The organism is Candidatus Zixiibacteriota bacterium (assembly GCA_040753875.1).
GTDB lineage: Bacteria > Zixibacteria > MSB-5A5 > GN15 > FEB-12 > DATKJY01.
The window spans coordinates 1-57,671 of record JBFMDV010000020.1 but is presented as its reverse complement, the minus strand read 5'-3'; the positions used below and the strand labels follow the sequence as shown (position 1 = coordinate 57,671).

The 57,671-nt window shown below is 55.9% G+C and carries 50 protein-coding genes and 2 tRNA genes (1 of these 52 running past the window's edge); 19 read left to right on the top strand and 33 right to left on the bottom strand.

Annotated elements, in window-relative coordinates; translation table 11 throughout:
• Nucleotides 1-885 carry the end of a primosomal protein N' gene (gene priA / locus AB1644_06890; GenBank protein ID MEW6050773.1) on the top strand. The gene continues 1,506 nt to the left of window position 1, outside the view, so only the last 885 of its 2,391 coding nucleotides appear in the window; the start codon falls outside the window, past its left edge; its stop codon occupies nt 883-885.
• 24 nt (nt 886-909) lie between these two features.
• On the opposite strand, the gene AB1644_06885 is transcribed toward priA, so the two are convergent.
• Nucleotides 910-1,899: a hypothetical protein gene (locus AB1644_06885; protein ID MEW6050772.1), complete on the bottom strand. Its 990-nt coding sequence runs from the start codon at nt 1,897-1,899 to the stop codon at nt 910-912.
• Between the two features lie 822 nt (nt 1,900-2,721).
• Here AB1644_06885 and AB1644_06880 point away from each other — a divergent pair.
• On the top strand, nt 2,722-4,104 hold the full coding sequence (locus AB1644_06880; protein ID MEW6050771.1) for a radical SAM protein: 1,383 nt from the start codon (nt 2,722-2,724) through the stop codon (nt 4,102-4,104).
• A gap of 256 nt (nt 4,105-4,360) precedes the next feature.
• On the opposite strand, the gene AB1644_06875 is transcribed toward AB1644_06880, so the two are convergent.
• From AB1644_06875 to ispE, 5 genes are all read right to left on the bottom strand, one after another.
• Nucleotides 4,361-5,086 carry a 50S ribosomal protein L25/general stress protein Ctc gene (locus tag AB1644_06875; GenBank protein ID MEW6050770.1) on the bottom strand — a complete coding sequence of 242 codons (726 nt, stop codon included), beginning with the start codon at nt 5,084-5,086 and terminating at the stop codon, nt 4,361-4,363.
• A 37-nt stretch (nt 5,087-5,123) separates the two neighbouring features.
• The gene (locus AB1644_06870) at nt 5,124-6,089 is read right to left on the bottom strand and encodes a ribose-phosphate pyrophosphokinase (protein MEW6050769.1); all 966 of its coding nucleotides are present in this window, start codon (nt 6,087-6,089) and stop codon (nt 5,124-5,126) included.
• Between the two features lie 159 nt (nt 6,090-6,248).
• Nucleotides 6,249-6,323 (bottom strand) — tRNA-Gln (locus AB1644_06865).
• 16 nt (nt 6,324-6,339) lie between these two features.
• Nucleotides 6,340-6,615, bottom strand: a complete 276-nt coding sequence (locus tag AB1644_06860) for a SpoVG family protein (protein MEW6050768.1) — start codon at nt 6,613-6,615, stop codon at nt 6,340-6,342.
• A 22-nt stretch (nt 6,616-6,637) separates the two neighbouring features.
• Nucleotides 6,638-7,528 (bottom strand): 4-(cytidine 5'-diphospho)-2-C-methyl-D-erythritol kinase, encoded by an 891-nt coding sequence (gene ispE / locus AB1644_06855; protein ID MEW6050767.1) that lies wholly within the window; start codon nt 7,526-7,528, stop codon nt 6,638-6,640.
• A gap of 160 nt (nt 7,529-7,688) precedes the next feature.
• Here ispE and acnA point away from each other — a divergent pair, with 160 nt between their 5' ends.
• On the top strand, nt 7,689-10,370 hold the full coding sequence (gene acnA, locus AB1644_06850) for an aconitate hydratase AcnA (GenBank protein MEW6050766.1): 2,682 nt from the start codon (nt 7,689-7,691) through the stop codon (nt 10,368-10,370).
• A 27-nt stretch (nt 10,371-10,397) separates the two neighbouring features.
• A complete protein-coding gene (locus AB1644_06845; protein MEW6050765.1) occupies nt 10,398-11,213 on the top strand; it encodes an arylamine N-acetyltransferase in 816 nt (271 codons plus the stop codon).
• A 13-nt stretch (nt 11,214-11,226) separates the two neighbouring features.
• Here AB1644_06845 and AB1644_06840 read toward each other — a convergent pair whose 3' ends face one another.
• A complete protein-coding gene (locus AB1644_06840) occupies nt 11,227-12,837 on the bottom strand; it encodes a transglutaminase domain-containing protein (GenBank protein ID MEW6050764.1) in 1,611 nt (536 codons plus the stop codon).
• A 281-nt stretch (nt 12,838-13,118) separates the two neighbouring features.
• Here AB1644_06840 and fbaA point away from each other — a divergent pair, with 281 nt between their 5' ends.
• Nucleotides 13,119-14,150, top strand: a complete 1,032-nt coding sequence (gene fbaA, locus AB1644_06835; protein ID MEW6050763.1) for a class II fructose-bisphosphate aldolase — start codon at nt 13,119-13,121, stop codon at nt 14,148-14,150.
• Between the two features lie 77 nt (nt 14,151-14,227).
• Here the strand turns inward: fbaA and AB1644_06830 are convergent, their stop codons facing one another.
• The 15 genes from AB1644_06830 to gcvT form a co-directional block, all read right to left on the bottom strand.
• Nucleotides 14,228-14,800, bottom strand: a complete 573-nt coding sequence (locus tag AB1644_06830) for a YdeI/OmpD-associated family protein (GenBank protein MEW6050762.1) — start codon at nt 14,798-14,800, stop codon at nt 14,228-14,230.
• Nucleotides 14,797-15,447, bottom strand: coding sequence for an endonuclease III (nth, locus tag AB1644_06825; GenBank protein ID MEW6050761.1), 651 nt, complete (start codon nt 15,445-15,447; stop codon nt 14,797-14,799). The genes AB1644_06830 and nth overlap by 4 nt, the downstream gene beginning before the upstream one ends.
• A 3-nt stretch (nt 15,448-15,450) precedes the next feature.
• On the bottom strand, nt 15,451-16,314 hold the full coding sequence (gene prmC / locus AB1644_06820) for a peptide chain release factor N(5)-glutamine methyltransferase (GenBank protein MEW6050760.1): 864 nt from the start codon (nt 16,312-16,314) through the stop codon (nt 15,451-15,453).
• Nucleotides 16,311-17,276: a hypothetical protein gene (locus tag AB1644_06815; GenBank protein ID MEW6050759.1), complete on the bottom strand. Its 966-nt coding sequence runs from the start codon at nt 17,274-17,276 to the stop codon at nt 16,311-16,313. The genes prmC and AB1644_06815 overlap by 4 nt, the downstream gene beginning before the upstream one ends.
• Before the next feature lie 14 nt (nt 17,277-17,290).
• On the bottom strand, nt 17,291-18,364 hold the full coding sequence (gene prfA / locus AB1644_06810; GenBank protein MEW6050758.1) for a peptide chain release factor 1: 1,074 nt from the start codon (nt 18,362-18,364) through the stop codon (nt 17,291-17,293).
• Between the two features lie 79 nt (nt 18,365-18,443).
• Nucleotides 18,444-19,412: a DUF1385 domain-containing protein gene (locus tag AB1644_06805; GenBank protein MEW6050757.1), complete on the bottom strand. Its 969-nt coding sequence runs from the start codon at nt 19,410-19,412 to the stop codon at nt 18,444-18,446.
• 152 nt (nt 19,413-19,564) lie between these two features.
• On the bottom strand, nt 19,565-19,774 hold the full coding sequence (gene rpmE / locus AB1644_06800) for a 50S ribosomal protein L31 (GenBank protein MEW6050756.1): 210 nt from the start codon (nt 19,772-19,774) through the stop codon (nt 19,565-19,567).
• Nucleotides 19,775-19,976: 202 nt separating this feature from the next.
• On the bottom strand, nt 19,977-20,864 hold the full coding sequence (locus AB1644_06795) for a hypothetical protein (GenBank protein MEW6050755.1): 888 nt from the start codon (nt 20,862-20,864) through the stop codon (nt 19,977-19,979).
• A 107-nt stretch (nt 20,865-20,971) separates the two neighbouring features.
• Nucleotides 20,972-21,622 (bottom strand): class I SAM-dependent methyltransferase, encoded by a 651-nt coding sequence (locus tag AB1644_06790; GenBank protein ID MEW6050754.1) that lies wholly within the window; start codon nt 21,620-21,622, stop codon nt 20,972-20,974.
• Entirely contained in the window at nt 21,612-22,232 is a 621-nt protein-coding gene (locus AB1644_06785) for a flavodoxin family protein (protein MEW6050753.1), read from the bottom strand. Before AB1644_06785 ends, AB1644_06790 begins: the two co-directional genes overlap by 11 nt.
• Nucleotides 22,225-24,114 (bottom strand): ABC-F family ATP-binding cassette domain-containing protein, encoded by a 1,890-nt coding sequence (locus AB1644_06780; GenBank protein ID MEW6050752.1) that lies wholly within the window; start codon nt 24,112-24,114, stop codon nt 22,225-22,227. The genes AB1644_06785 and AB1644_06780 overlap by 8 nt, the downstream gene beginning before the upstream one ends.
• 3 nt (nt 24,115-24,117) lie before the next feature.
• The gene (locus AB1644_06775) at nt 24,118-26,187 is read right to left on the bottom strand and encodes a BatA domain-containing protein (GenBank protein ID MEW6050751.1); all 2,070 of its coding nucleotides are present in this window, start codon (nt 26,185-26,187) and stop codon (nt 24,118-24,120) included.
• Nucleotides 26,188-26,190: 3 nt separating this feature from the next.
• Nucleotides 26,191-28,092: a hypothetical protein gene (locus tag AB1644_06770; GenBank protein MEW6050750.1), complete on the bottom strand. Its 1,902-nt coding sequence runs from the start codon at nt 28,090-28,092 to the stop codon at nt 26,191-26,193.
• A gap of 55 nt (nt 28,093-28,147) precedes the next feature.
• Nucleotides 28,148-28,876 carry a 2-phosphosulfolactate phosphatase gene (locus AB1644_06765; GenBank protein MEW6050749.1) on the bottom strand — a complete coding sequence of 243 codons (729 nt, stop codon included), beginning with the start codon at nt 28,874-28,876 and terminating at the stop codon, nt 28,148-28,150.
• A 3-nt stretch (nt 28,877-28,879) separates the two neighbouring features.
• On the bottom strand, nt 28,880-29,986 hold the full coding sequence (gene gcvT / locus AB1644_06760; GenBank protein ID MEW6050748.1) for a glycine cleavage system aminomethyltransferase GcvT: 1,107 nt from the start codon (nt 29,984-29,986) through the stop codon (nt 28,880-28,882).
• Nucleotides 29,987-30,650: 664 nt separating this feature from the next.
• On the opposite strand from gcvT, the gene AB1644_06755 reads away from it, so the two are divergent.
• The 8 genes from AB1644_06755 (at nt 30,651) to AB1644_06720 (ending at nt 40,684) form a co-directional block, all read left to right on the top strand.
• Entirely contained in the window at nt 30,651-31,193 is a 543-nt protein-coding gene (locus tag AB1644_06755; GenBank protein ID MEW6050747.1) for a sigma-70 family RNA polymerase sigma factor, read from the top strand.
• A gap of 25 nt (nt 31,194-31,218) precedes the next feature.
• Nucleotides 31,219-32,181 (top strand): DUF4097 family beta strand repeat-containing protein, encoded by a 963-nt coding sequence (locus tag AB1644_06750; GenBank protein MEW6050746.1) that lies wholly within the window; start codon nt 31,219-31,221, stop codon nt 32,179-32,181.
• 35 nt (nt 32,182-32,216) lie between these two features.
• The gene (locus tag AB1644_06745) at nt 32,217-33,479 is read left to right on the top strand and encodes a polymer-forming cytoskeletal protein (GenBank protein MEW6050745.1); all 1,263 of its coding nucleotides are present in this window, start codon (nt 32,217-32,219) and stop codon (nt 33,477-33,479) included.
• Between the two features lie 76 nt (nt 33,480-33,555).
• Entirely contained in the window at nt 33,556-34,407 is an 852-nt protein-coding gene (locus tag AB1644_06740) for a toast rack family protein (protein MEW6050744.1), read from the top strand.
• Nucleotides 34,408-34,617: 210 nt separating this feature from the next.
• Nucleotides 34,618-35,985: a trypsin-like peptidase domain-containing protein gene (locus AB1644_06735; protein MEW6050743.1), complete on the top strand. Its 1,368-nt coding sequence runs from the start codon at nt 34,618-34,620 to the stop codon at nt 35,983-35,985.
• 4 nt (nt 35,986-35,989) lie between these two features.
• Nucleotides 35,990-37,435 carry a PDZ domain-containing protein gene (locus AB1644_06730; GenBank protein ID MEW6050742.1) on the top strand — a complete coding sequence of 482 codons (1,446 nt, stop codon included), beginning with the start codon at nt 35,990-35,992 and terminating at the stop codon, nt 37,433-37,435.
• 614 nt (nt 37,436-38,049) lie between these two features.
• A complete protein-coding gene (locus AB1644_06725) occupies nt 38,050-38,904 on the top strand; it encodes a T9SS type A sorting domain-containing protein (protein ID MEW6050741.1) in 855 nt (284 codons plus the stop codon).
• Between the two features lie 82 nt (nt 38,905-38,986).
• Complete coding sequence (locus AB1644_06720) at nt 38,987-40,684, top strand: serine/threonine-protein kinase (GenBank protein ID MEW6050740.1); 1,698 nt, start codon at nt 38,987-38,989, stop codon at nt 40,682-40,684.
• A 23-nt stretch (nt 40,685-40,707) separates the two neighbouring features.
• Here AB1644_06720 and AB1644_06715 read toward each other — a convergent pair whose 3' ends face one another.
• From AB1644_06715 to AB1644_06680, 8 genes are all read right to left on the bottom strand, one after another.
• A complete protein-coding gene (locus tag AB1644_06715) occupies nt 40,708-41,601 on the bottom strand; it encodes a DUF3078 domain-containing protein (GenBank protein ID MEW6050739.1) in 894 nt (297 codons plus the stop codon).
• Nucleotides 41,602-41,694: 93 nt separating this feature from the next.
• Nucleotides 41,695-42,153, bottom strand: coding sequence for a large conductance mechanosensitive channel protein MscL (gene mscL, locus AB1644_06710; protein ID MEW6050738.1), 459 nt, complete (start codon nt 42,151-42,153; stop codon nt 41,695-41,697).
• Nucleotides 42,154-42,319: 166 nt separating this feature from the next.
• Nucleotides 42,320-43,141: a 3-methyl-2-oxobutanoate hydroxymethyltransferase gene (gene panB / locus AB1644_06705; protein ID MEW6050737.1), complete on the bottom strand. Its 822-nt coding sequence runs from the start codon at nt 43,139-43,141 to the stop codon at nt 42,320-42,322.
• On the bottom strand, nt 43,131-43,814 hold the full coding sequence (locus tag AB1644_06700; GenBank protein MEW6050736.1) for a deoxynucleoside kinase: 684 nt from the start codon (nt 43,812-43,814) through the stop codon (nt 43,131-43,133). The genes panB and AB1644_06700 overlap by 11 nt, the downstream gene beginning before the upstream one ends.
• Complete coding sequence (folK, locus tag AB1644_06695) at nt 43,795-44,304, bottom strand: 2-amino-4-hydroxy-6-hydroxymethyldihydropteridine diphosphokinase (protein ID MEW6050735.1); 510 nt, start codon at nt 44,302-44,304, stop codon at nt 43,795-43,797. The genes AB1644_06700 and folK overlap by 20 nt, the downstream gene beginning before the upstream one ends.
• An 18-nt stretch (nt 44,305-44,322) precedes the next feature.
• Nucleotides 44,323-44,715 carry a dihydroneopterin aldolase gene (gene folB / locus AB1644_06690; protein MEW6050734.1) on the bottom strand — a complete coding sequence of 131 codons (393 nt, stop codon included), beginning with the start codon at nt 44,713-44,715 and terminating at the stop codon, nt 44,323-44,325.
• Nucleotides 44,712-45,896, bottom strand: coding sequence for an aminotransferase class I/II-fold pyridoxal phosphate-dependent enzyme (locus AB1644_06685; GenBank protein ID MEW6050733.1), 1,185 nt, complete (start codon nt 45,894-45,896; stop codon nt 44,712-44,714). The genes folB and AB1644_06685 overlap by 4 nt, the downstream gene beginning before the upstream one ends.
• 11 nt (nt 45,897-45,907) lie before the next feature.
• Nucleotides 45,908-46,561 carry a class II aldolase/adducin family protein gene (locus AB1644_06680; protein ID MEW6050732.1) on the bottom strand — a complete coding sequence of 218 codons (654 nt, stop codon included), beginning with the start codon at nt 46,559-46,561 and terminating at the stop codon, nt 45,908-45,910.
• A gap of 225 nt (nt 46,562-46,786) precedes the next feature.
• Between AB1644_06680 and AB1644_06675 the strand changes: the two genes are divergently transcribed.
• Nucleotides 46,787-48,277 (top strand): trypsin-like peptidase domain-containing protein, encoded by a 1,491-nt coding sequence (locus tag AB1644_06675; protein MEW6050731.1) that lies wholly within the window; start codon nt 46,787-46,789, stop codon nt 48,275-48,277.
• A 100-nt stretch (nt 48,278-48,377) separates the two neighbouring features.
• Nucleotides 48,378-49,232, top strand: a complete 855-nt coding sequence (locus AB1644_06670; GenBank protein MEW6050730.1) for a sigma-70 family RNA polymerase sigma factor — start codon at nt 48,378-48,380, stop codon at nt 49,230-49,232.
• Between the two features lie 102 nt (nt 49,233-49,334).
• Here the strand turns inward: AB1644_06670 and AB1644_06665 are convergent, their stop codons facing one another.
• On the bottom strand, nt 49,335-50,648 hold the full coding sequence (locus tag AB1644_06665) for a glycosyltransferase family 39 protein (GenBank protein ID MEW6050729.1): 1,314 nt from the start codon (nt 50,646-50,648) through the stop codon (nt 49,335-49,337).
• A 165-nt stretch (nt 50,649-50,813) separates the two neighbouring features.
• Here AB1644_06665 and AB1644_06660 point away from each other — a divergent pair, with 165 nt between their 5' ends.
• Nucleotides 50,814-51,539: a glycosyltransferase family 2 protein gene (locus AB1644_06660; GenBank protein ID MEW6050728.1), complete on the top strand. Its 726-nt coding sequence runs from the start codon at nt 50,814-50,816 to the stop codon at nt 51,537-51,539.
• Nucleotides 51,536-52,498 (top strand): NAD-dependent epimerase/dehydratase family protein, encoded by a 963-nt coding sequence (locus AB1644_06655; protein MEW6050727.1) that lies wholly within the window; start codon nt 51,536-51,538, stop codon nt 52,496-52,498. The genes AB1644_06660 and AB1644_06655 overlap by 4 nt, the downstream gene beginning before the upstream one ends.
• 92 nt (nt 52,499-52,590) lie before the next feature.
• Here the strand turns inward: AB1644_06655 and AB1644_06650 are convergent, their stop codons facing one another.
• Entirely contained in the window at nt 52,591-54,474 is a 1,884-nt protein-coding gene (locus AB1644_06650; GenBank protein ID MEW6050726.1) for an arabinofuranosyltransferase, read from the bottom strand.
• A gap of 102 nt (nt 54,475-54,576) precedes the next feature.
• Nucleotides 54,577-55,548, bottom strand: coding sequence for a D-glucuronyl C5-epimerase family protein (locus tag AB1644_06645; protein ID MEW6050725.1), 972 nt, complete (start codon nt 55,546-55,548; stop codon nt 54,577-54,579).
• Between the two features lie 208 nt (nt 55,549-55,756).
• On the opposite strand from AB1644_06645, the gene AB1644_06640 reads away from it, so the two are divergent.
• Together AB1644_06640 and AB1644_06635 are read left to right on the top strand one after the other, a co-directional pair.
• Nucleotides 55,757-55,840: transfer RNA gene (locus tag AB1644_06640), tRNA-Leu, on the top strand.
• A 304-nt stretch (nt 55,841-56,144) separates the two neighbouring features.
• A complete protein-coding gene (locus tag AB1644_06635; GenBank protein ID MEW6050724.1) occupies nt 56,145-57,548 on the top strand; it encodes an SdrD B-like domain-containing protein in 1,404 nt (467 codons plus the stop codon).
• Nucleotides 57,549-57,671: the final 123 nt, after the last annotated feature.

Sequence of the window (57,671 nt, the reverse complement as noted above, 5' to 3'; positions counted from 1 at the left end):
CATGTTCCCCTCTGTCCGCACTGCAAAGTGCACCTCACGTTTCACAAAACGCACAGACGACTGCTGTGCCATTACTGCGAATACATGCGCAGCCAGTACGACAGTTGCGAAAAATGCAGCAGCTCGCGGTTTCTTTATCCGGGCACAGGAACGCAGAAGGTGGAAGAGGCTATCGGCCGTTTGTTTCCGAAGGCGCTCACGGTCCGGCTCGATTCCGACAGCGCTTCCGGGCGGCACAGTATCTATCATATCCTGGCCGATTTCGCCCACCGCAAACAAAACTTGCTTCTCGGCACACAGATGGTGACCAAGGGGCTCGACCTGCCGGGTGTCACGCTTGTTGGTGTCCTGTCCGCAGATCAGGGGATGGACCTTCCGGATTTCCGCGCCTCGGAGAAAACGTTTGCGCGCCTGCTTCAGGTTGCCGGACGAAGTGGACGCGCCGACCAGCCGGGAGAGGTGCTGATCCAGACTTATTCGCCGGATAATCCGATTATTGATGATGCCGCCCGTCAGGATTATGTCTCGTTTTACGAGCGCGAGATCGAGACCCGCAAGGATGCTTCGTATCCGCCTTTCGTGCGGTTGGTTAATATCATTCTCTCGGCAGCAAATGAATCCAAACTCGAATCCGCCGCGCGTGATTTTGCCGAACGACTGCGAGCGAATGTTACGACTGCGAAGATACAAGCGAGTCTGCTCGGACCTGCGCCGTGCCCCATGTATCATCTTCGGAAACGGTATCGCAGGCATCTGATGCTCAAAACAAACCAGACCGTGAAGCTGGTGCAGTTGTTGAGCGCGTGGGAGGCGCGCGAGCCCCGTTTCAAACTCCCGGCAACGATCAAGATCGTGATCGATGTCGATCCGGATGATATGATGTGACCTCCCCGTCGCGACGGCTGGTCTCTACGGTGCTATTACGGCCGTGTCCACTCCGATCGTATCTCCTGCGAACGGTGTGGTTGTTCCTCCGATCAACGTGACCACATATTCACCGGGTGACAGTTCATACAATACAGACTCGAGGTTGTAGAAACAGAGACAGAGGCAGGCGTTGAGCGAGTCATTTTCCACGGCCGTGATCTGGTTGCCGACTATCGTGTAGTCGACGTAGAACGCCGGACAACAATTTAGTGGAGCGTTCAGGTGGTGAACGTGCAGGTCATGACCGACTGTCTCCAGAACCATGGTTCCGTTCACCGGAATCGTGTCTGTGCCCACTGTATCACCCTCTATGCCGATGAGCACCACGATCCAGTACTCGTCTCCGTACGGGTACAATCCCTCCCAGACGGACTCGAGGTCGAAATAGCAATAGCAGTCACACAGCTCACCGGTGTCTGATTCGACAGCGGTAATGAACCGGCCGGTCTGCTCATATGTCACGCTGTACCCAAGGCAACACTGATAGTACGCGTTCGTGTGGTACACGTGCAGCTTGCCATTGACAAGCTCGGCGTGCATTTCACCGGCCTGTTCTTCGGATTGGACCCGATTCAGACAGCCTGACTGGCCTGCTGTGGTAGCAGCACCACTCATCGCTTTATTGACGAGATGGCTTAAGCAGGGGCCTGTCACGTCGGTATGGCTTCCCTCAAGGCAGAGTGGTGCCGGTCCTGAGAAAAACAGATAGTCGATAATCCAGGCAAGGTCGCTGATATCGATTTCCCGGTTGCCGTCGCATGTGGCGAACTGGGGGTAGGGGGGCGCTGCCGCATTGAAACACAAAAAGTCGACCAGGTAGGCGATATCCCCAACATCGATTGCTCCGCTGGCGTCGACATCGCCGCATACCTGCTCCGCGCTACGGGCAGCCGTCTGGCTTTGAATGGCGAGAAAAGGGATGCACAGAAGGCACAGACAAAGCACCTGCCGCAAAAGTTTATGCCGGGACATGACAATTCTCCACAGGTCACAGGTGACATATTAAGGGAGCGGCCATAGCAGGGTCGACCCCGGTTTTCTTGTATCCCGATGTCTTTTCACTGAAGCGTTATAATGTACCATTTACTCTCTGTTCTGTCAAGGGATTCACTCGCGCGAGCCAGTTCAGATATTTGGGTTCGTTTTGTCATTTTTTATTTCCGTACGAGGGCGTCGGGTCGCGGTAACCGATGATGTAGCATGGTGATACGCGGATGCACAGGTGCTGATTCGGCTGTGGTGCATTCGCGTATCTCTATATGTGACTTGTGGTTGTGGCGAAAACAACCGGATCGGTTCTCGAGCTAAGTTGTTGAACTGAAAGCATGATACCACCTGCAGGCGCGCTTCACCAATTGTGTGATTTACGATTTCGATCACTGGTGCTCAGAGTTCTCCTGCATTCTAATAACTCAATGGAATCGCAAAGACTAAGGGTTCGGTGGGGAAAGTGGTGATGCAACGGCGCGGGAGTGCGGATTCGGCAGTTGAGTGCCTGTTTGAGAATGCACACCTTTCAGGTGTGGTACCGGGATTTCTCGATCCTTAGTGTCGGATTTGTAGCTCAAGGCGTGTTCGGAACCCGTCTCACGACATTTTACACCACATCGTGTGATAAACGGTCTCGTTTACTATCCACCCACGCATAGCCGCTAAGCGGGGGGAGAGCATGGCAGAATAGCGACTGTGCTGTCTAAATTGCTTGCTGCCCTTGCGGTTACGGGAGAGTGCGGATATGTTGGAAGCGCATGGCACGCGGATTGCCTCGCCATTTGATGAGGAGAGTATCAAGCTATGCGAATACTGTTGGTGTACCCGGACACGGACCCGCTCAGTGTGATACCGCGCGGGCTGATCAATATCGAACCGCTCGGGCTGGAGTATCTGGCGGGGGCACTCAACAACCACGATGTCAGTATCCTCGACATGAAGATGGAAAAGGGGTGGCAGCGCGTGATCGAGCGGCTTCAGCCGGACCTTGTGGGTATCACCGGGACGGTAGTTCACACGCGTCGGATGATCGAAGTGCTCGATTACGCCAAGCGGGTCAATCCGACGTGCGTGACGGTGGCAGGAGGTCCGCACGCGACACTGGTGCCGCACGATTTCGAGGTGCCGCAAGTGGATGTATTGGTGAGCGGGCAAAGGCCTGACAGCTTCCGCCAGTTGGTCGAAGCAGTAGAGACGCGCAGGCCGCTCGATGATATCGAGGGACTACGGTACCGCAATCACAACCGGTGGCATGCAACCAGCATAGGTCAGCCTGCGGCCAATCTCGATCATCTGCCGATGCCGCGACGGGACCTGACGGCGCGGAATCGCCATAGGTATTGTCATCTCGTATGGAAACCGGTGGCGCTGATGGTGACATCGGTGGGATGTCCGCACGCGTGCAGTTTTTGTCCCTGTCCGGCACTGACGGGGCATCGGGTGTTGCGTCGAGCGCCGGAATTGGTGTTGCAGGAGCTTTTGAAGATCAATGAGCCGTATGTGTACATAGGCGACGACAATCTCTTTTTCGATCGGCAACATGCCGGACGGATCGCCGAATTAGTGAAGCAGGCCGGATTGAAGAAGCAGTTCTACGTGCTGAGCCGGGTGGATGATATCAACAAGCATCCGGACCTGATCGAACGATGGGCCGAGAGCGGGCTGAAAAAAGTGTTCCTGGGACTGGAATCACCTGACGACAGCGAGATCAAAGCGCTAAACAAGCGAGGCTCGGTGTCGGAGAACAGCCGCGCGGTGGAGATACTTCATGCCAACGGCGTGGATCCACTGGGAGCATTTATCATCAGGCCGGAATATACACGGGACGACTTCGACCGCGTGCTGGCCTACATGGACCGGATGAGAATATACTATTTCGAGTTCACGGTGCTGACTCCGTTTCCCGGAACGGAGTTCTATGAGCAGGTGAAAGGGGATATCCTGTCACACGACACGCGGCTGTTCGATCTGGCGCACAGTCTGTTTCCGACCAGACTGCCGCTGCACGAATTCTACAGCGAATACAGCAGATTGCATCGTCGCGCAGCGTCGCCGTTCAGGGCATTGCGGTTGAAGCCGGTCAATTCGCCATTCCGACGGATGGCGTATTTCCGGCAGTCCCCGCAGTTGGTGGGATTGTTCTTCTCGGCGAAGCGGGCGTATCGTGAATTGCAGAAAGCGTATTGAGAGAAACCGGGCTTGGAGACATCTGTCTCGCTTCGACTCCGCTCAGCGCGACGGCCGGGCGCTATCGCCTCGCGCTTCACACCCAGCGCAAGCCTTCGTCTTCGCCCAGGCCGGCGGCGGTGGGGTACCCTTGACTTGGGATGTCGGGTTTCTCGGCCGAAGCGGCCTCGGAACCCGACCTACTGCACGGGACAAAAGAAGAACCGCCTGATGGCAAGCGGTTCTGTGAAAGCCCGTAAGTTCGAATAGGCGAGAATTAGCCCTTCTCTTTCCCCTTCTTCTCTTTCTCGTCTTTCTTTTCTTCTTTCTTGGCTTCGCCCGGAGCTGCGGCTGCCGCGGCCGGTGCGCCCTCGGCGCCCTCGGCCGGTGCGGCGCCTTCGGCACCCTCGACCTGGACAGCCTCGACGGCCGGCGTCTCGACCTTAATGATGGTCGGCGCTGAGATCACGACGATCGTACTTGACGATTCGGTGAGCACGTCCACGTTCGGAATTGTAACGTCCCGCACGTGGATGGAATCACCGATGCCAAGATTGGTGACATCGACCTCAACATGCTCGGGGATGTTGGTCGGCAGGCACGAAATCTCGATCTCGCGAAGGAGTGTCTGCATAATGCCGCCCTCCGCTTTCACGCCGATTGGCGTACCGACCAGGTGGACCGGCACCTGGATATGGATTGGTCGGTTCATCGAGATGGCGTGGAAATCGAGATGGGTGATCCGACTGGTGATCGGGTCCCGCTGCATTTCGCGAATAATCACCTTGTTCGGTTTTCCATTGACGTTGAGCGTGAAAATGGTACTCGTGCCGGCTGAGGCCCGGTATGCTTTCCGGAACTCAGCTTCCGGTACCAGGATCGGCATCGGCTCGATCTCGGGACCGTACATGACACCCGGGATCTGCCCGGTGGCACGGATCTTCCGCGCGGACCCTTTCCCCAACGCCTGGCGGGGAGAGGCCGCGATCAATACTTCTTTCATAGACTACAGGTATCCTCCAAACAAACAATTCATTCGTTCATTCAAATCTGTCGTGCGGCGGCTCTTCAAACAGGGAAGAGACCGACTGTTCATCGAAAATCCGCTTGATGGCCTCACCGATCAGTTCCGCGCAGGATAGGACAACATATTTGTCCGATAACGATTTCTTGGACTGATCGATCGAGTCCGAGATGATGACTTTCTTGAGAGGGGACTTTTCAATCCTCTCGAGCGACGGGCCGGAGAGCACGCCGTGCGTACAGGCTGCATATATGTCCAGCGCACCGTTAAGCTTGAGGTGTTCTGCAGCGGTGCAGATTGAGCCAGCGGTATCGACCATGTCATCGCGGATCAGCACGTTCTTGCCATCAACCTCGCCGATCAGGCTCATAACCTCGGAGACGTTGGCTTTAGGGCGGCGCTTGTCGACGATGGCGAGGTCGGCGTTAAGCGATGCCGCGGTGCTTCGCGCCAGTTTGAGCGAGCCGACATCGGGAGGTACCACCACCAGATTATCCAGATGCATGGTTCGGAAGTGGTCGTTAAACGTGCGCGAGGAATACAGGTGATCGTGCGGCAAATCGAAAAATCCCTGAATTTGGCTGGCGTGAAGGTCCATGGTCATGACCCGGTCGCATCCGGCGGTCGTGATCATATTGGCTACCAGTTTCGCGGTGATCGGGACGCGCGGACGGTCTTTGCGGTCCTGGCGGGCGTAGCCGTAGTACGGGATCACTGCCGTAATCCGCATGGCCGAAGCGCGGCGCGCCGCCTCGATCAGCATAAGGAGCTCCATCAGGTTCTCGGCCGGCGCGTTGGTCGGTTGAACGATGAAGAGGTCGGCGCCGCGGACGTTTTCGTTGATCTGAACGAACACTTCGCCATCGGAAAAACGCGTGACCAGACAATCGGTCAGCGGCTGGCCGAGATAGGCGGCGATCCTCTGGGCCAAAGGGATATTAGCGTTCCCCGTGACAATCTTGATTTCACTGCGAACAATCATTTTTCTACCACACTATCGAAACAAAACCTGCTTCGCGACCGCCCGTGCCGCCGCAAACCAGGCTACACTTGCCACCATATCGCTCGTTGCACTGTCGTGCCGAACGCCCGCTTGCTCAAGCACCAGCCGCACGGCACGACGGGGTAAATCCCTGAATTCTGGCTGGGGCGCCAGGATTCGAACCTGGGAATGCCAGCTCCAAAGGCTGGTGACTTACCACTTGTCGACGCCCCAACAGTTGTTGTGCGGCTCAGCTTTGTGCCGCGCGCTGCGCCTTCAACTCGGCCTGGTACGCCTCCAGAACTTTCTGTTCAATGAGACGACGCATGTCGCTGTTGACCGGGTGCGCCACATCCTGGTGCGTCCCGTTCGGTCGACGTCGGCTGGGCATGGAGACGAAGATACCGTTCGCTCCCTGAATGATCTTCATGCCCCGGACGACGAAAGCGTTGTCGAACGTGACGTTGGCAAACCCTCGCAGCTTCTCCTCGTCGCGCAGCGTGACGCGAACTTCAGTAATCTCCACGGTTCCCTCCCGCGGTTAGGCGTCAATACGTTCCGAGGGTGATCGGCCGAACCGTGTGTAAACGCCAATCGCCCCAGCCCTCTACGTTGTCTTGCTCCGTCTCGGGAGCCGCCAAATATATTCCGAAGACCGTCGGACCCGAGCCGCTCATGCGGGCAAGCAGCGCTCTTCGAGCCAATAGCCAGTCCCTAACCTTACGTATTTCCGGGTAGGAGACCAGATGATTAGCTTCAAAGTCGTTGCCCGCGAGCGCCAGGGACCCGATCAGCTCATCAGCCGTCCGGCAAGAGGGCAAGCTAAATGGTTCTCTCGCAACTGTCAAGCCCAAATCCAGTTGGGCATAACTCGCGGCGGTTGATACTTGAAACGACGGTGTTATCAGAACGATCCAGTAATCGGTGGGGAGCTCTATGTCTCGCACGATCTCGCCACGCCCGCTGACCAGGGCCTGCCCCCGGCCAAAAAAGAACGGCAGGTCGGCCCCGATCCGGATTCCCATCCGGGCCATCTGGTCCCGTGATAATCGCAAGTCAAATAGCAGGTTACAGGCAAGGATGGTCGCCGCAGCGTCGCTTGACCCACCACCCAACCCGGCGCCGATGGGGATATTTTTCTCCAATTCGACCCTTATTCCCCGGACTGCATCGAATTTCTCGGCCATGAGACGATACGCCTTGGTCACCAGGTTGTCGTCCAAAGCACCGATCCCGGCAGATGAGCCGATCAGCTGCAGGTCAATCCCGGAGCCGGTGCCTTTCGTGACTTTCATGCGGTCGAACAGGGAAACCGTCTGAAACAGCGAGTTGATATTGTGGTAACCGTCAGGGCGTCTCTCCAGCACTTCGAGAAACAAATTCAGCTTGGCGGGAGCGCCGATCACCACGCGGTCGGAGTCTATTCGTTTGACAAACATCGTCTTCCAAGTTCTCGCCGGTTGTCGGGCACGACAATATAGCTTCCAGGACTCGGCGGTCAACCTTTCCTCGCAGCAGCCCCAAAACCTTGTCATCACGTATTATCTGATGTATACTTGCAAGCGTTGATGATCTGAATTTCAGCGCTGGAGGATACTTGTGAAAGACCACTTTGGAGCTTACACCGAACTAAAGACCAGTTCACAGAAATACAAAATCTTTCGTCTGGACAAACTGCAGAAATTCGGCCGTATCGACCGGCTGCCGTATTCCATTCGCATACTTCTGGAATCGGTACTCCGCCACTGTGACGACAAAATCATAACGGAAGCGGACGTCAAGAAGCTGGCCGGGTATGATCCCAGGAAAGTGGGGCAATTGGAGATACCGTTCAAACCTGCTCGTGTGGTGCTTCAGGATTTTACGGGAGTCCCGGCGGTGGTGGACCTGGCGGCGATGCGCTCGGCGATGAAACGACTGGGCGGGAATCCCAAGAAGATCAATCCACTCGTGCCGGTCGATCTGGTTGTGGATCACTCGGTGCAGGTGGATGCGTTTGCGAGTTCCGATGCGCTTTCCATAAACATGGAGAAGGAGTTCGAGCGAAACAGGGAGCGATATGAGTTTCTTCATTGGGGACAGCGCGCGTTCGATAATTTCCGGGTCGTGCCGCCCGCGACCGGAATCATTCACCAGGTGAACCTCGAGTATCTCGCCAAGGTGGTCATGGTGGTGGATCATGTGGCGTTTCCGGATACGCTGGTGGGGACCGACAGTCACACTGTTATGATCAACGGTCTCGGCGTGCTGGGATGGGGCGTGGGAGGAATTGAGGCCGAGGCGGTCATGCTGGGGCAGCCGCTCTATATGCTCACGCCGGAGGTGATTGGTTTCAAATTGACCGGCGAGCTTTCGGAAGGCGTGACCGGCACCGATCTGGTTCTGACTGTGACACAGATCCTTCGCAAAAAAGGCGTGGTCAACAAATTCGTGGAGTTCTGCGGACCCGCGCTCGACACGCTTTCACTGCCGACCAAAGCAATGGTGGCAAACATGGCGCCGGAATACGGTGCGACCATGGGGTTCTTCCCGGTAGATAACGCCACTCTTGATTATCTGAAGCTCACCGGTCGGTCGCTGGAGGAGATTGAGTTGGTCGAACGGTATACGAAGGAACAGGGGCTGTTCCGCGAGAAGGGGGCGTTGGCGCCGGAATTCACCGATATTATCGAACTGGATATCTCGACCGTGGAATCCTCGCTTGCTGGACCAAAACGCCCGCAGGATCGTGTCGCGCTCTCACACGTGAAACAGGAATTCCGCTCGGCATTGGGTAAACCGCCGGCCGAGCGCGGGTTCGATCTGGCGGCGGTTGACCGCAATAAACGTGTGGCAGTCCGCAATGGGTACAACGCGGAGATTGGGCACGGCGCCGTTGTCATAGCGGCTATCACCTCCTGTACGAATACATCGGACCCGGCAGTGCTCCTCGCATCGGGACTTCTGGCAAAAAAAGCAGTGGAACGCGGCCTGACCACCAGGCCCTACGTGAAGTCATCACTGGCGCCCGGGTCGCGGGTGGTGATGAGATATCTGGAGCAATCCGGTCTCTTGCCGTATCTGGAGAAACTGGGATTTCACAACGTAGGGTACGGCTGCACGACCTGCATTGGTAATTCCGGCCCGCTTCCGGAGCCGGTGGCGACCGCCATCAACGAAGGGAATCTCGTGGCTGCGGCAGTGCTATCGGGCAATCGGAATTTCGAAGGACGTATCAACCCGCTGACGAAAGCAAACTATCTGGCCTCGCCGCCGTTGGTGGTGGCGTATGCGCTCGCAGGCACGGTGGACATCGATCTTGTGACCGAGCCGATTGGAAAGGATAAATCGGGTCAGCCGGTCTATTTGAAAGATATCTGGCCGACCCAGCGAGAGGTGGCTGATGCCATCACAAAATTCGTCAAACCAGAAATGTTCACAAGAGAGTACGGTTCGGTGTTCGACGGCAACCCGACCTGGAATGCCATCTCGGGGAAATCCAGTGATTTGTATGCCTGGGATGAAAACTCGACCTATATCCAGGAGCCGCCGTTTTTCCTGAGCATGACCAATGAGCCGGGAGATGTCGAACCGGTTCGCGATGCTCGCGTTCTGGGCATGGTCGGTGATTCCATTACCACCGATCACATATCGCCGGCTGGGTCGATCAAAGCGGATTCCCCGGCGGGGCGGTATCTTCTCGAACACGGCGTTCAATTCGCGGATTTCAACAGTTACGGGTCTCGGCGCGGAAACGACCGGGTGATGACACGCGGGACTTTCGCGAATATCCGTCTTCGCAACCTGCTGGTGCCGGGATCGGAGGGGGGCGTAACGGTTCATTTCCCGAGCGGCGAGCGAATGTCCATCTATGATGCCGCCATGAAATACCGGGCGGAGAACACGCCACTGGTCATTCTGGCCGGCAAGGACTACGGTATGGGGTCATCGCGCGACTGGGCGGCGAAAGGGACGCTGCTTTTGGGTGTGAAGGCAGTAATCGCGCAAACGTACGAGAGGATCCATCGTTCCAACCTGGTCGGCATGGGGGTTTTACCGCTTCAGTTTCTCGATGGAGAATCGCGAGAAACGCTGGGCTTGACGGGCGAGGAGTTGTTCACGATTGAAGGGTTGTCGAACAAGATCAAGCCACACCAGCGGATCAAAGTGCGGGCGCTGTCGAAAAACGGCGAGAAAGTGTTCCATGCCGTCGCCAGAATCGACACGCAGATTGAGGTAGAGTATTATCGCCACGGCGGCGTACTACCGATGGTGCTCCGGCAGATGCTGAAGAAGAAATAAGGAAAGTCACTTATTCTCTTCGTGACCATGAGCGACACCGGGCTGTTTGGAACATATCTCTCTGTACTCGGTTTGTCGAAGGAGCCGCCGAACCGGAATTATCTTACCCGGCTCGTCCGCGCTCATCAGTATCGCGTTCCGTTTGAGAATATCTCCAAACTTCTCTATCTGAAAAGAGACGGGGTAAAAGGTATTCCCGACTTTGAGAAATTCATCGACGGAATGAAGCGCCATCATTTCGGCGGGACCTGCTATTCAAACAACCACTATCTCTGCCTTCTGCTCCGTCATCTCGGATTTGAAGCCTGCCTGAACGGGGCGGACATGCAGAATCCGGACGTTCACATTGTAATCCGGGTGAAGCTGGAGGGATGTGAATATTTTGTAGATGTGGGTTACGCTGCGCCATTCCTCGATCCCATGCCTGCGGATTCGGAATCTGACTTCGAAGTGGAGTTTGGAACGGACAGATACGTACTTCGACCGCGTGACATCGAGGACCGATCACGGATGGATCTGTATCGAAAGGGAGAACTGCTTCATGGTTATTTGGTGAAGCCGACGCCTCGTGAAATCAGCTATTTCGCACCAGCCATTGTCGATTCATACCGGGAGAGCGCCACGTTCATGAATGCATTACTGTTGACGCGCTTTGCGCACGAACGATCGGTTGTCATCTGCAATTACACGGTGACCGAGTACACCGGTGGTAAGGCAACCGTGAGCCGTGCGAAGGACAAGAGTGAGTTATGTAGTGCCATACGGCGGCACTTTGGTATTTCTGAATCGATCGCTCACGAAGCACTCCAGGAGATCAAACTTTCCGGCGATGCCTGGTCGTAAGCGGCCAATCTCCTTATTTGGTCGTCTCTCCCGGTGTCCACTCGGCGAATGACTCTACGACAATCTTGCATTTCCCTTTGGAGACCCAACGTTCGTTGGCGTTGTAGCTCCATTCGAGGAACTCGGAACCGCCTCCACCGATGGTGGTGATCAGAAAGCGGTTGTCGAGATAACCGAAGCTGTTGGCGCGGGCTTGCGGCCACGGAGAATCGCCGCCCGACGGATCTACCGGGATCCAACCGTATTTCGGCAGATATATCTCGACCCAGCGATGGAAGACGTCGTCCCAGCAGGCATCTTCGCCCCGGTGTACCACCGAGCCGACATATCGGGCAGGCAATCCGGCGGCGCGACACATGGCGATATACACGAAACTGTATTCACTGCACGAGCCGTTGCCTCTTTCGAGAACGGCGGGGGCGGTGTTCCAGCCTCCCACACGCTCGTATTCGAGATGCTCGATGAGATAGTTGAAGATGCGGCGACCGATCCAATACGGATTGGTCTCGCTGCCGACTGCCGCTTTGAGCGCCTCCTGAATGGTGAGGCTCGTATCGGAGAATTTGATGTCATCGGCCAGGTATTTCGAGCGGATATCGGCGGGGATATCTTCGAGTTTTCCCACTTTGTCGGGAAAAACAAAATAGCGGACACGGAAGAGCTCGGCATTGACCCTCATGGTCACTGACGGCTGGGCACCGGCGCCGAGATTTGCGAAATCAAAGCGCGCCACCTCCTGTCCCCATTTGTCTTTCACTATATCAGTCGGCTGGGGGTCATATTGGATCTTTCCGAGCAACTGTTGAAAATCAAGGTCGTGTGGTATCGCCAGATACGTGTGCAGGGTGGTGACACTGTCCGGTCCGAAATTTCGTACCTGATGCACGAATTCGATTGACGCTTTGCGGCTTTCCCGCCTGGCGAACGGGACGCCGTCGTCGACCACCAGTTGGTGGATACGATCTGACTGATAGTCGACCACCCACAGGTTCTTGCGGTCGAAAGCGAGCCCGCTTGGGTATTTGCCGGGTGAAGAAAGTGTGATCACAACGTCGCCCCGGTCCGGCGTAAGCATATAGATCTCGTCACGAAAGTGATCGACCGCCCAGAGATAACGTGAGTAGAAAGTCAGATCGGAACTGTTCGCAGTTGGAGAGGGGATGGAGACAATGGTAGTGCCGTCGGACGGGTCGATCTTATGGAGCTTGTCAGCGGCCATATCAGCGACCCACAGATAGGCGCCGTCCCAGGCAAGCCCTTCCGGCTGTTCCACCGGAGAGCTGATGGTCCATTCGGTCAAACGCGTCGTTGGATTGACTGCGTAGAGCAGTGATGTCTCGGCATCGGCGCACCAGATCCGTTTCCCGTCCCATGCAATGGCGGTTGGGGCATAGCCCGGTGTCGACAGCGAATCGACTACGTGGCCGTCTTTCGGATCGATTTGATAGAGCTGATCGTTGCGGCGGTCACAAGACCAGAGGTGCTTGCCGTCGAAGGCCAGCCCCTGTGTGTAGCCGGAAGGAGTCGCAATCGACCTGAGGGTATCTCCCGGAGCGGCGACTGTCTGCATCGCGAATATTGCCGGTAGTGCTGTCAGGAGCGCAAGAATCACTCGAAGGCGCATAGTACTCTCCTTACAATAGTATATGTTTTGCTTGTCGCGAATCGACGGATGGCGGATATACGCGAACATCGTTACAGATATCCACGACCTTGGTGACGGGTCGGAGTGCATTTTCCGCCAATAAATCTCAAGGGAGTGTCAAGTCAAGCCCAAAGCGGTCCTTTGCGGGTCTGTTACAATGCTTGACTTTGGAGGCAGTTCACGTAACCTTTTGACCAGTTTTAAGAGAAGAGATACGGCGGGGCACCCGGCGCCCGCACGATGTAGCGAGGAGAGATACTATGCCAGTTGTCACACCCGAGATTTATGCGAAGATGCTCGATGCCGCTCAGGCCGGAGGCTACGCCTACCCGGCCATCAATGTAACCTCGACCGAGACCTGCAACGCTGCGTTGAAGGGATTCGCCGATGTAGGCTCCGATGGAATTATTCAGGTCTCGACCGGCGGTGGCGAGTTCGCATCCGGCACCGCGGTAAAGGATACGGTAATGGGAGCGATTACGCTCGCCGAGCATGTGCATCGGATGGCGGCAAAGTACAATATCTATGTAGCCTTGCATACCGACCACTGCGCACCGGAGAAACTGGACAAGTTCATGGTGCCGTTGATTAAGGAGACCGCACGCCGCCGCGCGGCAGGGCAGGGGAACCTGTTCCAGTCGCATATGTTCGACGGCAGTTCCTGGCCGACCAAAGAGAATCTGGCCAAGTCGGTCGAGCTGCTCAAGATGTGTAAAGAGAACCAGATTATTCTCGAAGTGGAGATCGGCGTGGTCGGCGGTGAGGAAGACGGTGTGGACACGTCGGGCGCTCCAAAAGCCAAACTGTACACGACGCCGGAGGATATGGTTGAAGTGTACAAAGCGCTCAGCCCGATAGGAGGGCGGTATATGCTGGCGGCGACATTCGGCAACGTGCATGGCATTTACAAACCAGGGAACGTAGTGCTCAAGCCAAAGATTCTGAAAGAGGGGCAGGATGCGGTAGTGAAGCAGTTCGGGCCGAAGGCATACTTTGACCTGGTATTTCACGGCGGTTCAGGTTCCGAGCTTTCGGACATTCATGAGACGTTGGAGTACGGCGTGGTGAAGATGAACATCGACACCGATACGCAATACTGGTTCACCGAGGCAATAGTGAAGCATGTGGACGAGAACCGGAAGGTCCTGCTTCATACCAAGGATGAGGTGGCTGACAAGAAGAAGTTCGACCCGAGGTCGTATCTGAAAGAAGCTGAAAAGAACATGGCGAAGAGAGTGTCACAAGGGTGCAAGGACCTGAAGTCTGACGGGAAGACGCTGTACAAGGGGTAGGGAATTTCGTAATCGAGAGTGGAGTCAGGCCTGAATTGGGCCTGACTTTTTCATGCGTGTCGGGCTCGGTGTTGGGATCACTTCATCAGGCCCTTGACATTGCGTGCAATGAGGGAGACAGCTTCGGCGATGCGGCCGCTGCGCGTTTCCGGTCGCTTGGCGCTGATGATCCAAACGACGTAGCGGCGGCGGTATCCCGGTGCGAAAGACTGCCAGTTGCGCCAGGCAGTTTTGTTCCGTTTTAACGCGGCTTTGAGATCGTCGGGCCCTGTGTCCCCCACGGTGCGATACAAGGGGACAGCCGTCGTCGCATCGGAATCAAGGGCATTCCCAAGCACCCTCAGACCAGCGGGTGTCATTTTCTTTTCGGCGATCATTTTGTGGGCGCGGCTTTTGTTCAGCAGAGACCATTTGCTGCCGGGGCGGCGCGGGGTAAATCGTTGGATGTACTTTTCGTTATCCACACGTTTCAGAATAGAATCGATCCAGCCAAAGCAGAGGGCTTCTTCGACCGCTTCGGCATAGGTGACGCAAGGTGTATCGGTGTGTCGCTTATAGAAAACGAGCCAGACACCCTCTTTTGTGCAGTGGTGGTGCTTGAGCCAGGATCGCCAGGCAGCACGGGATTTGGCGTAATATTGATCGGTCATAGTTTGGCGCTCGGGCACAACTTTTTCAATACACAGTTGGGGCAGTCCGGTGTGCGGGCTTTACAGGTGGCGCGACCGTGGTAGATCAGTAGATGTGAGTAGGCGATCCAATCCTCAGCCGCGATTATCTTCATAAGTTCGCGTTCGATTTTGGCAGGGTCATTCTTGCGCGTGAATCCGAGCAGGCGGCTGATGCGGCCGACGTGCGTATCCACCACGATTCCCTCGGCCAAGCCAAATCCGGCGCCAAGAATCACCGAGGCAGTCTTGCGGCCGACGCCTTTTAATTTGGTCAACTCATCAATCGTGCGTGGCATAACGCCACCATGTCGCTCGATAAGTTGCTGCGCCGATTCTTTGATAGCTTTGGCCTTGTTCTTGAAAAAGCCGGTGGTGTAGACCATCTGCTCCAGGTCGGCAAGTTCGGCGCCGGCGAAATTCTCGACTGTCTGGTACTTTTCAAAAAGGTCGGGAGTGACCATATTGACTCGCTCGTCGGTACATTGTGCCGACAGAATGGTGGCGACCATCAATTGATGCGGTGTGCCAAAATCCAGCGAGCACTTGGCGTCAGGATACTGCTTTTTCAACAGTGCCACGATCTTAACGGCGCGTTTTTTCAGATCGGCGAGGGATTCAGCAGGCATAATTCACTCATCACATGATAGCATGACCACGCGGTCAATATCGTTGAGGTCTTTGAGAATCACGATCGATTTGAAGCGAGAATCTTGCTCGGTCAATTGCGCCACCCGCTCAGCCTGGTTGTATCCTATTTCGAACATGAGGCGGCCATGCCCGGCAAGAAAGAGGGGCGCTTCCTTCAGGATCTGCTTCACGGCATTGAGCCCCTCTTCGCCGGAGGTCAGCGCGAGCTTGGGGTCCGCCATCACTTCGGGGGGCAAATGCTTGTACTCTTCATCGGAGATATACGGGGGATTGGAAAGGATGAGATCAAATCGTTCGTCAGCATGCACGGCGGCAAAGAAGTCGGAATGGCGGAATTCGATCCGGTCCGAACCGCCAAGCATGAGGGCGTTCTGTCTCGCGACGGCAATGGCATCGGGCGAGAGATCAAGGGCCACAACAGAGCAATTCGGCAGTTCGTTCGCCAGAGTCACGGAGATCACTCCTGAACCTACGCCGATATCAAGAATGCGAGGGCGTATGTACTTCTGTCGTCGGGCATAACCGATCGCCGCCTCGCACAGAAGCTCCGTCTCAGGTGTGGGAACCATCACCGCGGGATTGACGCTGAAGCGCCTCCCGTAGAACCAGGATTCACCCAAGATATACTGAAGGGGGTAGCGGGTCGCCCGGCGTTCTAATATGGCGTCGAAGCGCTCAAGCAGGTCATCGGTGAGAGCGGAGTAGCCATTGAGAAAAAGCTGAAGCCGGTCGCAGTTCAGCAAGTAGCACAATATCAGTTCGACTTCGGCTTTACCTGCCTTGATACCGACGGCTTCCAGCACACGAGCCTTTTCGGTGATGAATCGGAGGAGCAGGACGTTCACGCCTCGCTCCGTTTCATCCGAAGATAACTGAAGAGGTAGAGCAACGCCAATGCCGCAATGAAGCTGTAACAGACAGCATATGTCAGGGCCGGCGAGAACTGTATGGAGTGCGGTATCAAATAGATGCCGAGCATCAGGAGAAAGGCGGCAACACCGAGACAGCCGACCGTTTTGGGAGTAAAGAGGTCGCGCCCGAACCTGCGATTGGTGAGTGAGCCTACAGTAGAAGCTGTCACGAATAGAAGAAACAGCAGGAGGATCTGTGTCTTGTTGTCGGTGGCATCGGTGCCGAATGGCACCCCTTCCCAGATGACATTGAAAGCGTAGTAGTTCATGGCGAAGCCAAACGGATAGCCGCCGATGAACGCGAAGAGCGTGGCGAAGGCGAAGAGAATCGCCATCGGTCGTACATCCGCGCTACCCCCGACGAGACGCCAGGCATATAAAAATGCCATTGAAACGCAGAAGACGGTGCCAAACATCAGACCGATATGCGTGACCAGCACGAACAAGGGGACCCGGCCGATGTATTTCATCTCAAATGGTGCGCCATTGTCTTGAAGTAACTGTGCCTTGATATTGTCGGTGTTATCCGTGACTTCAACGAAATAGAGGAGCTTATCGCCGCGCGTACCTGCATTCACCTCGATGGAGTAGACACCCTCTGCGGAATCAAACGGTGTCATCACCCTGGACTGATACCGGGCCAAGTCACTCGCAGTGGTCGAATTGCCTTCGGCGAAGCGGAGAACCGGGGTCAGGTCCGAGCTGTTCGCAGCAGCAACCTTGACACTTACTCTGGCGGTGCCGTTCTCCGGTCCTTTGGTGGCCGTGTACATTTCGAGCGTGATGCCGTTCGTACTCCGGATGACCAGCTCAGGACGGCCGCGTGAGGTCTCGCGTGCGATGCGCAGCATGATTACAGTCAAAATGATAGCTCCGATGACCCTAATGTATTTCATTGATGCAAAACCCCTCAGACGTGAGCTTCCAATTTGAGCCGCTCCTCCTGATCGTGCTGCTGAAGCGGTTCGATCAACGGATCGAGATTGCCGTTGAGAATATCCGGAAGTTGGTAGATGGTCAGATTGATGCGATGGTCGGTGACGCGACTTTGAGGGAAGTTGTACGTGCGAATCTTGGCGGAGCGGTCACCCGTGGAGACCATGGAGCGACGCTCGGCGGCGATCTTTGCCTCACGCTCGGCCATCATGCGGTCGTACAGACGGGCTCGCAGCACTTTTAGCGCCTTGACCTTATTCTTCAACTGCGATTTCTCATCCTGGCAAGTGACCACGAGTCCGGTAGGATGGTGCGTTATACGGACTGCGGAATCGGTAGTGTTGACGGATTGCCCGCCCGGTCCCGACGAGCGGTAGACATCGACTTTGATTTCGTTTTCTTTGATTTCGATATCGATTTCCTCGGCTTCGGGGAAGACGGCCACAGTCACGGCCGAGGTGTGAATCCGCCCCTGTGTTTCGGTGGCCGGTACGCGTTGGACACGATGAACACCGGATTCGTACTTCATGGTACCGTAGGCGTTTTCGCCATCGAGCGAGAAGATGATTTCCTTGAATCCCCCCAATCCGGATTCGCTGGAGCTGAGGATTTCCATCTTCCAGTTCTTGCCGTCGGCGTAGCGCTGGTACATCCGGTAGATGTCGGCTGCGAACAGGCCGGCTTCATCACCGCCGGTACCGGCACGAATTTCAACTATAGCGGCCTTGGCGTCTTCGGGGTCTCGAGGGAGAAGTTTCAGCTTGAACTCGTTCTCGAGTTCGTTGCTCTGCGTTTCGTACTGCACCAACTCCTCACGAGCCATGGCCAACAGTTCGTCGTCGCTGCTGGTCTTGAGTATCTCGCGGGCTTCGTCGAGCGCGGTCTTCACTTTGCGGTAACGCCGACCGACGTCCAGAATCGAGACGATACCCCTCCGTTCGCGATTGAGCTCAATCAGCTTGCGCCGGTCGTTGACATTGGCCGGGTCAGCCATCGCCTCATCAAGCGCGATCAGACGCTGTTCCAGTTTTTCAACTATATCAAGCATGTGTGTACCACATTATCTATTTGAGGTTCGAATAAACAGAATAGGAGTGAAAGAAGCAAGATAGTGAGGGACCGGGTCCCTACGAGTGGGCGGTAACCTTGGAGGTCACGCGGGATTCGGAGACACCGAGCGCCGCTTCCATGGCGGCTATCGCCACCTCAAGCTGGTCGAGCGAGGGCTCTTTGGTGGTGATTTTCTGCAGCCAGAGGCCGGGGCGGATAAGCACTTTGGTGATAGTATTGTCGCGAGTCCGGCCGGAGAGTTTGAGCAGTTCGTACGAGCCGCCCGACACCAGCGGCAGCAGGCTGAGGTGGACAGCGAACCTCACCAGTAGTTGCGGGGGATGACCGGTGATCACGGCAAAGAGTGTATCCGATATGGCGTACACTGCGATGGCCGACAAAGCGACAATCAGAATAAACGATGTCCCACAGCGCGGATGAAAACGGGTGTGAGTTGCGGCCCGCTCCGGAGTTAGTTCATCGCCCACTTCATAGGCATATATCGATTTGTGTTCGGCGCCGTGATACTGGAATATCCGATTGAACTCCTTGAACAGCGAAATGAGCCAGACATATATGACGAACATGCTCAGCCGAATGGCACCGGCCAAGAGATTAAACCCAAGTGCGTCCGTCTGAATCCCGAGCAGATTGGCGATCGCCAGCGGCAGAAAGAAGAACACCGCGATGCCGATTCCCAAGGCGGCAATGGCCGTGAAGGTAAGGTAGAGGGGATTGGACTTCTTGGTGGCTTCCCGGTACACTTCCCCTTTCAGTCTGGCTTCTTCTTTTTCGATCTCTTTGACAGCGATATCGGCCGAGAAGTTCAGCGTTCTGATCCCCAGCACCAGCATCTCGAAGAAGGCAATGGCGCCCCGAACGATGGGCAGGCCGAGCGACTTGTTTCGGCTGGTCACCGAAACGAACGGCTCTGTCTTGACTATGATTTCACCGCTGGGAATACGGACGGCGGTCGCGACGCGATCTTTGGACCGCATCATGACGCCCTCAATAACGGCTTGTCCGCCGACATTAAGATCGGGCATAGGTGATTTCTGTCAGACTCCTAATAGCTATCGTCCAAAACCGCACGAGCCTTGGCCGGTACAACAAGCAATTAACGTCTCAAGTTTCCTGGCGGTTTCATAGACAATACGCAGCCCGCCCCCGTGATGCGAAAGAATTCTGTGCGGCTGACCTATTTCTTTGGGGTCTGACCGTATTTGCGGCGGAACCGCTCGACACGGCCGGCCGTATCTAGGAGCTTCTGCTTGCCCGTAAAATACGGGTGGCAATTGGCGCAGATCTCGACACTTATCGCCTTCCGCGTGGAGCGCGTGGGGTAGGTCGCTCCGCAGGCGCACGTGATCGTGAGTTCCTTGTAATCGGGGTGGATGCCGGGTTTCATGTAATCGGTAGCCTCTATTCTCAATTCACAATCTTCAAACGTTTAGAACAAAACCGGGTTCCAACCTGACAGGCGATCCCGGTAAACAGCTAATATATTTGCCCTCCCCAGAAAAGGCAAGGAGAGATTCAGGCCCGGTTAAGATATGCCGTCAAGCCTATCCCATTGCACGACAATCGATTTTGTCGACGCCCTCACTCGGTCACGGCTCATAGTACTGACGGCATGACACGGGACAAGCGGGCAAGTCTGAGGAACTGAACAGGAAATCCACAATTTTCGTTAAGTCCGAAAGATCCACGACCCCATCGCCGCTACCGTCAACGTTGTTTTCTTCAGGACAGCTCGAAATCTGACCGCTGCCGAACAGATAGTCCACAAGCGCCGACAGGTCAGAAACGTCCGTGATATCGCCCGGGTCACCGTCGACGTTACCGGTGGTCGCGCTACAGCAGCCGCAGCCGACAGGCGCAGCCTTCCCGGCTACGCGCTTGCACGGCAAATGGTAGATTGTCAAACAGTAGGGACCTCCCCACGCTGGAGCAACTGTAACGCCTCCCTGGGCAGCCCATTTCCATGTACCGGCCGGTCGGAACCAGGCGGAGTCAATGCAGAGGTGATGGCCGCTTTGGTAGTCATCGAACGAGCCTATTCGGATGCCGTAGGGAACACCATTGAAGCCGGGTGGCAACCCTGCCCCAAGAATCCTGGTACCGATGATTCCAATGGTATCAGCATCTGGGGCGCCATTGCCGTCAAACACATTCATGGCGAAGTTCAGGTCCCAATTCGATCTCGGAATCTCACCGTTCAGAGTGTCCCCGCGTACTGGTCCGCTCCAGGTGGCACCATCCGGGGAGTAAATCTCGAATCCATTGACGATGTTCCAACTGACGATTGGGTCCGGGTTCTCGTAGCGCAAGAAAAGAGTAATCTGTTCTCCAGTGAGGAGACTGTCAGGTACACCACTCCCGTTCCGCCACACGCCGCATCCTCCGGCAAAGGAGATTCGTTGGGCGGTCAGTACCGAAGGTAGAAGAATCAGCAAAACTACAATTGCCAGGACGGAGTGGTTGAATCGATTCGCCATAGCGCCTCCACAACGACAGACTATCGCTAAGCTACAATCAAGTATAGCGAACATCGCCACCCATGTCAATGATTTTCAGGAGGCAGAGTTCTGTCGCCCGACCGGAATTATCGAGCCAATTGAACCGACCAATAGTATGTTTTGTAAATCATCCGGATGATCCGGAAGCGACGAGAAAACAGCGAGAGTAAATCTTGTTCTGAGAAGTAGTTTTTGAGTATGACATATCGCTCACCATTGTCGAGGAAGCGCTGCTTGTAGTTGTTTCCGAATTCGTCTGTGCCGATCGTTTGGTGGCCCGACCCCTCGGCCGGAGGGTTGTTGTCGATCATCCAGATCAAGCCGTTATCGGTTACACAATGAGCGTATAGATCAAAGAGCTTGTCATATTCCTGTCGCGGCTGATGCGAGAACCAGAACCCCACGGCGATCAGGTCAAAGGCGTGGTCTGGCCACTGGCGTGAGAACATATCCCCCTGGACAAACTCGACCGGACAGCCAAGCGGTTTCTTCTTTGCTTCGGACAGCATTTCCGGCGAAATGTCGATGGCGGTGACCTGCCGAGCGGTTTCGGACAGCACCTGAGTCCAATAGCCGGTACCACAGGCGAGCTCGAGCACGGTCTTGCCGGAGGCAAGGGAACGGAGGCGGATGACTTCGTCGGCCAATTCCTGGCGACGCTCGGGGACTTCGCGGTAATATATCTGCTCGTATTCGGCAGCCCGAGCACGGTAATAATTCACGGTGTCATGCTTCATGTGTCTTTGCCAGCAATGAGGCGAGATGTTTTCCTGTCTCCTGTGCCCGGTTGAGTGCCTCGCGGTCCTCTTTCACGGTACCGATACGGTTGTCATCGGTTGTTGCATACGTAACCACGCCCTCGTTGGTTACCTCGATCCATTTGAAGAAACCGGCAATGGAACGACGCGCGCCCTCCATCCACTGATTCGCTCCACCCACCAGCACTATCGCGCCGGGGCGTTTTCGCTTAAGGCGCTTGACGAAATGGTGGTTGGGCTGGGTGTCATCGAAATCGACCGGCCGGAAACAGTTGCAGCGATCCATAAACGCTTTCGCCTGAGCCGAGACCGAATCGAAATAGATCGGGGAGCCGAACAGCAGGCAGTCACACTCGGCAACGAGACTGTACACTTTATCGAGATCGTCGTGAAAGAAGCACCAGTCCGGAGTTGGCGCTTTGCCGCACGCCTGGCACGGGATGAACTTCATATCGTTTAGTTTCACGAAAGTCGACTCAATTCGGTCCGACGGCAGGTTCCCCACAATGGCACCTTCGATTTCGTGAAGCAGGATGTCGGTTGAACTACCGACAACCGGCGATCCCGAGACAACGAGCAGTTTAATCAAAGCTCATCCCCTCCAGTTCTTCGAGTGCGGCGTACAGATCGAGAATTTCCTTCTCGACTTCCTTCTTGCGCTCGGAGGCCCGTTGGAGAGCTTCCCAGTCGTGGCGAGGGATATCGCGCGCGATTCCGCTTTCCAGTTGTTCGAGTTCTTTCTCCAGGTCGGCGAGTTTCGACTTGCTCGACAGGAGTTGCTTTTTATGTCGGGCCTTTCGTTTGGACTGCTCACGGAAATCATCAAACGCCCGTTTCTTCGAACTGTCTTTAGTCTTAGGAGCGGCGGCTGGTTCGATTGGCTTTGTCTTCTCCGCGAAATAACTGTAATTGCCGTTGTACGGTGTCACACTACCGTCGTTGACATGGAGTATGCGACTGGTCACCCGGTCAAGAAAGAACCGATCGTGGCTCACAATCAAACAGGTGCCGTCATAGTTGCCCAGCGCAGTTTCAAGCGCCTCGCGGGCGTCTATATCCAGATGGTTGGTGGGTTCGTCGAGAATGACAAAGTTGGCTGGGCGGTATAAGAGCCGCGCCAGGCAAAGTTTGGTCTTCTCGCCACCCGAGAGAGCAGCGACAGCTTTGAGGACGTCCTCGCCCGTGAATCCAAAGCGCGCCAGCGCGGAGCGGATCTTGCCGACCTCGGCCGATGGATCCAACTCCCACAGATTGTCCAAAACCGTGGCCTCGTAGTTCAGGTCCGATAGCTCCTGATCGAAATAGGCGACATCGACGTTGCTCCCGAGTCGAAGCGTGCCGGCCATCGGTTCGAGTTCGCCGAGCAATGCTTTGAGGATGGTGGATTTACCGGAGCCGTTACGTCCGATCAAACCAACCTTGTCACCGCGGTACAGATCGAACGTGATATCTTCCACGACCGTCCTCGATCCGTAGCCGAGAGATATACTGTCGGCGGCAAGCACATGATTAAACGAGCGACCCGATGAACTGACCTTGATCAGGGGTCCGCGACCATCGGACCGGGGCGCCTCGATACGTTTGATGCGGGCGAGATATTTCAGTTTGGATTGCGCCTGTTTGGTCTTCTGGCCCGCCATGTTGCGGCGCACGAACTCCTCCAGTCGCTTGATCTCCTCCTGCTGATAGGCGTACTTGTGCGCCTGCTGCGCCCGTCGCTCGTGGCGTTCACTCAGATATCTCTCAAAGCCGTTGTAGTAGAACTCGAGCGTGCCGAATCCCACCTCCCACACACGGTCGACCGTGGTGGTCAAAAAGGTGCGGTCGTGTGACACAATGATATACGCTTTATTGAGCTGCTTGAGATAATTCTCGAGCCAGGTGGTGGATTCGATATCGAGGTGGTTAGTGGGCTCATCGAGGAGCAAAAGGTTCCCGTTACCGGCCAACAGGCGGGCCAGCCCGGCGCGATTCTTCTCGCCGCCAGAGAGGTTGCGGAGCGGATCGTGATGGCGAACGGGCGCAAAACCGAGCCCTTCGAGAATAATGCGCACCTCGTTTTCGAACAGGTGCCCTCGCGCGGACTCGAACGTGTGCTGAATCGTTCCGAGTCTGGTCAGGCTTTCGCCGTCATGAGGGAAATGAGCCAGATGCTGCTCAAGTTCCCGTATCTCTCGCTGCATATCGAGGAGGTCCTGTCGCGCGGCCGAGACGAACTCGTGGAGAGTCTGGTCAAGGTATTCCGTTTTTTCCTGTTCCACATAATCGATCCGGCAGGCACGCGAGCGGGTGATGACACCGCTGTCCGGCTCCTGTTTGGCGGCGAGGATCTCCAGGAGGGTGGTTTTGCCCGAGCCGTTCTTCCCCACCAGTCCGATTCGGTCACTGTCCTGAACGGTGAATGAGACCCTGCCCATCAGGACCTGATCCTTGAATTTCTTGCTGATATATTCGGCGGCGAGGAGCGTCATAGGTCACTCCTCGGGAGGCGCACCTCGCGCCAGCAACATCTCAAGGGCGAGGAAAAGAACGGCGCCCCAGAGGAACAACTGCCATAGTTCTCGACCGAACCGGAACGAGGCAATGGCCGCTTCCATCGGCGCGCCGGTAGTGAGTTGATTGGCTGATGCGGCGCCGATGGCCGAGGTAAACTGGTCCATGTCGGCGGCAGTCAGATCGCATTCCGCCGGTTTGAGATTGACCGCAAAGCGATCCACTTCCTGACTCACATAACGGAGAGAATAGATGCCGGGAAGCTGCGTTGGTTTGGCATTAACCGTGACAGCGCCCGGGGAGTCTTCGGGTGAAAGCGAGTATTCCATGTTATCGGGCGACGTCATCTGCAGCGAATATGCGGGCGCTCCGCGAAGCATGGGCGATCTGATGATATTGCCGCCGACAAACAGGCGCGTTTCGAGTGACGAAAGGTCCGAAGCGAGGTACTCCACGATCCGGGAAACAAACGGTACAAAGAACGCCTGGCCGGGGAGGTCGGTGTAGTCTGGTATCATGGGAGCAGTAAAGGTTATCACTCTGCCACTGCCGAATTGATTCTCGACGAGAGCCGGCCGACTGCCGGTGAACTCGGCCAATTCGCGGCTCTGGCCTACGAGTCGCGGCTTTGGCAACGTGAAGAACTTGATCTCCGGCGGCTTGCTCTTCTCGAAACCGAACAGCGAAAAAACCGGATGTGCCATAGTAAAAGACTGAAATGAATAATAACCGGCCCGGGTGAAAGTCGCCCGTACCGGCTCATCGAACATCACGCCGGTCATGTCGGACCACAGGCTGTTGAAATCTCCGATCGGGCTGTCGGCGCCGTACACAACAAACGCCCCTTTGCCGCTCATCACAAAACTCTTGATACGTTCATCGAAGGGAGCGGCGAGCCGTGGCGCTCCGGCCAGCACGACCACATCGTAGCCGGAGAGATCCACCCCTGAGAGTTCATCGGGGGCGGCTGTCTTGACCGACCATGCCTGGGTCAGGGCGGGACTGGGAGCAAGCGCCAGACCGATATATTGCGCGGATTGATCACCATTGACAATGAGTACATTGAAGCGATCGGCGATGCGAAAGCTGAAATAATAGCGGTTGTCCCCCTGGAATTTGTCGTCAGAGATCTCGACGTACCCTGAATGAAAACCGGTCGCGGTGACCGCGTGGGTGAACCGCACCGTGGCCTCGGCATTTCCGCCGACTCGAAAACTGGTCTGTGCGACGCGTCGGTCATCGACAAAGAGTGATGCCAGCATATCGGAGCCGTCACCGGGTCCGTAGTTCTTGACGGTGGCGACGAGACTGAAATCAAGGCCGGGCTGAATCAATTGTCCGCCAAAATCGACCGAGACAATCCCAATGTTGTCGTTTACTTCTAAAGGAAGGTCCACCACATAGACGCGGGCGGCGGAGTCGATGGGGAGCTGTTTGTCCGGCAGTGAATGGCGCTGCTGGTCGCTCACGATGTACAGTTCGCGATTCAGGTGCGCCGCCGAAGTCAGGAGATCCACAGCGCTTTGCAGCGTGGTCTGGAAATCAGCTTCGCCATATCCCACCTGTGTCTGTTCCAGTTGTTCCAATGCAACCGCTGCCGAGCCGAACGCCTGCGGCGTTACCTGCTCGGATCGACGGCACAGCGGCATGAGTACGATCTGGTCAGCCTGTCCAAAAGTCTGCAATAGCTCATACGTGCGTTTCTTGGCGATATCGAAGAGGTTGCCATCGGTGACGTACCGATTCATCGAGGCCGAATTGTCCAGCAGAACGACGGCGGCTACTGATGCGTGCGATCCGACTGTCCCGCTCTTGGTCGTGGGGCGGGCAAACGCCAGGACAACGGCGAGGATAACGAGCATACGAAGGAGCAAGAGCAACAACTGTCTGATCTTGAGCCGGCGTACCTGCCGCTTCTGCATTGCCTTCAGGTGCCGCACCGATGAGAAGTCCACGACTTTGACCCGCCGCCGTGAAAAGAGATGAATGATGAGCGGGATCAGCGCCGCCAGAGCGGCGAACAGCACGGAACCATTGAGAAAGCTGAACATCGGTTATCGTGTGTAGGGGTGGTCCAGGTACCGGCGCGCCTCGCGCTGGTGGTAGTCGGCGCTCGGGAGCGTGACGACTTTGCCGTAGAAATCCCGCGCGGCGTTTCGCTCGCCCCTGAGGTCGGCGGCTTTGCCGAGCAACAGGTTGATCATGCCCAGAAAGAAAGGTCTCGTTTCGAGATACTCGGCAGAAACCAGGTAGTCAACGGCGTTGCCGGTGTCGCCGAGCCCCAGGTAGGCGGCTCCGATCCAGAGCGACGTGATCGGCGACTGGTTGTGACTGCCGACCGTCTGTTCCCACATGCCGGCGGATTCTCGGCAGTACTGCTCGGCCTTCTTGCGGTCCTCCGGATCGCCGTCGGTAAGCAACAGGTCGGCGAGCAGAACGCGCGCCTGAGACGACGCCGACCGGTCCACCGACGAGTGAACGACTTCATCCAGGTACTTCCGGGCGGTCGAGTCATCGCCGCGAGCCCGATAGTTCACAGCGAGATTGAATTTCACGGCCTGATTGGAGGTATCGAGGTGACGGGCCCGCTGCAAGTTCGCGAAAGCTGAGTCATAGATGCCGTTCATCATTTGATATCCGGCCAAGCTCATCCGGTTGATTGTGGAAGTGGTGTCGAGATCAACAAGTTTTTCCTGGTACGAACTGGCAAGGTAGTAATTGCCCAGGCAGAAGTAGCTTCGAACCACCTGGTCCATGGCGCCAATGGAATCGGAACGGCCGTTGCACCGCGCGAGGGCCTCGAGAGCGAAGCGGTTCATCGAGAGATAATCGAACATCGCTTCGGCAAGATCGGACTGGTCCAGAAACTGCTCCCGGCGGAACGTGAGCGTGTCGAGGTAGTGCAGCCAGTCCTTTTCGAGTGTCCCTATCGTCACGCCATAAACGGTTTCGATGGCCTGTTTCAAATTCAGGTCATCAGCCTGCCGATACAACCGCAGGAAGCGGTCGATCTTGTATTGGTCGATCAGGTATCGGACGAAACTGGCCGATGTCCGGTCGGATACGATCGGTTCGGCAGTAAAGTAGTTGCGAGTGATCAGCAGCGAGTCCAGCGGCTGACGTTTGTGCTTTTTGATCAGCTCGATCATGTCGTGATTCGCCAGGGTCAGATAATTGGCGAACCCCTCGGAAAGAAACGCCGGCGCGTAACCGTAGTTGCGCAGAAGCGCCGCCTGGTTGACGATGAACGGGTCGGCCGAGTTGAAAGACTTGTTGTAAATGGCAAAGACCGCGTTGCGGGTCGGGTCGACCATCATGCCGAAGCGGGTATCCCAGATGATCGACGGCAGCCGGCAGGGGCAGAGATAGATGGCGCATTTGCCCGGCAGCGAGAAATTATTCAGGCTTCTGAAGAGACTGTATCGCTCCTCTATGATGCTCTTCACCTGGTTCCAGTAATAGTCGCCGAAACTTTTTGGCACGAAGTACAGGTCGGTATTGGTGGTGGGATCAAAATCGAAATCGTCTTTTCGATAGTGAACGTACGGACAGGCGGATGTGTCGATCGAGATGCGTTTCAGAGGGCTGATGCTCAGCGCATACTGTCCGCCCGCCTTGGCACCGATGCTGTCTACGCGAGCAGGCAGGCCGAACTCGGTCGTAAAACGGCGGGAGAACGTCTGGGGCGACTGTCCGAGAGTGATCACATGGGTCGTGAAAGAACAACTCGAAGAATCGATCTTCGTGAACTCCAGTTCCACAGAGAAGCAGGTCAGAACCCCGACCGCTCGAATCCCCTGAACGAACCTCGCCGTGTCGGTATACAACAACACCGGCCGATGCTCTGCCCTGTCCCATTGATACACCGACAGGGCCGCCTCAACGCCGGGTGCGGCGCAGGTCCGGCTGCCACCCGCAACGATCGCCAGCAACGCGATGACGATGCGCAATCTCATCTGGTGCTTATACCTGTTCCGCGGGGACGAGATCGATAAATCCGGTTTGCGTCGCTCAATGTTCATCGGCGACCAGGCGCCCCTCTTTGAGCTGCGGCACGATCGGTATTGAATCGACCGCCGCCGCCAGCTCGACATCGCCGGCAAAACCGATCGACGTCAAAAAACGGCCATGTTCACCCTGTTGAATGGTCTGGCGCAGCGCGGTCTTGTTGGTGCGATAGAGCAGGAGCGCCAACGAAGCGGCATCGTTTACCGTCACTCTCTGCCGATGCGCCGTTTCCAGCAAGTGGATAAGCATACCGCCGCACAACGTGTCCTCGATCGAGAAACTGCCTTCCTGACCCGAGCAGACGATGGTGACGTCCAGCTTCTCCGCGGCGACACGTTCGGCAACCTTCGACACGTTGACCAGGCCGCAAGAGAACACCCGGCTCGCCTTGCTGACCTTGTCAAAAATGGCAGTGCCGTTGGTGGTGGTCATGATAACGAATTTCCCTTCAACCCCTTCGCGAGTGAATTCGGCGGGAGAATTTCCAAACGTGAAGCTGTCCATTCTGACACCGTCCCGTTCGCCGGCCATGACGGTCATCTCAGAGCCGATCTTCATGCGCATTTCACCGGCTTCCCCGGGTCCGTCGGTGGGAATGATGCCCCTGGCGCCGGACAGAAGGGCGGCGCAGATCGACGTAGCGGATCGCAGCACGTCGACGACCGCCACGGTTTTGTGTTCCAGGTTGGCTTTGGCAAGTGGTACGGGAGTCAGAAAGAGATCGATCTGCATGAATTACCTGTGCGTTGCATGTTTATAAAACGGCGGTTTCACCACGGTGGCCGGGTAGGTTTTGTCCCGAATTGCGACGTCAATAATGGAGCCGATCCTGGATTTGTCCAGCGGCACATAGCCCAGGGCGATCGGTTTTTGGAGCGATGGCGAGAACGTGCCGGACGTGACCTTGCCGACCACCTTACCGTCTCCGACAATGTCGTAGCCGTGTCGCGGGAATGCTTTCCCCTCAAGTTCGAGACAGACCAACCGGCGTTTCGGTTTTTCATCACGTTGCTTCACCATCACCGGCTTGCCGATGAACTCTTTATCGAAATCGACGATCCAACTCAGACCCGCTTCAACAGGGGTGGTGGTCTTGTCAATATCGTTTCCGTAGAGCGCCATTTTCATTTCGAGGCGCAAGCTGTCACGCGCGCCAAGACCGATCAATTCCATGCCGTACTTCTTTCCGGCCGCTGTGACCGCTTCCCACAGCCGAGCACACTGGGCATTCGGAATATAGAGTTCGAAACCATCCTCCCCGGTATAGCCCGTACGGGAGAACAGCAGTTCAACACCCCCGACCATGTCAATCGCCCACGTGTAGTAGGCCATCGATTCGAGATCGTGACGGGTGAGTTCAGCCATCACCTTCTGGGCGTTCGGCCCCTGGATAGCCAACAACCCCAGTTCATCGGAGCGATTCGCCAAGTGGACGTTGCCGGATAGGTTTGATTGGAGCCACTCGAAATCTTTCTTAATGTTGGATGCGTTTACCACCAGGAAGAACCGGTCTTGCAGACGGTAGATGAGCAGATCGTCGACAATGCCGCCATCGGGATACGGCATGCAGCTGTACTGGATCTTTCCGATCTCCAGCGCGGCGACATTGTTGGTAGTGGTCTTCTGGAGGAAGGCCAGCGCGTCGGTGCCGGTCACCTCGAACTCTCCCATGTGCGAGAGGTCAAAGAGACCAACGTTGTTGCGTACGGCCAGGTGTTCTTGCGTGATTCCCTTGTACTGAACCGGCATATAAAAGCCTGCAAAATCAACCATTTTGGCGCCTGCGGCTATGTGGAAATCGCAAAAGGGAGTGCGAATCGGCTCTGCGGAACGATTATTCATAATTCTTTCTCGTCAAATACCTTAAGCAGTAGGTGCTAATAAATCCGGGGGCGCCGAATTGTCAATATCTATATCGCGTAGCGTGCAGGCGGAGGGATCAGGTTGCCCGCTCTGCGAACAGAATCTCTCCCGGCGTCAAACCAAAGTCATCAGTCGTGCGTACAGATTTTCAAGTGGATGGGCTTTCTCAACGAATACGACTTCATTGTACCTCAGCGCTTTCACACGCATGAAAGGAGGTGAAACAACATGCGTAAGTCTATGAGTGTCGTTTTAGTGGCAGCGTTCGCGCTCAGTTTCGTAATTGGGCTGATGATCACATCTGTCAAGGCGGGTCCCCCTTGCATAGCCTATTGTGTGAACGGACAGCTCAAGGTCTGTTGCCCGATCAATAACTGCAGAATTGTCGGGCCTTGCTTTGGCGACTGAGGGCTGAACGTCCGGATGTTGTTGTCGGCGGAGGCTGTGTGTCGCGGCTTCCGCCGGTCAGTCGCGCAAATTTTCCGTATCGTGTTCTGTTCCTGCATTGTCGAGATCAGCGCGCACAAACAGTTGTTGTGCTCTCCACCCGCTTCCTATTATTATGGCTCCCAACCAATTGAAACAGGCCACGCCTGTGAACGTAGAGCAAAGAAGGACCTGCTTGCAGGACGACGACGGCATTTTGATTGAAGAGGCCCTGGGCGGAAGTCAGAAAGCCTATACCTCGTTGATGGAAAAACATCGCCCGGCGATCTTTCATATTATCAACAAGATCGTTCGAAACGAGGAGACGGCCAGCGACCTTGTCCAGGAGACGTTCATGAAGGCGTTTTCGGCACTGGCGACCTACCGGTCGGAATACCGGTTTTCCACCTGGCTGTACAAAATAGCAGCCAACGCCTCGATCGACTTCCTGCGCAAGAAGAGAATCCAGGCGCTGTCGCTGGACCGTCCCCTCGAGACACACGATGGCGAGGTCGAGATCGAGGTGCCGGACTACTCGTACCATCCCGAACGGGACCTGGAGCGAAAAGAACAGAGTTTCAGCATCGAGGAGGCTATCGATTCGCTGCCGAAGAAGTACCGGGAAGTCATCGTCTACCGGCACAAGGACGATAAATCGTATGAGGAAATTGCCGACCTACTGGATATACCTGTCGGGACCGTCAAAGCGCGGATATTCCGCGCCCGGGAGCTGCTCAAGAAAAAGCTCCGGCACTTGTGATGGCCCGACGCAAGGAGGGTTTGGCATGCCTCTATGGCAAAGAGCCGCAACGACATCGGCACTCGTGCTGATTTCTGTGGCGGCGGCTGTTGCGGATGAGTTCGCGTTTGACTTTCAGAAATCCCTTGAGACGCCCGACAAGGTGTCGGTATCGATCCTGAGTCTTGAGGGGGATCTGGAGATCACGACTCACGATGAGCCGGAGGTTTTGATAACAGCCACCAAACGGATAGAGGCGTCTACGAAAGAACTGGCCTCGGAGATCGCGGGGAGGCTCGAAATTCGCGTCGTCCAATCCAACGATAAGGTGACGATCGAAACGGTTATGGGGACTATGACCAGAGAAGAACGATCGCTGTTAGCGCGACTTCTGGGCGGCAGCCACGAAGTTGTCGCGCGGATCGACTTCAACATCACTGTGCCGGTGCATTGTGACCTCTCGATCGCCAGTCAGTCGGGAACGATATCGGCCGACCAGGTAAGGGGTCCGGTCAGCGTGAAAGCGTCGTCAGCGCATATCGTGCTCAACGGTATTGAGGGGGCAGTGGATGTCGATAATGGCTCCGGAAGCACTACCGGTGAGTTGCTTTTTGGGCCGGTAACGGTGCGCCAGGCGGCCGGCACCGTTTCGCTGCAGTGGGTCGAGGGGGATATCAGGGTGAAGGCCGGCTCGGCTGACGTTGACGTAGTGCAAGAGCGAGGGGCGCTGGAAGTTGTCACCGCCAGCGGCAGTATCAATATCAAGACGAATCTCGACAGCAGCCGCGACTATTACGTACAGACAGAAAGCGGCAACATAAACCTGTTGCTTCCGGAGACATCGTCCGGCAAGTTGCATATCGGCTCGGAAGCCGGCCAGATCCGGACCGATATTCCGGTGACGCTGAAATCGCTGTCGAAGAAACAGATGGTCGGCGAGTTTGGAAGTGGCGGCGTGAGCATCACCCTGATGTCGCGTTTGGGTGACGTCTCCGTCGACCAGTTCTGAGCTGCCGACAGCTACATTGGATGTAGACGAAGATTATGAGCAAGATTGCTCGAACGGTATACCTTTCGCTTGTCGTTGGGCTCTTCGCGAGCCTGGCGGCAGTCGCGCAGAACCGTCCGGGCGCGACCGGAGATATCCACGATACCATCTTTGACGAGATCGAACTGACCGCCGAAGGAGTGACGGCGACTGATACACTCGGGAATCGGTGGCGGTACGATTTTGAAACGGACCAGTTTGTGCCCGACGAAGAGGGGCGATCGCGGTCGCCACGGTTCCCCGAAGGGGGGCGAGGACGAGAGACGAGCGCTGCGCCGGTCGAAGAACGATGCACCGATGAGCAGGTGATCAAGCCGTTTCAGCGATCGGCACTGGTCGGATACGATGAGTACGTCGATGGCGACATCATCGCCGTCGGGCGGGTGACGGTCAAAGGCTGGGTCAAAGGAGATATTCAGACTATCAATGGCCGGGTGCTCGTGACCGAGTCGGGACAGGTTGACGGAGACATCAAGGCGCCGGAGATTGTGGTTCGGCCCGGCGGCAAGGTCCTCGGCCAGCAGATCATCAGCGATCCGCTCATTGATTTCCCGACCCGCGAGTTCGGCCGTCAGTTCTCAGTCGACGGATTGATCATCGCACTTTCGCTCACTGCGTTCTTCTTGCTGGTGGGATTCATAGGGCTGTCGCTGGCCCCGCGTCAGTTCGGCAACATGGGGCGCTGTTTGAGGCAGTATCCTGTCCGTTCCACCCTGATGGGCGTCGCGATGGTCTTCCTGCTGCCGATTGTGTTCTTAGTCCTTGCCATTACCATCGTCGGGATACTCTTAATTCCGTTCCTGCCACTGTTAATGGTCATCGCAGCGGCGAGCGGCGTGGTTGCGTTTGGAACCGCCATCGGCCAACGCCTGCTCCGCCGGTGGCAGACCGGGGAAGACGGCGGCCTGTTGCAGTCACTCGGTGGTACGATTTTGTTCATGCTGCTCTGGGTGGCGGTCGCGATTCTTCTGGGGACTGGCGATGAAATCTCCCAAGGGTTCGGGATATTCTTCCTGGTTGTCGCCATCATCGTCTCGGTGCACCCGGTGTGCGGCGGTATAGGCTCTGCCGTTCTGACCAGATTTGGCGGCAGGCCATATGCCAGCTTCCGCGACCGTCACCAGATTCACGAGACCGGCGCTCCCGCTCCGGCCCCCCCGCCGATTCCAACAGCGCCGCCGTTTGTGGCCCCTCCGCCAGTCCCTCCTATCGTTCCCCGGTCTGACGTCCCCCCGCCGCTGTCATCAGACAGCAAATGACTATCCGGAAACATTGCCTGCCGCTTCCACGTAGATAAGCCAGTCGGATAATCACCGAAGAGAAAGAAGGACCGGCATGTGGCGAGCGATTTTGTCGCTGTTCGTGGGGGCGACATTGGCTTCCGGCGCAGTCGGCGGCGCGCTGGAGCACAAAACGGAGACGGTTGTAATCCATGGGGCGGATCGGCTTTCGATGAACTGTTCATTTGGAGCGGGGGAGCTGATCATCAATCCGGGAGATATCCCTGACGCGGCGCGTCTGAATGTTGCCTACGACCCTCGTCGGGTCGATTATGATGTCGAGTATGAAGTCAAAGGCTCCACCGGCTATCTGCGGCTGGACAGCGAATGGAAACGCCACCGCAATGTGAACACCAATGACAACCGGTGGGATCTGGTGTTGCCGCGGAAGTACCCGCTTGACGCGAAGTTCGAAATAGGCGCGTGTGACGCCGAGATCGACCTGGGTGGGTTATCGTTGACGGAGTTGAAGCTTGAAGTGGGGGCAGCATCCGGGACGATCGACTTCTCGAGGCCGAATCCGGAGCGTCTGCGCGAGATGAGAATCGAGGCGGGCGCATCAAGCCTCAAATTGATCAACCTGGGGAACGCGAATTTCGAGTACCTCAAGTTCTCCGGCGGCGCCGGCTCCTTCGATATGGATTTCCGGGGCGAGTACCACGGCGAATCCGAAGCCAAGATCGAGATCGGTCTGGGCTCCGCGGACATCATCCTGCCGAGAGGGTTGGCCGTTCGGGTGGAGACTGAAGACGACAACTGGTTTTCCTCGGTCGATATCGACGGTGGCGACCTTGACAAGGTGTCAGACGACGTATGGGAAACGCCTGACTTTGAGAATGCGAAGGACCGCCTGGTTATGCGCCTGGATGTCGGCATGGGGTCAGTCGATTTTCGTTGGAAGAAATGACCTGCGATTTGTCCGTATGAGGCCGCCTTGCCGGGCGGCCTTTTTGTTTGCCACATGCCGAACGCCGTGCAAACGCAAAGAATGGCCTTGCTGAAGATTAGAAGAACATCCTATACTCTCGCTTTGCCGGCGGTCGATGACGGCCGTTTGAACCAAATGGTGATGCCGATGTTATAAGCGGCGGAAAGCAGGAATGTAGATTTGATCAGAATGGTGAAGATAGTCGGTTTCCTCGTCGGTCTTGCCTGGAGCAACGCGACCGCGGTCGGATTGACGACCCAAAATGAGTTGTATATGGCCAGAGACCGGGTGCTCCCGGCGTTGGTGCACGTGCAACCGGTCGTGAAGGACTACCACACGGGGGAATTGAAGAAGCAGGAAGTGATAGGGTCGGGCGTGATCTTTCACCGCGACGGTTACGTCGTTACCAACTATCATGTCGCCGGCAAGGCAGTACGGATCATTTGCACGCTCAGCGACAAGGAACAGGTGTCAGCTCAGTTCATCGGCGGGGACCCGCCGACCGATATAGCCGTCATCAAGTTGAATCTGAACGAATACAAGGGAAAACTGCACGTGGCGGAGTTTGGCGATTCCGATTCCTTGCAGGTGGGCCAGTATGTTATGGCCATGGGTTCACCCCTCTCATTATCGCGAACGGTCTCGGCCGGCGTCATCTCTACGAAAGACCGGTACTTTTCCTCTGATGTGCGGCTCCCTACCGGCGAGCAGACGGGTATTTACAACCTGTGGATCCAGACCGATGCCGCCATCAATCCGGGCAATTCGGGCGGTCCGCTGGTGGACATGACGGGTCGCGTTATCGGTATCAACTCTCGCGCCACAATGTTTGCCAACAATCTCGGGTTCGCCATTCCGATCAATATCGTGAAAGAAGTCACGCAGGCGATCCTCTTGAGTGGGCGGGTGACACGCAGTTGGATTGGCGTTCACTGCCAGGCACTTCAGGAGTTGGAGAACTATTTCGGTACCAACGGCACCTCGGGGGTGCTGATCGCGTCGATCGATGGCGGCTCTCCAGCTGAGGCGGCTCTTTTGAAAGCCGGAGACGTGGTGGTGGAAATGGATGGGCAGCCGGTTTCGGCGCGGTTTGTCGAGGAGTTGCCGGCATTCTACAAAAAGATCGCCAGCAAAAAGCCGGGTTCCGTGATCGATTTCCGCGTGCGGCGCAACGACCAGGAATACTCCGTACGTGTGACCACCAAGGCGCTGGGGGATCTGCAGGGCGAGGACTTTGAGTGCGCCGGCTGGGGATTCACGGTGAAGGGACTGACGCGCCAGATGCAACTCGAGAATCAACTCAAGGATACAATCGGTGTCTTTGTCACGGGAGTCAAACGGGTCGGCGCAGGGGACCAGGGGGGATTGCGGCCCGGCGATGTTATAGTAAGTGTCAACAAGCAAGATGTGAATACACTGCCGGAATTCGTGCAGTGGTACAATGAACTGGTCCAGCAGGGAATGGAGAAAGTGCTGCTGGCGGTCCGACGCGGGGGAGCCAATCGACTGGTGGTCGTGAAGGCGGAAAGGAAATCAGGTGCTGAATCGAATGAATAGGGTCATGCCGAGGCGAGGGTTCGGCTCGGCTGGGCTCTTGACTGCCCTTGTTCTGACGCTTGGCGTCTCGCAACGAGGTGCTGCCCAGAATTTTGAGTTTGATCGGCTGCAGCAGATGGTCCGCGAATTCACTGTTATCATGAAGATCAAAGTTGAGATATCGATGGGCATGCAGACCAATGAGCAGGAGCAGCGAGTATTGGGTACCGTTGTCTCCGAAGATGGCTTGGTTGTGTTCGACGGCAGTTTCCTTTCCACCGAGCACCCCTTTGCCGCCATGTCAGGGTTCACCATGAAAACCACGCCCACGAAGATCGAGGTGAGCACCTTCGCCGGCAAGAAGTACTCGGCTGAGTTCGTCGGTATCGATCGGTTTACCAAGCTCGGTTTTGCCCGCATTACCGGGGACACTGCCGGTCGCTTCAAACCGGTTAGGTTTACCTCCAACCTGCAATTCAAAGTCGGTTCCTGGCTGGCACTTTACATGCTCCTGCCGGAGTTCGTGAACCCGCCGATTGCAGCGGACATCGGAATGATCTCAACCATAGTTGAGCAGCCGGAACGATTCCCACTTACGGTCGGGTTCAACCCGACGGAAATGGCGGGCGTGCTTTTCGACGACCAGTTAGTCCCGGTGGGTGTCCTGGGAGCACTTATGGACCCGGGTTCGGTGAACACCGATGCCGGCGGCATGTTGGAGTCCTTTAACCAGTTCGATATCCCGATGCTTGGGGTGGTGACCGGCGAGCGTCTACAGAAGATGATTGCGGCGCCGCCGCGCAAGGGAGAGGAGGACCGCGCCTGGCTGGGGATCACACTGCAAGCACTCACCAAGGATATAGCGGAATTCCTTGGTGTGACAGCGCCCGGAGGGATAATCGTTAACGACGTCATGAAGGGCTCTCCGGCCGAAAAGGCAGGTTTGCTGATTGGGGATATCATCTATGAATTAAACGGCCAACCGATGGACATCGACTCAGATGAGAAGCTGCCGGTGTTCCAGCGACATATCGCTGAAATGGCGCCGGGAACCTCGATCGAATTTACAGTCTATCGTCCACATGACTTCGGGATCGATACGCTTCGGATCCTGGCTACCCTTGAGGCGGCGCCGCTGACGGCCACCGACGCGCCGGAGTACCAGAGCAAGTCGCTCGAATTTTCCGTGAGAAACCTGGTGTTCTCCGATTACATGGCGTTCAACGTCGATGTCGGCAGTCTGCAGGGAGTGGTGGTATCGGAACTCAAGCCCGGCGGCCTGGCCTCGGTAGGCGGATTGCAGATCGGTGATGTTCTCCAAAAGATAGGCACGACCACGATCAATTCGATCGATGATGTGAAAGCGGCAGTTGAAGCCATTGAAAGCGCGCTTCCTCGAGAGGTGATCTGTTTCATCTGGCGTGACAACAAGACCATGTTCGTCAATATCAAGACCGATTGGAATCAGTAAGGCTGGATTTCCGCGTGCGCGGAAATGACACAACGAGAGAACGGCAGACAGAGGATCGCGCTCCGTCTCCGCTCAGTGCGTCACGCCAAGGCAATTATGCAGTGAAGAATCCCACTGCAAGCCTGTGACTGCGCTCAGGACAACTTTGATTGGTCCCAGCGTTTTGACCCACAGCTCAAGTGCGTCACCCCACCGAAAGCTGTGGGCCAGTCAACCGCTGGGGCTGGATGCCAGCGTACGCTGGCATGACATTATGCATCCGATGTCGGGTTTCTCGGTCGAATCGACCTCGGACCCCGACCTACCATTCTGAACCTCGCATTTGCATGTCATTTCCCATAAGCACGCTATTGCGCACGACAGTTCTGCCTTCGAGTACCTGTTTCTAACAACCCCGCTGGCGCCTGACTGTTACGCTTTCATGTAACCTACTGTGTAGCAAATTGTTACGCTGATAGCTGTAGTCTCGCGATGCTGGGACCGCTAAAACTTGCAGCATCGGAACGGTGGCATACTCTTTGCGCAAGGAAGGTATAGCGCCTGGTATTAAGAGAAATCGGCGTTGAGCAAGTTGTGAACAAGTGCGTGATGAGTATATTGAAAGGATGGTTGGTATGAGGTCGTTAACGAAGTCGCTTGTACTGCCGCTTCTGGTGTTGGCAAGCGGCGCCGCTTTGGCGGTGCCGCCGCCATACGATGGGGTGGTTTCAGTAGACACGATTCAGGTCCAGCCGGGCAATAAATTCAACTTGGGTGTTACCCTAACCAACAACAACATAGGCATCGCGGCGTTGTCGATTCCACTGAAATTTGCAAGTCCGGAACTATCTCTTGATTCCGTATCGTTCATCGGCTCGCTCTTGCCGGCCAGTTTCACTGGAACTGCCATAATTGATCCGAGCGCCCATACGGTTCATGTCCTGTATATTCCACCGTTTCAAAATCCAATTCCCACGATAACCGATCCGAGCGGGTTGATCTGCCGTCTCTTTTTCAGTCTGAGCGGCAACGCGCAGTCAGGGGTTGTCCCGATCGACTCCATCAACCTCGATTCGATTGTCGTGATGGGTCCAGATACGATACACTACTGGGATCAGAGCAATTTCAGCGATGACCAAGGGACTGCGTATTTCCCTGCCTTCTCGGCCGGTTACGTGCGTGTTATGGTGCCGACAGCGCTTGGGGATGACAAAGGCCTGCTTCCCGAGGAGTTCGCTCTTGGCCAGAACTACCCGAACCCATTTAACCCATCCACGGTGATCTCCTATGCTCTCCCCCGAGCCAGTCACGTCACGCTGGAGGTCTTCAATGTACTGGGCCAGCGGGTGGCGACATTAGTGGACCGTCGGGTAGACGCTGGGGTACATCAGGTTACGTTCGATGCCTCGCGTCAACCGAGCGGCGTCTACTTCTACCGGCTGACTCATGATTTGGGTTCGGAAACGAAAAAGATGATCCTGGTGAAATAAACCATTAGGTCATTACTGCCGATTTAGTAAGGGATAGCCGCTCAAGCGGTTATCCCTTTCTTTTTGGTTGGTTGGAGCAACGATGGCGCAGGTAGTTCAGGACGATAGGACAGTCAAGATCGGGGATTACGTGTTGACCGGAAAGATCGGTCAGGGCGGCATTGCCGAAATCTACAAAGGGCGCCAGGAATCACTCAATCGCGATGTTGCGATCAAAGTCCTTTCCGGCAAGCTTATCAACGACCCCGACATTGTCAGACGTTTCGAACGAGAATCGTTGGTTATCGCCAAGCTGAGCCACCCCAATATCGTGCACATTATCGACCGGGGAAAAGCGGGCGGGCGGTACTATTTCGTCATGGAGTATGTCGACGGTGCCTCGTTCCGCGAAGTGATCGATTCTCAGAAGATCCCGCTCAATGTCAAACTGGATGTGGTCGTTCAGGTGTGCAAGGCGCTCGATTATGCGCACAAGAATGGCGTGGTGCACCGCGATATCAAACCGACCAACGTGCTGATCGACCGCCAGGGGAATGCCCGCGTCGCGGATTTCGGCATCGCGCAGATCGTGGGGATGCCGGACACCGAAGTAACCTCCGGCGATGTCATTATGGGAACGATGGCGTATATGTCGCCGGAGCAGAAGATCAGCTCGACCAATGTCGACCAAACAACAGACCTGTATTCGCTGGGAATCATCATCTACGAAATTCTGACCGGTCGCAAGCCGCAGGGAAGGTTCAAACTGCCCTCGGAGATCAACTCCTCGCTGCCATCGGCCTTCGACACAATCATTCAGAAGTGCCTGGCGCAGGAACCGAAGGACCGGTATCAGACGGCGGTAGAACTCAAAGATGCCCTGCTGGAGATCATGGGTGGGGCGCGGTCGGGACTGCCCAACGATGATACCTCAGTCTCCGGTGCAGACTCGTTCATCGGTAACTGTCGGTATCTGGATACCATCAAGGAAAGTAAGTTTGGCTCGACCATTTTGGTCGAGAACAAAGCGAACAAGAAGCTGTACATCCTGAAGAAACACAGCCGGGGGGAGCAGGGACGTAAAGAAGCCAAGCTGCTGAAGTCCCTCAAACATGTGAATATCAACCCGGTCTTCGGCGCCGGGGGAGACAATAAATCCACTGTCATTATCTGTGAGTATGCGCCGGGTGGGTCGTTGGCCGACCGGATGGTTCGGGTGTATCCGTGGCGCAAAGCGATGGAAGTAGTGGTGCAGATCGCCCGCGGACTGGATTTCGCGCACAAGAACAACATCATTCACGGCGACGTTCGTCCGTCCAACGTGCTGTTTGATACCGCCGATGTGGTCAAGCTGACCGACTTTGGGATGCCGGCTCATTACAACGGCACCGGCAAGAGAAACTGGTACATGGCGCCGGAACGGAAAGTCTCTAAGGCCGCCGATATCTATGCCGTTGGCGTTATCCTGCATCAATTGCTGCTTGGGAGGACACCGGAATATGACCCGCGCGACAATCTGAATTTGGGCGAAGCGCAGCGTATGCTACCCGAAGGGGTCACGTCAATCCTCGAGCGGCTTCTGGCTGTCAGGGTAGGAAACAGGTACCAGAGTTGCGAGCAAGTGCTGATCGATTGGGAGGAGTTCCTCCGCGCGATTGACGAGCGCGAACATTCGCCGATCGAGGAGCCGGAAGAGGCAGCAAGGCGGAGAGTACCGATCTGGGTTCTTGCCGTTGGCGGCATCAGTATCCTGGTGATTACACTGCTGATACTCTATCTCAGCGGTGTGATCGGACACTGAGCCCGCACACGAGCGTACGAACTTCACGCCAGCTTGAACGCGAAGCCTATCCCCAGCGTCTCCTTGAATCGTCCCTTGTAGCTCACCTGTCTATCATAGAGGATCTGCGTGTAAAACGTCACGGCGACGATCTTCGTGACGTTTGCCGACACCAGGTTCTCCAGGTTGATATCAACTGCTTTCCAGTCATTCTCAAACGGTGTCCCCTTGACTTTGCTGCTCTCCGAAAAGTAAAGCGCCTTGTAGAGAGAAAGCTTGCCGACATAACGGAGGTTTGAATTCAAGGTCAGAGAAATGTCGGTCACGGACTCAAGACCACCATCGGTGAAGGTCGTATCCACCGTTGCGAATGAGACCGTATCCAAAATGTCCTTCTTGAGAATCTGCCGAAGTGCAAACCCGAGACGGCTGGTTATCTGATCATCTTTCTTCGCCTGATAGAAACGCCGAGCCAGACCGGCCGATTCAGTTAGTTTCACGGGAGACAGATACGCTTTCTTCTGCGGATGCAGCGGCGTGTAGAACTGGCTTTCCAAGCGGAATGCGGCGTACGGATCGACGAACTTATTGAACGTGAAACGGCCAAGGTTTTCCCAGTCGATCAGGTCGGTGGACTTCTTTGGCCTGGACCAATCTTTGCTTTGTTCATCCTGGGTCATCGTCTGCCCGAACGACAGTTTGAGCGTAGCGCGGTAATTGAACCAGCTCTTCATCTGGCGCTCAGCGCCGCCATTGAGATTAGCTACCCAGTTGAACGACCCAGCCTCCCCGCCGACCCAGGAGTCGGAGTACGAAGTTTGCGTGGTCGTGACATCGACAAGCAGCGATTTGCGCCAGCCGATCACGGTGGAATCCTGAGCACTGGTCGGAAGAGAAGTAAGTGCAACCAAACCGAAGGCTAGAATGGCAGATTTCATGACAGTGACACTCCTTTGACGTAGACATCACATCCAAGCGGGAATGCGGCAATCATTGACCATGCGTGGCACAGTGACCGCCTGCACTGCACATCACGCCGAAGCCGCTAACTCCGACGTACAGTGAGCGCATCGAGTGGCCTTGATAGAAATCACCGACAGGCAACGCGGGCATTCCCGGGTCGTCGGCACCGCGGCCGGCGATTCAGCTTTGCGTTTGAGCCGGTTCATCGCGCGGATGATCATGAACACGGCGAATGCAACGATGACAAAGCTGATGATCTTGTTGATGAACAGTCCGTAATTGATGGTTACGGCACCTGCTCCCTGAGCCGCTGTCAGTGATGAATACGGTCCGGGCGTGCTGCCGTCCTGCAGCACGACAAACAAGTTGGAGAAATCGACATTGCCCAGCAACAGCCCGATAGGCGGCATGAGAACATCACCAACAAGCGACGTCACGATGGAGCCAAAGGCCGCGCCGATAATGATACCGACCGCCATGTCCATGACGTTGCCGCGCATGGCAAACTCCCGGAATTCCTTCAACATACATACCTCCAGCCATTTGAGTTGTTTCGTGTCCTGGGGAAGACGGTGTCTTCCGCATATTCTCCCGGGACCTGCCCGGTGAGATTTGCAAATCGACAAGTCTGCTCAACTTAGTCAAGCGGATTGAATCCTGTCAACAAGAATTGGCCTGAGCAGCCGAGCGGAATCAATACGACTCTTCTTTGGAAGGGTAGTTGCCTCGGCGGACATCCTCGATGTATCGGCGCACGGCGTCACTAATGGCAGCCGACAAGTCGGCATACTGGCGGAGGAATTTCGGTTTGAAATCCGGTTCCCGCAGTCCCAGCAGGTCGTTGGTGACCAGCACCTGGCCGTCGCAATTCGGACCCGCCCCGATACCGATGGTGGCTGCGGTCTGAAGGGCCGCCGTTATCTCGGTCGCTATCGATGTTTCAATTAGTTCGAGCACAATTGAAAAACAGCCGGCTTCTTCCAAAGCGAGCGCCGATTCCATGAGATACGCCTTGGAGCGTTCTTCGCGCCCTTGCACTTTGGGGCCGCCGAACCGGTGAATTGACTGCGGCGTGAGGCCGATATGTCCCATCACCGGGATACCGCATTCGATGACTCGCTTGATCGTCCCTGCCATTTCAATCCCTCCTTCGATCTTGACAGCCTCAGCGCCCCCCTCCTTGAGAAAGCGACCGGCATTGAGAATGGCGGTTTTCCGTGACGGCTGAAATGAGAGGAACGGCATGTCGGCGATGATCAGCGCCCGCTCCGTCCCTCTGGACACCGCCGCCGTGTGGGCGATCATCACGTCCATGCTGATCGGCAGCGTGGAATCGAATCCATGGATCACATTGGCCGCCGAATCACCGACCAGAACCGCATCAATCCCGGCCTGGTCCATTAGTTTGGCCACAAAGTAGTCGTACGCCGTGAGAACCGCGATCTTCTCTCCGTGCGCCTTCTTCGTGACGAAGCTGTTCACGGTACTCTTCTTGCGGGGTCGATTAACCGACATAATCCTGCTGCGGTCTGGTTTTGAGGTCGCCGGCGGGGGAATAATATTTCTTGCCGACCATCGGCTTGCGTATCTGGTCGATCAGATCATCGAAATGCTCCGGCGTGTGCACGAAGTCGATATCGTCCGTCTTCACCACCAGCAGGGGTGTCTCGGTGTAGTGGAAAAAATAGTAATCATACGCCTTGTTAAGGACCTCGAGATACTCCTGATCGATGGTTTTTTCGAATGCAAAATTGCGGCGGCGAATGCGGTCAAGCAGTATGCCGGTGCGCGCCTGCAGATAGATCACGAGGTCGGGGCGGGGGATATCGCGGGTCAGAACCGGGGCGATCTTGTTATAGAGCACTAATTCCCGTTCGCTCAGAGTGACGGACGCGAAGATGGCGTCCTTGGCATAGAGATAATCCGCCACGATCCGCTGAGCGAACAGGTCTCGCACCACCAGTTGCTGTTGCTGCTGAAATCGAGAAATAAGGAAATAAAGCTGGCAGGGGAAGGCGTACCGTTTGCGGTTCTTGTAGAAGTCTACCAGGAACGGATTCTCGAACACCTCTTCGTTCAGAATCTCCGCGCCGATCCGTTCGGCGAGCATCCGGGCGAAGGTGGTCTTGCCGACGCCGATGACGCCCTCGACTGCAATATATCTGGGCTCAGCGGTTTCCTGCGACATGGTCCTTGTACAGCAGCACTGATTGGCGATCCCGATCTTTCAGGTAATCCGCAATCGGTTTATGTGTGACAGGATGAACAACCATGGGGTCGAGTTCTAACAAGGGAATCAGCGCGAAGGGACGGTGCAAAAGCTGCTTGTGCGGTATAGTCAGTTGTTCGCTCGTCGATACCGTTTCGCCAAACAGCAGAATATCGCAATCGAGCGAGCGGGACATTTTGCGCCCTTTGTCGGAACGGCCGAGTTCCTGCTCGATCCGTTCTGTTTCGCGCAGAAGTTCCATTGGAGTGAATTGGTATTCTCCTTTGATGACCTGATTGAGAAACGACGGGTTCTCGCCGACCATGTCCACCGCTTCGGAGATGTAGATGCTCGACGCAGCGATCAACTCGAACCCTTCAAGTGATTCCAGTCGCGTTGCGGCGGCGGCAAGGTTTCGTTCGCGATCGCCGATGTTGGAGCCCAGAAGCAAATAGACGGTTTCAGCCATTGAAGTACCTCATCATACTCATTTTGTCGGATTGGTCAACTTGGTAGTATCTCCCTGATACCGCGTGACTTCCACCTCAATATGTTTCACGTGCCCGGCGATCGGCGGATGCAGCTTCCGGACTTTCAAAGTTACCCGATACGCCGGAAACTTGTCAAGGACTATCGAGGCCAGATGATTCGCCAGCCGCTCCAACAGCGCGAACGCCGTACCCTCCACGACTTCCTGTATCGTGGCATGCACCTGGCTGTAGTCAATGGTGTCGCGCAGGCTGTCGCTGTGACCGGCATCAGACAAGTCGAGCTCCAGTTCGCAATCCACTTCAAAGACTCTGCCGGTCTCTTTTTCGGCGGTAGTCACGCCGTGGAAGCCGTAAAACGACATGCCGACCAGGCGAATAACATCTTTCATGCCTCCCCCTTTCGCCCATGGAGCAGATCCAGGCGCCGCTTGATGCGGGCGGCGGCATCGCCGTATGTCTTCGCGTCGCGCGTCAGTGACATGCGGATATATCCCTGTCCGGTCTCGCCGAATGAGGTGCCGGGTGCAACAAGAATCCGGTACCGACGGTACAGCAGACGAGCCAATGTCCCGGCGTGAGCGCGGCGCTGGATGCGGCACCAGATGAACGGTACGGCGGCGCCTCCGACGGTTTCCAGCGACAGCAGTTCGAGCAATCGCGACGCCTCTGCTGACGTCTGCGCGCATTGTTGACGCACCGATTTGATGGCGGCGTTCGGATACTGGCGGATCGCTCGGTGGGCCATTTCCACTACCCACGAGGGTATTGTTACCGGCAACAGACCAGATGCGACTTCGAGCCCCGCGATGACCTCGCGATTCCCCACAGCGAACCCAAACGGCAGGTGAGGGAGACCGAACTGATACGAGAGAGAATACAGTTCGACTGCGACGCGACGCCCCCCCTCGACGGCCAGTGTCGAAACCGGTGCACGACCGGCGATCGACTGGTAAGCGGCATCGTTGACGATCAGCAGATTTTCCTTTCCTGCCTGCCATATCAGTTCCCCGAGATCCTTGGGGGTTAATTCGCCGCCGGTGGGATTGTGCGGCGAATTGAGAAACAGTATCCGGGCGACATGGCCGACCCGGCTGCCGACCCGGCTGAAGTCCGGTGACCAGCCTCTCTTTTGGGAGATGCCATACGTCACCGGCTCACCTCCCGCAGCGATGATCGCTTTTCGGTACATGGGCACACCAAGCTCCGGGACAAAGGCCAGGTCTCCGTTATCGATATAGGCCAGCGAAAGGGCGAGAAGCATATGCGTGATGCCACCGCCGACATAGACTTCTTTTGTACTGGTCAGGCGAGCCTGAGCGTGTGTTTGCATCCAGGCCAAAATTTCTTCCTTCAGGCCGTCAATTTCAGATCTCGACGCCGGCCGCAGCCGTTCCCCCTTGATCACTACGTCATCGTCAAACTCGACCGGCCAGGCGAACGTTGCCAGGTCCAGTAGGTCGGGTCTCCTGATCAGCCCGCGCTTGGGGACAAGGGAGGCAAACGAGAGAATGTCCGGCGGCATCTTGAAGAGCCGATTGGCCCGGTCGATCACGACTTTCTTCACCAACATGGCGGCGGCTCCTACCGGTCTGAGCCCTGTTCGAGTTTCAGGCGGAGTTCATCCAGACGAGCGAAGTCCTCCTGGGGGATCCGACCTACAGTGCCCAGTTGGCGGGCCAAATGCAGTATCCGGGCATAATGCTCGACCGTCTCATGGCGGAGGTACGCTTCCTCAAGCGTTCGGCCGATCGTCAACAGGCCGTGGTTGCGGAGGAGAAAGGCGTTGTGGTCGGCAATGAATGGGGCGATGGCATCAGGTACGGCTGATGTCCCCGGAGGCGCGTATTCCGTCAGGGGAATTTCACCGACCGTGACCACAACTTCCGGCAGAACGTCAAAAGGGAGTTCTTCGCCGGCTACCGCGAACGACGTGACATAGGGCGGATGAGAGTGCACGCAGGCCGATATGTCCGGACGAGACTTGTAGACAAACATGTGCATGGCGGATTCACTTGAGGGACTTCCTTTACCGGTCAGTTTGACTCCGTCCAGGTTAACCGTGATTATTTCCGCTGTAACCAGGTGCCCTTTGGCCTTCCCGGACGGGGTTATGAGGACACGGTTATCCGGCAGGCGGACGGAGATGTTTCCATCCGCTCCGGCCACCATCTGGCGCTCGGCGAGTCTTTGGCCGATCTGGACAATTTGTTGTCCAAGTTCCTGTTCAGTTGCCATCAAAAAGTCAACCTAACCGCTTTCTCAAGGGATGTCAATAAGTTACCCGGTGGGGTAGAGAAGCGTTGGGGCGAAGCGCTCTGTAGAAAGCAGAAAAAAAGGCTGAATCATTATCTGGGCCAAGACGTTATAAGGAGAGAATACCGGGTGAGGCCTGGTATTTTGGGCTTGACAGGCCCCTTAAGGAATAGTAAAATATGAGGCTAAACCCGTTGGAGGCAATTCTTGAAGGACCAGCTTATTCCCCCCGACAGGCATAATCCCCGCCGGTTCGGCGTTGCGACAGTCTTTACCGTCGCGCTATTGAGTGTCGTGATTGGAATTGTCGTCGCGTCACGGTTCGATTTGCCGCACCCGGCGGAGGCGCAGGTGCCGACCAACATCGCTCAGACCGGGCTGTACCCCATTGTAGACCGTAACGGCGAGCAGGAATCTCCGTTCGTGGGCGTTGTTGACCGGGTGAAAGATGCGGTGGTGAACGTTGCGGCGGTGACTGAAGATGAACAGCTCCCGTGGTGGTATCATGGCGGCGGCTTCGGTACTTCTTCCGGCTCTGGATTCTTCTTTCGCGAGGACGGTTACATTCTGACCAACAGCCACGTGGTGCGCGGTTCCCGCCAGGTGACGGTCAGGACCTCGTCCGGTTATGAATATGACGCCAAGGTTGTTGGGATTGACACCGCCACCGATCTGGCGGTTCTCAAAGTGGATCCGCAGGAAAAAGTAACAACAATACCGTTTGGGGATTCCGAAGGTATCAAAGTGGGCGATTGGGCGATAGCTATCGGTAACCCGTTCCCGCAGCAGGGCCTGGACCGGACGGTGACAGTCGGTGTTATCTCGGCGAAGGGGCGCTCCAATCTGCGATTCGGGGACGAGACGCCGCTGTTTCAAAACTACATTCAGACTGATGCCTCGATCAATCCCGGTAACTCCGGTGGGCCGCTGTTGAATCTCCGCGGCGAGTGCGTAGGGGTCAATTCGGCGATCTCAAGCCCCACTGGATCCTCAGTGGGGATCGGGTTCGCTATCCCGATCAACCTGGCGCGCGCCGTGGTTCCTGACCTGATCGCGAGCGGCAAGGTGAGCCGTGGGTGGCTGGGCGTGTGGCTGTCAAATGTGACCGAGCGCCAGGCCAAACGTCTTGGATTGAAAGCCGTACAAGGGGTGGTGATCGATTCGGTCTTTTATGGTTCGCCGGCTGAACAGGCCGGTATCCGCCGCGGCGACGTAGTGGTGGCATTCAATAACGAAGAGGTCCAGAACAGCAATCAGTTTGCTGTGTTGGTCTCTACCGTAAAGAGCGGTGCGAGTGTCCCGGTACAAGTTATCCGAGAAGGGAATGAAATGACGTTGACGGCGACGGTGGCAGACCGTGATGCCTCGCTGGCATCGGCGTCGGTCGGACGCGGCGGCCGCGATCAGATGGCGCTCGACTGGATGGGGATGGAATTAGTCTCGTTTACCGAGGACATGGCCCGCCAGATTGGAATCAAACCCATCGCCGGGCTGTATGTAAACCGCGTATATAGTGGATCAGCGGCTGACCGGGCGTCCATAGCCGAGGGGACAATCATCACACAGGTGAGTGGTGCTGAGGTCGGTTCAATAGGTGACATTAAACGACTCGAGACTCGCATTGGGAAAGGGGCTCGGGTACCGCTGATAGTGTTGGAGCCGGACGGTACGATCGCACGGAAGGTGCTGCGTCCGTAGGATGAAATGACAAGGGAAGAGCACGTTGTGCGGCCTTCGGGAAGGCGGCCGGTCAGCGTGGAAACCGTTCGTATCTTTGAAAAGGAGAGAGTTGTAACACGTGGCTAAACAATCCCTAAAATATCGCGACGAGGACCGGTCGCTCGACCTGTATCTTCGCGAGATCGGGGAAACACCTCTCATTACTGCCGATGAGGAAGTGCGGCTGGCGCGACGTATCAAGCAGGGCGACAAGAAGGCCCTGGAGAAATTGACCAAGGCCAATCTGCGCTTCGTCGTTTCGGTAGCCAAACAGTATCAGAATCAGGGTCTGTCCCTGGCCGATCTTATTAACGAAGGCAACATCGGCCTGATCAAAGCGGCCAAACGGTTCGACGAGACCCGCGGATTCAAATTCATCAGCTATGCTGTCTGGTGGATCCGACAGGCGATACTTCAGGCGTTGGCGGAACAGAGCCGCATTGTGCGACTGCCGCTCAACCGAGTTGGCACTTTGCACAAGATCGGTAAGATCTCCAGCCGTTTGGAACAGGGATTGGGTCGTGAGCCTTCGCCGGAGGAGATCGCCAAGGAGTTGGAGCTCTCCGAAGGAGAAGTGTCCGACACGCTGAAGATTTCCAACTCGCACTTATCCCTCGATGCGCCGTTTTCGGTGTCGGAGGACAACTCGCTGATTGATATCCTCGAGGATGAGTTTCAGCCATCCCCCGATGAAGCGCTGCTCACGCAATCACTGAGGGTAGAGATCGAGAAAGCGCTCGATACGCTCACGCCGCGTGAAGCCGAAGTGATCAACCTGTATTTTGGGTTGAATCATGAGAAGGCGCTCACACTGGAAGAGATCGGGGCGCGATTCTCGCTGACCCGCGAACGAGTGCGACAGATCAAGGAGAAGGCGATTCGTCGCCTTCGCCATGCCTCGCGCAGCCGTTCGTTGCGCGCGTATCTGAACTGACAACACCGACAATGCACACGTTAAGACCGCCTCGCATGAGGCGGTTTTTTTTGGTATGCCAGCTCATGGGCCTGTGCTGAATTCGGAGATCGTTTCGACTTGTCAATACTGATTGGCGGAACGCGAGCGTCTTATCAAACGAGCGATTCCACGAAAAGTTGAAACGACAAAGTACGCGGTGAGAATACTCCAGGCCATTTCAGCGGGATAGTGAAGTCGTGAACCTTGGGAAAAGCTGAATCCGGCGATGAAGGTGAAGTATGCGTAGGTCGTACCGAGGAGCATGGCCGCAAGGTATTGCCTGCGAGCAATCATTATGACAAGTCCGATAAAACTTGCGGCAACGATCAGATAACCGAGCCACGTTACCATGACGCGATCCTCCAGAATGGTAAACCAGCGGAGGGAAGGTATCTGTTGGTACAAGAAGATGTTGATGTTGCGGATGTTGTCCTTCAGCGCGGCGAAGTACGCATCGAACATCCAGCCCGGGTGCTCGCGAAGTACCCTTATGACGCGCTGTCTCGCCAGGCCGTATGCTTCCTTGGGGGGAAGGCTGTTGTCACCGTCCTCGATGGACCAGGTGAGTCCGAGTTGGCTCATGTTGCTGCCGGGAGTGTGGGAGCCGACGGCAAGCGGCAGAAGGTAAGAACGCAGTGACATCACACCGTTGGTGCCAAATGTATACAACCCGTGCACCTGGCGGTTTCGCCAGGACCAGGAAGCGACCATCAGAAGCATGATAAGGACGGTCACGCTGGCCGTGCGGACGAAATGGCGCCGCGAGCAGAATGTGGGCGGACGAGGTGCCAGCAGGATGAGCGCGGCGAAGAGGTATAACCACGGTTCACCGGCCGATCGCACATACGCACCCCAGGCACCAAGCGCGCCGGCAGCAAGGAACCACTGAAATCGCGCCGTTCTGATTCCATTGGTGAAGGCGAGAATGGCTGCAGCGTGTATGGTGAAGAACGGCTGATCGGTCAGAATTTGACTGCTGAGCGCAACTGATGTGAGTGAGACGGCACTGATTGCGCCCGCCACCAGTGAAACGAGACGGTTTTCGAACAAACTCTGTGCGATCAAGTAGATCAATACGGGGGCAAGACTGCCGAGGAGTATATTCAGTGCTACCGGGGCGATCAATCCCGGGCCGAATATGGCTTTGACGGCGGCCAACATCATGCCGTACCCAGGACCCACTTTGAGCAAGCTGGTCGAGGCGTGCCACTGACCGGACAGAAAGCTATCGGCAATTGACTGGTAAAAGGTTGAGTCCGGTGAGTATTGACACGCCGAGATTAGTCCCACATCTCTGATAGCGAGCACGAAATAGATTATACGAAGGATCAGCGCCGCCCCCCACAGAAGCCAGAGATCCAACAAATATCGGGGTGATGAGTTGGATGCGGTCATGGTTACAATCATCTCCGTTCAACAGCGCGCTGCCAAAATAGAAACACTGGAACGTATTGACAAGCGGCAAAGCGGTACCTACAATAAAGCCAATGGTACGCCATGTCTCACGAGCAGCATCCAAAAGCTAATTCTCAGGGCGATGATTTGTTCGGGCGAGTTCATATGGCCGGTCGCTGTAGCGTACTCTGTGTCCTCCCCGCATTCAACGAGGAGGGGAAGATTGGTCGAGTGGTACACAAAGTAACTGCCGTCGGTTGTGTGGATCGGATAGTTGTTGTCGATGACTGCTCAAACGACCGGACTTCCGACGAGGCACGTCAGGCGGGCGCTCATGTCATTCGACATGAGGTGAATATGGGGGTGGGGGCAGGGATTCGAACCGGGCTGTACTACGGGAAGCAGAACGGATTCGATATTGCCGTCATCATGTCCGGCGATGATCAGCACGAACCGAGTGAATTGCCGCCAGTGCTGGATAAGCTCTGCGAAGACAAGCGCAATTTCGTACAGGGCTCCCGTCGATTGAAAGGCGGCAAGACAGTCAATGGGCCGCTGTTTCGCGAGATCACCACTCGCCTCTATTCGCTAATGTTCACGATTCTGACGGGTCACCGCATCACCGATGGCACCAACGGGTTCCGCGCGTTTTATCTCTCTATTCTCGATGACCCTTGCATCAAGCTCAATCAGGATTGGCTGAACACGTATGAGCTTGAGCCATACTTGCTGTACAAAGCGGTCACATCGCATACGGTCAAGGTGATCGAGATGCCAATCACGGTGTATTACCATGGCTTGCCGCAGCAGTATACGAAGATGAAACCGTTTCGCGACTGGTGGCGACTGGCGCGGCCGCTGATTTTCCTGAGACTGGGGATACGAAAATGACTGAACTGAGACTTGAAGGGAAACGAGTACTCATCACCGGAGGAGCCGGGTTTGTAGGCTCCAATGTTACCGAGCGGGTGGCGCGGGCAGGTGGCAGAGTGACGGTCCTTGATGACCTGTTCACCGGCAGACTCGAAAATATCGATGCTGGTATCGAGTACCGTTTCGTGCGGGGTTCGGTGACTGATTCCGAACTGGTGTCGAAGCTGGTGAGAGAGTCCGATTACGTGGCCCACATGGCGGCGCGGAATATTATCGTCTCCACCAAGAATCCGCGCGAGGATTTCGCCACCAATATCGGCGGTACGCTTAATGTGCTATTGGCGGCCAAAGAACATGGCATTGAGCGGATCGTATACACGTCATCAGCCTCTGTCTATGGCAACCCGCGCATAATTCCGATCAATGAGGACGAGCGCACGATCACGTTCTCTCCATATTCAGTTTCGAAGCTGGCCGGTGAGAACTACTGTTTCGCATTCTACGAATCGTATGGTGTGCCGGTGACAGCCGTGCGGTACTCAAATGTCTATGGTCCCAAACAAGACCCCACGAATCCCTACTGCGGTGTGATTTCGAAATTCATGGATGCCATCCACAATGGCCAACGCCCGCAAATACACGGCGACGGTCAGCAAACGCGAGATTTCACGTACGTTGATGACGCGGTCGATGCCACGCTGGTGGCGATGCTTTCACCCAAGGCAGACGGCATGGTGTTCAATCTGGGGACCGGCACGGAGACACGGGTTGTGGAACTGGTCGCGATGTTGACCAGGCTCATGGGGAGCAACATCGTGCCGGAGCACATCGACCGTCGCGATATCGACAATATCCGTCGACGGGTGCTGAGTATCGAGTTGATCCGAACGCGCCTTCGCTGGCAGCCACAGGTGGGACTTGAAGAGGGGTTGCGTCGGACGGTAGAGTGGTTCCGGGGACGGAAAGAGATTATTTGACCCGCTTGAACGCCGGGATTTGAGGAGTCCCCCTGGCTCCGGTATTTTCTACAATCGCGTGTTCTCTCTGAACCTTTGTGAGGAACGGTTGTCTAGTCGCGTAAGTGGGCGAAAACTGCCGGGTAACGATCTTTGATGCGTTGATCCAAATTTATACCTCTGGGCGGCGCGACCAGCTCGTACATGCCCTTCTCGTGTCGCTTCACGAAGATGCTCGGTGCCGTGGCGATGTCGGCTGTATAGGTGATAATAGTGGTCTTGCCAATTTCATTGAAGGCTGCCTGATAGAGCGTTTGTTCGAGGCGTTTGGTATCCTTGTTGACTGGCAAATAAACGTAATCGACTCGGTCATATCGGTTGTACGCCAGTGCATACGCCAGTAGTTCCGGCTCGACGATCTTGGCCGCTTCCCTTAAGAACGCTTCTCTCCGGCTGTAGCGCCCGCCTGTGTGGGCGGTCATGTTGTTATATGGAATGAAGAGATAGTAGGGGCGATAACAAGCTTCGCGATAATTGTTGGTCAGGAAGACTCTTGCGTGCGTGTCAACTGAATCGAACACTGCCAAGTCCTCAACGGGAACCCGTTGTCCAACCGCATTGCGATACTTCTCGGTATTGATATCCTCCGTATGAGCGTTGGCGACCACAACGGCACCAAGGAGTCCGATTCCCACGATGCCTCTGCGTACGTTGGGGTGCGAGGCCGCTTTCTCCCATACTTCGATTACTCCCAATGCGAGCGGGGCGGCCACGAAGACGTGAGCCAGTTCAATTACCTTTCGAGATTGGAGCGACTTGCTGGCAAAATTGTAAATTCGATCTAACTGAATCGTCAGAATGCCGCCTGCAAAGAAAAGCGGCAACTTCCCTCGGCCGAGTCGGTCCCATAAGTAGAACGCAGAGAAGACACCAACGTATATCCAGAGCGATTCGAATGACACTGCGCGCCATTGATCGGTCAGGTCCCCATGGTGGCTATTCCACCACAGATGCTGCATGGATTCGGAGCCGTATCGGAAGATGCTGATGATCAGCGGCAGCCAGTAGATCGATGTCAGCGCCATTACACCTACCATCAGAGTCAATTTGTGTTTAACATCGTTCCAGACCGACGACCAGGAGCGAGTGGTCAGGAAGCGGTATCCCAGAGTCACCGGCACCGCCGCCAAGGCCATGAAGAACCAGTAGTAGTAGATGAGAAACAGGGCGGCGCCAATCAGAGCTCCGGAAACATATTCGCGCGTAGTGAAACGAATCGGCTCGGAGGGAGAACCCTTTCCCCCTTCGAAGTAGTGCAGCCACCAGGGGAGGAAAAGGCCGGCGGTGATGTTCTCGTAATAGGTCCAGTCCATGTATTTGTAGGCCAAGAACAGAGTTGCCACGACCACTGCCGCCGCGGCGACGGGTGTCACGAGCTTCCGCCAGGAAAAGTAGAGCAGCCACGGATACACGAGGAAAATCAGCAGATAGCCATACTTGATTGTTTGATAAGCTTCTATTTGGAGGATTTTCGCGTAAATTGCCATCAACCAGAACCAGCCAGGTGGATAAAAGCTGGGGAGATCTTTGAGGTACCAGTCCTGAAACGGGCTAATGTAGGCCATTATCTTGCAGATCTCAGCGAGGCGGTTCCCATTATCCCCCCAATGGCCGTTCATGCCGTATTCCGTACCCTTGAATAACAGTCCGTAGAGAATTACAAAGTACGTGCTGACAAGAAACACGGCCCAGGTAGGCGCTGACGGGGACCGCCTGCACAAATAGAGCACCGCCGCACTGATAAGCACCCAACCGATAGACCAGAACTTGGCGCGAAGTAGGTCTATCAAGTGTGCTTCAGCAGTGTATTCTCTTATGGCGTGGCGGCTAAAAAGGAAGAGTCCGGCTACTGCGAGGATTACTTCGAGAGTGGGGAACAAAACTTGCGGCTGTAAGATCAGCCCGATCGAGCTTGTTCTGTTGTGAGTTTGTTCCATCCCTGAACTAAATCAGAATAATTTCGCAGGCAAATCTACTCCGTTTCGTACCTTTCCACAACAACTTTGTATCCGCAGTATTAGTGCAACGCTACTGCCCCGCTACTGCCCCGCCACGTCCGATTCGAAGAGCCTGGCCATATCCTCAAAATACTGATCGCCCGTGATTCCGGCCAGGTAGTGTAGCTGGTTGCAGTGGAGAGCATGGTAACCGTCGGAGGCGATCACGCGGTGCCCGAGGCAATAATAGCTCCGAAGGCCAGGTCGCCGGAATTCAGGGAGATATCTCTTAAGTGTCGTCAGGCTCAGTTCGTAGATGCTCTTTGCCCGTCCTGTGCCGGTGACGCGGTAGTAATCATAGACTCCAAAAACGGCGGCAATGAAGCCGTTCAGTGTCTGATCCATGCCGTTTTCGAGCGGGTACTCCTCGATCCAATAGTACCGGTCGGAGTCAAGCTGGGCAACCCAGCGGGAATTTTGCAGGTGGAGATGTTCCAATGAGACAAACACGCGGTTTGCGAAGTCGAGGTACGAGCTATCCTGTGTTACCTCAAACAGCCGTACCAGCACCTCAAGAAACTCCCCCTGTGCCATTCCGGAAAACCAGGGGGATTCACAATGATTGCGGGAATCTCCGTGGACGTTAAAAGGGAATTGATAGGAGGCAAAGGCGGCACTGTCCTGAAATTCGCACAGCTGCATCAGCTTGCGGGTGGTTCGTTCGGCACGTCCCAGAAAGAACGTATCACGAGTTTGAAAGTACGCGGAAATAAACCCAAGCGTGCGGTGACACAGATTGACGGGGTGGTAGCACGCAGCGCCGTAAAACAAGGACATCTCGATCCCATCGCTATCGACCGGTTCAAGAAAGCTCCGGCACGACGAGATGTTGGCGTTCATAAAAGGGAGTTTTTCAAAGGGAAGGGCAACAAACCCCTGCGGATCGTGGCGCGCTAAGGCCAGGTCCTGGACGGGGGGTGGGCCTACCGAGTTGACGGCGAGCCGGTCACCGGAACTGCAACTCAACAGGACGGCCACGGCCACAACGCAAGGTAGCAGGAACCGTTTTGCCAAACTGCATCGGCCGCAAGGCATAGTGATCTTCCGTACAACGTGAACGTTTGCTGTCATTAAGGTAGTTTTTTGTAACTCCGCAGTCAACCAGTTCACGGGAATCGACCTTGGGTGCAGGCTGCCAAAAATGCCCTTGATTTCAAAGACCCCCTGCCTATATTCTGCCTGCCGGCGGCCTCCTCGACGGTCTCCGGCTATCAGTCTCGACGCCGAAGTGGTGAAATTGGTAGACGCGCTGCGTTCAGGGCGCAGTTCCTGCAAGGGAGTGGGGGTTCGAGTCCCCCCTTCGGCATAAGAAACCTGGACCTTCCTTTAGGTTCTTTCTTGACAATTCCCGCACGTACGTTATTTTAGATTCGCAACTTCACTGTGGCTTTTTGGGGGCCACCCTCGGGTTTGATCGTGCAGTCTACGCGGTCGACTCGCCGAGTCACGTAGCCCTGAAACACGGGCTGATTTTAATTCATGGGATCGCGGCTACCGGATACTGGGGTCTATTACGGTCAGTTAGCAAGTGCAGGGCGCCTCTTATGCTCGGCTGGTGCCGTCCGGGGCGTAGCTGAAGAATGTCCCAACTCAATAAAAGGAGTCACAGTATGTCCAAATTCAACAAATTGCTCGCCCTGCCGCTTGTTGTCGGATTGCTGGTGGCAGGTTGTTCGCAGCAGCCTACCCAGCCAAACGACCCCAAGCTCCTGACCCGAAACCTGTCCGCGGCGGTCACGGTCAATTCGGCTACTTTGTGGGTCTATGTATTTGACATTAGCCCACAGGAAGTTCGTGTCCATCGCGCCACCTCGCCGTGGGATGAAGCAACGGTCACGTGGAACAATTTCGCCGGGGCTTATGCCACAGATGTTTTCGGTACCTTCACTCCCGATGCTATCGGCTGGAGATCAGTCGATGTCACGGCCCTCGTTCAGGGCTGGCTGAATGGTACGTATCCGAACTATGGTTTCCTGCTTGAAGAGGGACCGTTGGGTCTCGCCTGGTACCATAGCAGTGAAGGGACCGACCCGGCGCTGCGCCCTAAGTTGGTCATTTGCACTCCCGATTGCGTGACCATCCAGCGGGGTCTGCTCGGGACGGTGGCCGACGCCGCCATCTATGCCAATTTCCCCAACACCGCTTTTGGTGCTCAGCCCCAGTTGGTTACCGGCCAAGTCAGTGACCTTGAAAAGCAGAGTCTCATTCGGTTTGAGATGCCTCAGATTCCTGAGATTGCTGCAATCGGGGATTTTGTCTGGCACGATCTGAATTTGGACGGCATCCAGGACGTCGGGGAACCTGGAATTCCCGGGGTGACCGTAAGGCTGTATGATTGCGGCGGCCAGCTGGTTGGCACGACGTCCACAGACGTTAACGGGTACTACTTATTCGGCGATCTAACGCCGGGTTCGTATTTCGTTGAATTCGTTCTGCCGTCGGGCTTCGTGTTCAGCCCGCAGGATCAAGGGGCGAACGACGCTGTCGACAGCGATGCCGATGTCACGACCGGTCGGACTATCTGCACCACGCTTGAGGGTGGAGAGACCGATCTCACCTGGGATGCGGGCATGTACAGAGCGATCGGCTGTGATCACACCATTGGCTACTGGAAAACCCATGCCGGGTTCGGTCCGCAGGCCGATGTTGTTACGCCGCTACTGCCCATCTGGCTCGGTACGGCCGGTGGCGCCAGCAGTATTCACGTGACCAACGCGGCGACTGCCGTGGCAATACTTGACCAGCACACCTATGGTGAGCCGTCGAACGGCATAACGAAACTATATGCCCAGCTTCTGGGCGCCAAACTGAGTATCGCCAGTGGCGCTGATGGCTCTGCTGTCGCCTCAACCATTGCCGCTGCGGACGCGTTCCTGGCCAGTTTTGATTGGAATGCCTGGGGCAGCTTGTCGCACTCATTGAAGAACAGCGTCAACACTTGGCAAACCGCGCTCGACAACTACAACAATGGCCTTATTGGCCCAGGCCACTGTGACGAGGTTCCGGTCATCTAGTGTATTGAGTCATTAATGTCTATCATATTATTTGTCTTCTGCGTATCTTTGGTAAACCATATACTGGAGGATACCATGCGTAGAGGACGGCGATTGATGCCGTTGAGATTGTCTCCACCCGAG

Excerpts from the sequence above, each read along its gene's own strand:
- AB1644_06885 (MEW6050772.1), bottom strand. The coding sequence starts at position 1,899 with ATGTCCCGGCATAAACTTTTGCGGCAGGTGCTTTGTCTGTGCCTTCTG.
- AB1644_06880 (MEW6050771.1), top strand. The coding sequence starts at position 2,722 with ATGCGAATACTGTTGGTGTACCCGGACACGGACCCGCTCAGTGTGATA.
- AB1644_06875 (MEW6050770.1), bottom strand. The coding sequence starts at position 5,086 with ATGAAAGAAGTATTGATCGCGGCCTCTCCCCGCCAGGCGTTGGGGAAA.
- AB1644_06870 (MEW6050769.1), bottom strand. The coding sequence starts at position 6,089 with ATGATTGTTCGCAGTGAAATCAAGATTGTCACGGGGAACGCTAATATC.
- ispE (MEW6050767.1), bottom strand. The coding sequence starts at position 7,528 with ATGTTTGTCAAACGAATAGACTCCGACCGCGTGGTGATCGGCGCTCCC.
- AB1644_06845 (MEW6050765.1), top strand. The coding sequence starts at position 10,398 with ATGAGCGACACCGGGCTGTTTGGAACATATCTCTCTGTACTCGGTTTG.
- AB1644_06840 (MEW6050764.1), bottom strand. The coding sequence starts at position 12,837 with ATGCGCCTTCGAGTGATTCTTGCGCTCCTGACAGCACTACCGGCAATA.
- fbaA (MEW6050763.1), top strand. The coding sequence starts at position 13,119 with ATGCCAGTTGTCACACCCGAGATTTATGCGAAGATGCTCGATGCCGCT.
- AB1644_06830 (MEW6050762.1), bottom strand. The coding sequence starts at position 14,800 with ATGACCGATCAATATTACGCCAAATCCCGTGCTGCCTGGCGATCCTGG.
- nth (MEW6050761.1), bottom strand. The coding sequence starts at position 15,447 with ATGCCTGCTGAATCCCTCGCCGATCTGAAAAAACGCGCCGTTAAGATC.
- AB1644_06815 (MEW6050759.1), bottom strand. The coding sequence starts at position 17,276 with ATGAAATACATTAGGGTCATCGGAGCTATCATTTTGACTGTAATCATG.
- prfA (MEW6050758.1), bottom strand. The coding sequence starts at position 18,364 with ATGCTTGATATAGTTGAAAAACTGGAACAGCGTCTGATCGCGCTTGAT.
- AB1644_06805 (MEW6050757.1), bottom strand. The coding sequence starts at position 19,412 with ATGCCCGATCTTAATGTCGGCGGACAAGCCGTTATTGAGGGCGTCATG.
- rpmE (MEW6050756.1), bottom strand. The coding sequence starts at position 19,774 with ATGAAACCCGGCATCCACCCCGATTACAAGGAACTCACGATCACGTGC.
- AB1644_06795 (MEW6050755.1), bottom strand. The coding sequence starts at position 20,864 with ATGGCGAATCGATTCAACCACTCCGTCCTGGCAATTGTAGTTTTGCTG.
- AB1644_06790 (MEW6050754.1), bottom strand. The coding sequence starts at position 21,622 with ATGAAGCATGACACCGTGAATTATTACCGTGCTCGGGCTGCCGAATAC.
- AB1644_06780 (MEW6050752.1), bottom strand. The coding sequence starts at position 24,114 with ATGACGCTCCTCGCCGCCGAATATATCAGCAAGAAATTCAAGGATCAG.
- AB1644_06775 (MEW6050751.1), bottom strand. The coding sequence starts at position 26,187 with ATGTTCAGCTTTCTCAATGGTTCCGTGCTGTTCGCCGCTCTGGCGGCG.
- AB1644_06770 (MEW6050750.1), bottom strand. The coding sequence starts at position 28,092 with ATGAGATTGCGCATCGTCATCGCGTTGCTGGCGATCGTTGCGGGTGGC.
- AB1644_06765 (MEW6050749.1), bottom strand. The coding sequence starts at position 28,876 with ATGCAGATCGATCTCTTTCTGACTCCCGTACCACTTGCCAAAGCCAAC.
- gcvT (MEW6050748.1), bottom strand. The coding sequence starts at position 29,986 with ATGAATAATCGTTCCGCAGAGCCGATTCGCACTCCCTTTTGCGATTTC.
- AB1644_06750 (MEW6050746.1), top strand. The coding sequence starts at position 31,219 with ATGCCTCTATGGCAAAGAGCCGCAACGACATCGGCACTCGTGCTGATT.
- AB1644_06745 (MEW6050745.1), top strand. The coding sequence starts at position 32,217 with ATGAGCAAGATTGCTCGAACGGTATACCTTTCGCTTGTCGTTGGGCTC.
- AB1644_06740 (MEW6050744.1), top strand. The coding sequence starts at position 33,556 with ATGTGGCGAGCGATTTTGTCGCTGTTCGTGGGGGCGACATTGGCTTCC.
- AB1644_06735 (MEW6050743.1), top strand. The coding sequence starts at position 34,618 with ATGGTGAAGATAGTCGGTTTCCTCGTCGGTCTTGCCTGGAGCAACGCG.
- AB1644_06730 (MEW6050742.1), top strand. The coding sequence starts at position 35,990 with ATGCCGAGGCGAGGGTTCGGCTCGGCTGGGCTCTTGACTGCCCTTGTT.
- AB1644_06725 (MEW6050741.1), top strand. The coding sequence starts at position 38,050 with ATGAGGTCGTTAACGAAGTCGCTTGTACTGCCGCTTCTGGTGTTGGCA.
- AB1644_06720 (MEW6050740.1), top strand. The coding sequence starts at position 38,987 with ATGGCGCAGGTAGTTCAGGACGATAGGACAGTCAAGATCGGGGATTAC.
- AB1644_06715 (MEW6050739.1), bottom strand. The coding sequence starts at position 41,601 with ATGAAATCTGCCATTCTAGCCTTCGGTTTGGTTGCACTTACTTCTCTT.
- mscL (MEW6050738.1), bottom strand. The coding sequence starts at position 42,153 with ATGTTGAAGGAATTCCGGGAGTTTGCCATGCGCGGCAACGTCATGGAC.
- panB (MEW6050737.1), bottom strand. The coding sequence starts at position 43,141 with ATGTCGGTTAATCGACCCCGCAAGAAGAGTACCGTGAACAGCTTCGTC.
- AB1644_06700 (MEW6050736.1), bottom strand. The coding sequence starts at position 43,814 with ATGTCGCAGGAAACCGCTGAGCCCAGATATATTGCAGTCGAGGGCGTC.
- folK (MEW6050735.1), bottom strand. The coding sequence starts at position 44,304 with ATGGCTGAAACCGTCTATTTGCTTCTGGGCTCCAACATCGGCGATCGC.
- folB (MEW6050734.1), bottom strand. The coding sequence starts at position 44,715 with ATGAAAGATGTTATTCGCCTGGTCGGCATGTCGTTTTACGGCTTCCAC.
- AB1644_06685 (MEW6050733.1), bottom strand. The coding sequence starts at position 45,896 with ATGTTGGTGAAGAAAGTCGTGATCGACCGGGCCAATCGGCTCTTCAAG.
- AB1644_06680 (MEW6050732.1), bottom strand. The coding sequence starts at position 46,561 with ATGGCAACTGAACAGGAACTTGGACAACAAATTGTCCAGATCGGCCAA.
- AB1644_06665 (MEW6050729.1), bottom strand. The coding sequence starts at position 50,648 with ATGACCGCATCCAACTCATCACCCCGATATTTGTTGGATCTCTGGCTT.
- AB1644_06660 (MEW6050728.1), top strand. The coding sequence starts at position 50,814 with ATGGCCGGTCGCTGTAGCGTACTCTGTGTCCTCCCCGCATTCAACGAG.
- AB1644_06655 (MEW6050727.1), top strand. The coding sequence starts at position 51,536 with ATGACTGAACTGAGACTTGAAGGGAAACGAGTACTCATCACCGGAGGA.
- AB1644_06650 (MEW6050726.1), bottom strand. The coding sequence starts at position 54,474 with ATGGAACAAACTCACAACAGAACAAGCTCGATCGGGCTGATCTTACAG.
- AB1644_06635 (MEW6050724.1), top strand. The coding sequence starts at position 56,145 with ATGTCCAAATTCAACAAATTGCTCGCCCTGCCGCTTGTTGTCGGATTG.